Origin of the sequence: Tessaracoccus caeni, assembly GCF_029211185.1 — a bacterium.
GTDB lineage: Bacteria > Actinomycetota > Actinomycetes > Propionibacteriales > Propionibacteriaceae > Arachnia > Arachnia caeni.
This window is the reverse complement of record NZ_JARGDO010000014.1, coordinates 56,405-113,408: the sequence shown is the minus strand read 5'-3', so window position 1 is coordinate 113,408 and position 57,004 is coordinate 56,405. Positions and strand designations below refer to the sequence as shown.

General features: G+C 67.6%; 48 protein-coding genes and 1 riboswitch (1 of these 49 only partly in view). Of the genes, 22 read left to right on the top strand and 26 right to left on the bottom strand.

Annotated elements, in window-relative coordinates; genetic code table 11:
- On the bottom strand, positions 1-962 hold the 5' portion of the coding sequence (locus P0D62_RS13170) for a sensor histidine kinase (RefSeq protein WP_275703007.1). 403 nt of this gene lie to the left of the window's left edge; only the first 962 of its 1,365 coding nucleotides appear in the window; the start codon lies at positions 960-962; its stop codon lies off the left edge, out of view.
- Positions 963-1,002: 40 nt separating this feature from the next.
- Positions 1,003-2,277, bottom strand: coding sequence for an aspartate kinase (locus tag P0D62_RS13165; protein WP_275703006.1), 1,275 nt, complete (start codon positions 2,275-2,277; stop codon positions 1,003-1,005).
- A gap of 129 nt (positions 2,278-2,406) precedes the next feature.
- Here P0D62_RS13165 and P0D62_RS13160 point away from each other — a divergent pair, with 129 nt between their 5' ends.
- On the top strand, positions 2,407-3,408 hold the full coding sequence (locus P0D62_RS13160; RefSeq protein ID WP_275703005.1) for a Gfo/Idh/MocA family protein: 1,002 nt from the start codon (positions 2,407-2,409) through the stop codon (positions 3,406-3,408).
- A gap of 171 nt (positions 3,409-3,579) precedes the next feature.
- A complete protein-coding gene (locus P0D62_RS13155) occupies positions 3,580-6,135 on the top strand; it encodes a glycogen/starch/alpha-glucan phosphorylase (RefSeq protein WP_275703004.1) in 2,556 nt (851 codons plus the stop codon).
- Between the two features lie 719 nt (positions 6,136-6,854).
- Here the strand turns inward: P0D62_RS13155 and P0D62_RS13150 are convergent.
- The 5 genes from P0D62_RS13150 to P0D62_RS13130 form a co-directional block, all read right to left on the bottom strand.
- Positions 6,855-7,448: an ArsR family transcriptional regulator gene (locus P0D62_RS13150; protein ID WP_275703003.1), complete on the bottom strand. Its 594-nt coding sequence runs from the start codon at positions 7,446-7,448 to the stop codon at positions 6,855-6,857.
- A gap of 442 nt (positions 7,449-7,890) precedes the next feature.
- Positions 7,891-8,907, bottom strand: coding sequence for a Gfo/Idh/MocA family protein (locus tag P0D62_RS13145; protein ID WP_275703002.1), 1,017 nt, complete (start codon positions 8,905-8,907; stop codon positions 7,891-7,893).
- A 106-nt stretch (positions 8,908-9,013) separates the two neighbouring features.
- On the bottom strand, positions 9,014-10,018 hold the full coding sequence (locus tag P0D62_RS13140; RefSeq protein ID WP_275703001.1) for a Gfo/Idh/MocA family protein: 1,005 nt from the start codon (positions 10,016-10,018) through the stop codon (positions 9,014-9,016).
- A 356-nt stretch (positions 10,019-10,374) separates the two neighbouring features.
- A complete protein-coding gene (gene ileS, locus P0D62_RS13135) occupies positions 10,375-13,518 on the bottom strand; it encodes an isoleucine--tRNA ligase (protein ID WP_275703000.1) in 3,144 nt (1,047 codons plus the stop codon).
- 560 nt (positions 13,519-14,078) lie between these two features.
- Positions 14,079-15,011: a LysR family transcriptional regulator gene (locus tag P0D62_RS13130; RefSeq protein ID WP_275702999.1), complete on the bottom strand. Its 933-nt coding sequence runs from the start codon at positions 15,009-15,011 to the stop codon at positions 14,079-14,081.
- A gap of 81 nt (positions 15,012-15,092) precedes the next feature.
- Here P0D62_RS13130 and P0D62_RS13125 point away from each other — a divergent pair, with 81 nt between their 5' ends.
- Entirely contained in the window at positions 15,093-16,163 is a 1,071-nt protein-coding gene (locus P0D62_RS13125; protein ID WP_275702998.1) for an aminotransferase class V-fold PLP-dependent enzyme, read from the top strand.
- Between the two features lie 74 nt (positions 16,164-16,237).
- On the opposite strand, the gene P0D62_RS13120 is transcribed toward P0D62_RS13125, so the two are convergent.
- Positions 16,238-17,554: a Fic family protein gene (locus P0D62_RS13120; RefSeq protein WP_275702997.1), complete on the bottom strand. Its 1,317-nt coding sequence runs from the start codon at positions 17,552-17,554 to the stop codon at positions 16,238-16,240.
- 147 nt (positions 17,555-17,701) lie between these two features.
- On the opposite strand from P0D62_RS13120, the gene P0D62_RS13115 reads away from it, so the two are divergent.
- Positions 17,702-18,826 (top strand): MalY/PatB family protein, encoded by a 1,125-nt coding sequence (locus P0D62_RS13115; RefSeq protein ID WP_275702996.1) that lies wholly within the window; start codon positions 17,702-17,704, stop codon positions 18,824-18,826.
- A 151-nt stretch (positions 18,827-18,977) separates the two neighbouring features.
- On the opposite strand, the gene dcd is transcribed toward P0D62_RS13115, so the two are convergent.
- Complete coding sequence (gene dcd / locus P0D62_RS13110) at positions 18,978-19,553, bottom strand: dCTP deaminase (RefSeq protein WP_275702995.1); 576 nt, start codon at positions 19,551-19,553, stop codon at positions 18,978-18,980.
- A 59-nt stretch (positions 19,554-19,612) separates the two neighbouring features.
- Between dcd and P0D62_RS13105 the strand changes: the two genes are divergently transcribed.
- The 4 genes from P0D62_RS13105 to P0D62_RS13090 all read left to right on the top strand — a co-directional run bounded on the left by P0D62_RS13105 (position 19,613) and on the right by P0D62_RS13090 (position 23,572).
- Positions 19,613-20,467 (top strand): helix-turn-helix domain-containing protein, encoded by an 855-nt coding sequence (locus P0D62_RS13105; protein ID WP_275702994.1) that lies wholly within the window; start codon positions 19,613-19,615, stop codon positions 20,465-20,467.
- A gap of 64 nt (positions 20,468-20,531) precedes the next feature.
- Positions 20,532-21,098: a dihydrofolate reductase family protein gene (locus tag P0D62_RS13100; protein WP_406708254.1), complete on the top strand. Its 567-nt coding sequence runs from the start codon at positions 20,532-20,534 to the stop codon at positions 21,096-21,098.
- A gap of 43 nt (positions 21,099-21,141) precedes the next feature.
- On the top strand, positions 21,142-23,004 hold the full coding sequence (locus P0D62_RS13095) for an ABC transporter ATP-binding protein (protein WP_275702992.1): 1,863 nt from the start codon (positions 21,142-21,144) through the stop codon (positions 23,002-23,004).
- A gap of 58 nt (positions 23,005-23,062) precedes the next feature.
- On the top strand, positions 23,063-23,572 hold the full coding sequence (locus tag P0D62_RS13090) for a hypothetical protein (protein ID WP_275702991.1): 510 nt from the start codon (positions 23,063-23,065) through the stop codon (positions 23,570-23,572).
- A gap of 185 nt (positions 23,573-23,757) precedes the next feature.
- Here P0D62_RS13090 and deoC read toward each other — a convergent pair whose 3' ends face one another.
- The 4 genes from deoC to P0D62_RS13070 form a co-directional block, all read right to left on the bottom strand.
- Positions 23,758-24,426: a deoxyribose-phosphate aldolase gene (deoC, locus tag P0D62_RS13085; RefSeq protein ID WP_275702990.1), complete on the bottom strand. Its 669-nt coding sequence runs from the start codon at positions 24,424-24,426 to the stop codon at positions 23,758-23,760.
- Positions 24,427-24,582: 156 nt separating this feature from the next.
- Positions 24,583-25,998 (bottom strand): sensor histidine kinase, encoded by a 1,416-nt coding sequence (locus tag P0D62_RS13080; protein WP_275702989.1) that lies wholly within the window; start codon positions 25,996-25,998, stop codon positions 24,583-24,585.
- The gene (locus P0D62_RS13075) at positions 25,995-26,723 is read right to left on the bottom strand and encodes a response regulator transcription factor (protein ID WP_406708253.1); all 729 of its coding nucleotides are present in this window, start codon (positions 26,721-26,723) and stop codon (positions 25,995-25,997) included. Before P0D62_RS13075 ends, P0D62_RS13080 begins: the two co-directional genes overlap by 4 nt.
- Positions 26,724-26,763: 40 nt before the next feature.
- Positions 26,764-28,155: an NAD(P)/FAD-dependent oxidoreductase gene (locus tag P0D62_RS13070; RefSeq protein WP_275702987.1), complete on the bottom strand. Its 1,392-nt coding sequence runs from the start codon at positions 28,153-28,155 to the stop codon at positions 26,764-26,766.
- Between the two features lie 167 nt (positions 28,156-28,322).
- Here P0D62_RS13070 and mptB point away from each other — a divergent pair, with 167 nt between their 5' ends.
- Genes mptB through P0D62_RS13040 form a run of 6 tightly spaced genes read left to right on the top strand, consistent with a single transcriptional unit; the run spans position 28,323 to position 34,616 of the window.
- Positions 28,323-29,774 (top strand): polyprenol phosphomannose-dependent alpha 1,6 mannosyltransferase MptB, encoded by a 1,452-nt coding sequence (gene mptB / locus P0D62_RS13065; protein ID WP_275702986.1) that lies wholly within the window; start codon positions 28,323-28,325, stop codon positions 29,772-29,774.
- 36 nt (positions 29,775-29,810) lie between these two features.
- Positions 29,811-30,767, top strand: coding sequence for an ABC transporter ATP-binding protein (locus tag P0D62_RS13060; RefSeq protein WP_275702985.1), 957 nt, complete (start codon positions 29,811-29,813; stop codon positions 30,765-30,767).
- The gene (locus P0D62_RS13055; RefSeq protein WP_275702984.1) at positions 30,764-31,852 is read left to right on the top strand and encodes an ABC transporter permease subunit; all 1,089 of its coding nucleotides are present in this window, start codon (positions 30,764-30,766) and stop codon (positions 31,850-31,852) included. The genes P0D62_RS13060 and P0D62_RS13055 overlap by 4 nt, the downstream gene beginning before the upstream one ends.
- A 28-nt stretch (positions 31,853-31,880) precedes the next feature.
- The gene (gene thrC / locus P0D62_RS13050; RefSeq protein ID WP_275702983.1) at positions 31,881-33,311 is read left to right on the top strand and encodes a threonine synthase; all 1,431 of its coding nucleotides are present in this window, start codon (positions 31,881-31,883) and stop codon (positions 33,309-33,311) included.
- Positions 33,308-33,916 (top strand): DUF1707 SHOCT-like domain-containing protein, encoded by a 609-nt coding sequence (locus tag P0D62_RS13045; protein WP_275702982.1) that lies wholly within the window; start codon positions 33,308-33,310, stop codon positions 33,914-33,916. The genes thrC and P0D62_RS13045 overlap by 4 nt, the downstream gene beginning before the upstream one ends.
- A gap of 16 nt (positions 33,917-33,932) precedes the next feature.
- Positions 33,933-34,616 carry a DUF1707 SHOCT-like domain-containing protein gene (locus tag P0D62_RS13040; RefSeq protein ID WP_275702981.1) on the top strand — a complete coding sequence of 228 codons (684 nt, stop codon included), beginning with the start codon at positions 33,933-33,935 and terminating at the stop codon, positions 34,614-34,616.
- Positions 34,617-34,691: 75 nt separating this feature from the next.
- On the opposite strand, the gene P0D62_RS13035 is transcribed toward P0D62_RS13040, so the two are convergent.
- The 5 genes from P0D62_RS13035 to P0D62_RS13015 are packed head-to-tail and all read right to left on the bottom strand — an operon-like array spanning position 34,692 to position 39,890.
- The gene (locus P0D62_RS13035; protein ID WP_275702980.1) at positions 34,692-35,756 is read right to left on the bottom strand and encodes an ABC transporter ATP-binding protein; all 1,065 of its coding nucleotides are present in this window, start codon (positions 35,754-35,756) and stop codon (positions 34,692-34,694) included.
- 4 nt (positions 35,757-35,760) lie between these two features.
- Complete coding sequence (locus tag P0D62_RS13030) at positions 35,761-36,606, bottom strand: carbohydrate ABC transporter permease (protein WP_275702979.1); 846 nt, start codon at positions 36,604-36,606, stop codon at positions 35,761-35,763.
- Positions 36,606-37,520, bottom strand: a complete 915-nt coding sequence (locus tag P0D62_RS13025; protein WP_275702978.1) for a carbohydrate ABC transporter permease — start codon at positions 37,518-37,520, stop codon at positions 36,606-36,608. Before P0D62_RS13025 ends, P0D62_RS13030 begins: the two co-directional genes overlap by 1 nt.
- Before the next feature lie 3 nt (positions 37,521-37,523).
- Positions 37,524-38,855, bottom strand: coding sequence for a sugar ABC transporter substrate-binding protein (locus P0D62_RS13020; RefSeq protein ID WP_275702977.1), 1,332 nt, complete (start codon positions 38,853-38,855; stop codon positions 37,524-37,526).
- Positions 38,856-38,876: 21 nt separating this feature from the next.
- On the bottom strand, positions 38,877-39,890 hold the full coding sequence (locus tag P0D62_RS13015; RefSeq protein ID WP_275702976.1) for a Gfo/Idh/MocA family protein: 1,014 nt from the start codon (positions 39,888-39,890) through the stop codon (positions 38,877-38,879).
- A 205-nt stretch (positions 39,891-40,095) separates the two neighbouring features.
- Between P0D62_RS13015 and P0D62_RS13010 the strand changes: the two genes are divergently transcribed.
- Complete coding sequence (locus tag P0D62_RS13010; RefSeq protein ID WP_275702975.1) at positions 40,096-41,241, top strand: ROK family transcriptional regulator; 1,146 nt, start codon at positions 40,096-40,098, stop codon at positions 41,239-41,241.
- Between the two features lie 37 nt (positions 41,242-41,278).
- Here P0D62_RS13010 and P0D62_RS13005 read toward each other — a convergent pair whose 3' ends face one another.
- Together P0D62_RS13005 and P0D62_RS13000 are read right to left on the bottom strand one after the other, a co-directional pair.
- Complete coding sequence (locus P0D62_RS13005; protein ID WP_275702974.1) at positions 41,279-42,112, bottom strand: hypothetical protein; 834 nt, start codon at positions 42,110-42,112, stop codon at positions 41,279-41,281.
- Positions 42,113-42,287: 175 nt separating this feature from the next.
- Positions 42,288-42,461, bottom strand: a complete 174-nt coding sequence (locus tag P0D62_RS13000) for a hypothetical protein (protein ID WP_275702973.1) — start codon at positions 42,459-42,461, stop codon at positions 42,288-42,290.
- 400 nt (positions 42,462-42,861) lie between these two features.
- Here P0D62_RS13000 and dnaK point away from each other — a divergent pair, with 400 nt between their 5' ends.
- The 6 genes from dnaK (at position 42,862) to P0D62_RS12970 (ending at position 47,572) form a co-directional block, all read left to right on the top strand.
- Entirely contained in the window at positions 42,862-44,703 is a 1,842-nt protein-coding gene (gene dnaK / locus P0D62_RS12995) for a molecular chaperone DnaK (RefSeq protein ID WP_275702972.1), read from the top strand.
- A complete protein-coding gene (gene grpE / locus P0D62_RS12990; protein WP_319947009.1) occupies positions 44,700-45,224 on the top strand; it encodes a nucleotide exchange factor GrpE in 525 nt (174 codons plus the stop codon). Before dnaK ends, grpE begins: the two co-directional genes overlap by 4 nt.
- Before the next feature lie 49 nt (positions 45,225-45,273).
- Positions 45,274-46,431, top strand: coding sequence for a molecular chaperone DnaJ (gene dnaJ, locus P0D62_RS12985; RefSeq protein WP_275702971.1), 1,158 nt, complete (start codon positions 45,274-45,276; stop codon positions 46,429-46,431).
- Positions 46,432-46,436: 5 nt separating this feature from the next.
- Complete coding sequence (locus tag P0D62_RS12980; RefSeq protein WP_275702970.1) at positions 46,437-46,853, top strand: heat shock protein transcriptional repressor HspR; 417 nt, start codon at positions 46,437-46,439, stop codon at positions 46,851-46,853.
- A gap of 168 nt (positions 46,854-47,021) precedes the next feature.
- Positions 47,022-47,261, top strand: coding sequence for an addiction module protein (locus tag P0D62_RS12975; RefSeq protein WP_275702969.1), 240 nt, complete (start codon positions 47,022-47,024; stop codon positions 47,259-47,261).
- A complete protein-coding gene (locus P0D62_RS12970; protein WP_275702968.1) occupies positions 47,258-47,572 on the top strand; it encodes a type II toxin-antitoxin system RelE/ParE family toxin in 315 nt (104 codons plus the stop codon). Before P0D62_RS12975 ends, P0D62_RS12970 begins: the two co-directional genes overlap by 4 nt.
- On the opposite strand, the gene P0D62_RS12965 is transcribed toward P0D62_RS12970, so the two are convergent.
- From P0D62_RS12965 to P0D62_RS12945, 5 genes are all read right to left on the bottom strand, one after another.
- A complete protein-coding gene (locus P0D62_RS12965; RefSeq protein ID WP_275702967.1) occupies positions 47,569-47,757 on the bottom strand; it encodes a hypothetical protein in 189 nt (62 codons plus the stop codon). The genes P0D62_RS12970 and P0D62_RS12965 overlap by 4 nt on opposite strands.
- A gap of 156 nt (positions 47,758-47,913) precedes the next feature.
- Positions 47,914-48,756, bottom strand: coding sequence for a bifunctional hydroxymethylpyrimidine kinase/phosphomethylpyrimidine kinase (gene thiD, locus P0D62_RS12960; protein ID WP_275702966.1), 843 nt, complete (start codon positions 48,754-48,756; stop codon positions 47,914-47,916).
- Positions 48,753-49,430 (bottom strand): thiamine phosphate synthase, encoded by a 678-nt coding sequence (gene thiE, locus P0D62_RS12955; protein ID WP_275702965.1) that lies wholly within the window; start codon positions 49,428-49,430, stop codon positions 48,753-48,755. Before thiE ends, thiD begins: the two co-directional genes overlap by 4 nt.
- Complete coding sequence (gene thiM, locus P0D62_RS12950) at positions 49,430-50,227, bottom strand: hydroxyethylthiazole kinase (RefSeq protein WP_275702964.1); 798 nt, start codon at positions 50,225-50,227, stop codon at positions 49,430-49,432. Before thiM ends, thiE begins: the two co-directional genes overlap by 1 nt.
- Positions 50,219-50,314: riboswitch (TPP riboswitch) on the bottom strand. It overlaps the preceding gene by 9 nt.
- Before the next feature lie 297 nt (positions 50,315-50,611).
- The gene (locus P0D62_RS12945; RefSeq protein ID WP_275702963.1) at positions 50,612-52,444 is read right to left on the bottom strand and encodes a phosphoenolpyruvate carboxykinase (GTP); all 1,833 of its coding nucleotides are present in this window, start codon (positions 52,442-52,444) and stop codon (positions 50,612-50,614) included.
- A gap of 274 nt (positions 52,445-52,718) precedes the next feature.
- Here P0D62_RS12945 and clpB point away from each other — a divergent pair, with 274 nt between their 5' ends.
- Positions 52,719-55,286, top strand: a complete 2,568-nt coding sequence (clpB, locus tag P0D62_RS12940) for an ATP-dependent chaperone ClpB (protein ID WP_275702962.1) — start codon at positions 52,719-52,721, stop codon at positions 55,284-55,286.
- Between the two features lie 14 nt (positions 55,287-55,300).
- Here the strand turns inward: clpB and P0D62_RS12935 are convergent, their stop codons facing one another.
- Positions 55,301-56,923 (bottom strand): MFS transporter, encoded by a 1,623-nt coding sequence (locus tag P0D62_RS12935; RefSeq protein WP_275703008.1) that lies wholly within the window; start codon positions 56,921-56,923, stop codon positions 55,301-55,303.
- Between the last annotated feature and the right edge of the window lie 81 nt (positions 56,924-57,004).

Here is a 57,004-nt window from a genome sequence, read left to right as displayed (position 1 = left end):
ACCGCCGCCTCGGCCCGGGTGCAGTGTTTGATCACGTTGCGCACGCACTCGCGCGCGGCCTTCCCGATGGCGGTGGCGGGCAGCAAGGGGATGCGTTCGCCGGTCCCGCTCCACGTGATCAGGCAGGGTTCGTCGTCGAGAATTTGGCGCAGATACCCGCCGATGGGTTCGCTGCGAGCCCATTTCTCCTCGTGAGGCACCTCCGGCAGTTGAGTGATCGTCGCGGCGCAGAGGGACCGGGCCTCATCCGGGGTCATGCTGGCCCAAGGGGAGGCCACCAACTGAAGACAGTGCAGGAGCGAGTCGTGCATCTCGCGGCGCAGCCGGGACAACGCGTCCGTTCGGGCCTGCACGGCCTGATCGGTCTTGGTGCTCTGCTGCAGGCTGTCCTTGTAGGCCAGATGATCGTCGACCATCGCCGCCACGACCCTCGTGCCGAGCGTCAGGATGAGGGGCGTCACCAGGGTGAACACCCACATCAGCAGCTGGTCGCGCCAGTCGAACTTCGCCTGCGCGATGACGACGACGGTGGTGCCGATGGCGGCGATCGCGAGCAGGGCGAGTTCGATGCTGCGCGGCCGGAACAGGATCAGATAGACCAGCAGGCTGACCAGCCACACGTCGACCCGCCAGATGACGGTGCCGTCCCAACCCAGCTGGGCGACCATCATCAGCACCAAGCCCGTGATGGCCAGTCCCAACACCGCCGGGAGCAGACGCATCGGGCGCAGGCACTCCGCGATCAGCAGCACCTGGGCTCCGAAGATCAGCACCAGCCCCACGTGCGCAAGAAACGGCAGGTCTGGATTGCCGAACTCGCTCTCGAAACGCAGCAGGCCGCCTGCGATGAAGACCGCCACCCCCACTTCGACGGGACGCTCGAACGGGGGTTGGCCCGGCCGCGGCTGGACGACCAGCCAGCGGGCCACGTCCATAGCGCGTGACCGCCAGGTGTCGCTCACCCCGATGCCTCGTCGTCCTGGATGGTGCCGAGGCTCTCCGTTACCGCCCGGTGCCGGCGTAGACGGTGGCGTTCTCCTCGGCGTCCAGACCGAAGGCGCTGTGCGAGGCGCGCACCGCACGGTCGACGTCCTCGGCCGCCACCACCACGGAGATCCGGATCTCGGAGGTGGAGATCATCTGCAGGTTCACGCCCGCGCCGGCGAGCGCGTCGAAGAACCGGGCGGAGACGCCGGGGTGCGAGCGCATGCCGACGCCGACGGCCGAGACCTTGCCGATCTGATCGTCGTAGAGGAGCTCCTGGTAGTCGATCCGCTTCTTGATCGCCTCCAGCGCGGAGATCGCCTTCTGGCCGTCGGCCATCGGCAGAGTGAAGGAGATGTCGGTGCGGGCGTCCGAGAGCTTGGAGACGTTCTGCACGATCATGTCGATGTTGATGTCGTGGTCGGCGATGGCCTTGAAGATGGCGGCGGCTTCGCCGATCCGGTCGGGCACTCCGGCGACGGTGATCTTGGCCTCGCCGCGATCGTGCGCGATGCCGGTGATGATGGCTTCCTCCATGTGCGGTTCCTTCCGGACCTCGTCCTGGTTCTTCACCCAGGTGCCTTGCTTGTCGGTGAACGAAGAGCGAACGTGGACGGCGACGTTCTCGCGGCGCGCGTACTCGACGCAGCGCAGGTGCAGGATCTTGGCGCCCGAGGCCGCCAGTTCCATCATGTCCTCGTAGCCCACCTCGGGGATGTGGCGGGCGCTGGGCACGATGCGCGGATCGGCGGTGTAGATGCCGTCGACGTCGGAGTAGATCTCGCAGTAGTCGGCCTTGAGCGAGGCGGCCAGCGCCACCGCGGTGGTGTCGGACGCGCCGCGACCCAGCGTCGTGATGTCCTTCGTCGACTGGGAGACGCCCTGGAAACCGGCGACGATCGCCACGTTGCCCTGTTCGAGGCAGGCGACGATGCGGCCGGGCGTGATGTCGATGATGCGGGCGTTGCCGTGCGTGGGCGTGGTGAGCACGCCGGCCTGAGAGCCCGTGTAGCTCATCGCCTCGACGCCGATGTCGGACAGCGCCATGGCCAGCAGGGCCGCGGACTGCCGCTCCCCGGTGGTCAGCAGCATGTCCAGTTCGCGCGACTTCGGCGACGGCGAGACCTGCAGGGCGAGGTCCATCAACTCGTCGGTGGTGTCGCCCATCGCGGAGATCACGACGATCACCTCGTTGCCCTCGGCCCTAGTGCGGGCGATGCGACGCGCGACGCGCTTGATCGACTCCGCGTCCGCCACTGACGATCCGCCGAACTTCTGGACGATGCGACCCATAGCTTTCCTCCTCTTGCCGGGTCAAGGATAGAGCGTGTGGCAGCGGAGGTCACGGCGTCGCGCGTCCCGCGGGATAGGAGCTCGCTCGAAAGCCCTAACCGGGCGGCCTCTGACGGGTAAAGTTGGGCCATGGAAAGCGTTCGATGGGGAATCTTCGGCACCGGTGGCATCGCGCAGGCGGTTGCCGGTGACTTCCAGTTCGTCGCCGACGCGGAGCTGGCTGCGGTCGCGTCGCGAACCCCCGAGCGGGCCCAGGCCTTCGCCCGTCGGCACGGCGTCGCCAGAGCCCATGGCAGCTATCGAGCGATGCTGGACGACCCCGACATCGACGCCGTCTACATCGCCACCCCCAACTCCCATCACCACGACCTCGCCCTGGCCGCGATCGACGCGGGCAAGGCCGTGCTGGTGGAGAAGTCCTTCACCGCCACCTATGCGGGAGCCCAGCGGGTCGTCGACGCGGCACGCGCCAAGGGCGTCTTCGCCATGGAAGCCATGTGGACGCGGTTCCTGCCCGCGATCTCGGCTGCCCGCGAGGTGGTCGCCTGGGGTCGCATCGGCGAGGTGCTCGCCGTGCAAGGCGACCTCTTCGCCTACCGAGACTTCGACCCCACCAACCGGCTCTTCGCCCAGGAACTGGCCGGCGGCGCGCTGCTCGACGTCGGCGTCTACGTGGTGAGCTTCGCTCATGATTTCCTCGGCGACGTCCGCGAGACCCGATGCGAGGCCCGGCTGTACCCCAACGGCGTCGACGCCGCCGCCAGCATCACGCTGCGACACTCCGCCGATGGCCTCTCGTCGCTGGCCTGCGGGCTCGACGGTCCGGGCCCAGGTCGGATGATCATCGTCGGCTCGAAGGGCTGGGTCGAGATCGACCCGCGCTTCCACCACGCCAGCATCGTCACGATCAACCGGCAAGGCGTGCTGCCCAGGATCATCGAGGCACCACCCACCGGCCACGGCTACTGCCACGAGTTCGCCGAGGCCACATTGCGGATCCTCGCGGGCGAGACGGAGTCGCCGACGATGCCCCTCGACGACACCCTCGAAGTGATGCGGATCCTCGATGACTGCCTCCGCTATGCCGGCGTCAGCCACACCGAAGCCGACATGTCCGAGGATCTTCAGTAACGCTCCTTGAGGTGCGAGCGAAGCGAGCCTCGAAAGGAGCGAAACTCGAGAAGGAGTGAGCCTCGACAAGGAGCAGACGCGCAGGTCCAACGGTTCCAGCGCGAGGATCCGCACCCGCCCTGACCCTCGTCGATAATCCCCGTTTCCGATTCAGGCACTAGGCTGTCCGCCATGCCTGAGTTCTCGAACACACAGAACCACGTTGCGGACGAATCTCCGAACACCGATGTGCGCGCACTCGGTCCCACCTCGACTCCCACGCACCCGCTGGCCACCGCGCCCGTCGGCTCTCCCGCTCACTCGGTTGATGGCTTCGTGCGCGAGTTCCTGCACGAGCTGAACACCAACCAGGGCGTGACGCTGTCGCAGTCGAGCCCCAACGACCAGTACCTCGCTCTCGCCAGCACCGTGAAGAACTACCTCATGGCGCGCTGGCTCGAGACCAACCGCAAGACCCACGAGGCCAAGACCAAGACCGTCGGTTACCTCTCCGCCGAGTACCTGCTGGGCCGTCAGCTCGGCAACGCGCTGCTCGCCGCCGATCTGAACGAGATCGCCGACAACGCGCTGCGCCTCTGCGGCCTCGACCTCGCCACCCTGCGTGCGCAAGAGGTGGAGCCCGGCCTCGGTAACGGCGGCCTCGGTCGTCTCGCCGCCTGCTTCATCGACTCCCTCGCCACCATGAACGTGCCCTGCATCGGCTACGGCATCCGCTACGAGTACGGCATCTTCCGCCAGACCTTCGTCGACGGCCGTCAGGTCGAGCAGCCCGACACCTGGCTGCAGCTGGGTGCTCCCTGGGAGTTCCCGCACCCCGAATCGGCCGTCCAGGTCAACTTCGCCGGACATACCGAGAGCTACGTCGGTTCCGACGGCCGCGAGCGCACCAAGTGGGTTCCGGGCTGGAATGTGCTGGGCGTGCCCTACAACTACATGGTCCCCGGCTACCTCAACGGCCGCGTCAACACGCTGCGCCTGTGGTCGGCACAGGCCACCAAGGCGTTCGACCTGCAGATCTTCAACTCCGGCGACTATGCCCAGGCCGTGCGCGCCCAGACCTTCGCGGAGAACATCTCCAAGGTGCTCTACCCCGAGGACTCCACCCCGCAGGGCAAGGAGCTGCGCCTCCAGCAGCAGTACTTCTTCGTGGCCTGCTCGCTGCGGGACTTCCTCGACAACGAGCTCGAAGAGGACTTCGACCTGCACAACCTGCACGAGCGGATCCACTTCCAGCTCAACGACACCCACCCCGTCATCGCGGTGCCGGAGCTGATGCGCATCCTGATCGACGAGAACGACTTCGAGTGGCGCGAGGCGTGGGAAGTCACCAAGCAGTGCTTCGCCTACACCTGCCACACCCTGCTGCCTGAGGCACTCGAGGTGTGGTCCACCGACCTGCTCGGCCGCCTGCTGCCGCGCCACCTGGAGATCATCTTCAAGATCAACGAGCAGTTCCTCGTCGAGGTGCGCGAGCAGTTCCCCGGCGACGAGCTGCGCGCCCGTCGCATGTCGATGATCGCCGAGCACCCGGAGCAGGGCGTCCGGATGGCCTACCTGGCCACCGTCGCCGGCACCAAGGTCAACGGCGTGGCGGCCCTGCACTCGCAGCTGCTGCGCGACAAGGTGCTGCCCGACTTCTCCGAGCTGTGGCCCGAGAAGTTCACCAACGTGACCAACGGCGTCACCCCCCGTCGGTTCGTCCGGATGGCCAACCCTAAGCTCTCGGAGCTGATCAACGACGCCATCGGCACCGGCTGGGTCACCGACCTGGAGCGCCTGAAGGAGCTGGAGCCCTACGCCGACGATCCGGAGTTCCGCGCCAAGTTCGCCGAGGTGAAGGCCTGGAACAAGCGCCGCCTCACCGCGCTGCTGAAGGTGCGCGACGGCATCGAGCTGCCCGACGGCCATCTGCTCGACGTGATGGTCAAGCGCCTGCATGAGTACAAGCGCCAGTCGCTGAAGCTGCTGCACATCGTCTCGCTATACGAGCAGGTGCTCTCCGGCAAGCTCGCCGCCGCCGACCTCACGCCGCGCACCGTCGTGTTCGGCGCCAAGGCCGCTCCCGGCTACAAGATGGCCAAGGACACCATCCACCTGATCAACAAGGTGGCCGCCAAGGTGAACGCCGATCCGATCCTCGAGGGTCGCCTGAAGGTGGCCTTCCCGGCCAACTACAACGTGACCTTGGCGGAGAAACTGATCCCCGCCGCCGACTTGTCGGAGCAGATCTCCCTGGCCGGCATGGAGGCCTCGGGCACCGGCAACATGAAGTTCGCCCTCAACGGCGCGCTTACCATCGGCACGGACGACGGCGCCAACGTCGAGATCCGCGAACTGGTGGGTGACAAGCACTTCTTCCTGTTCGGCATGGACGAGCCGGCCGTGGCCGAGCTGGGCGCCAAGGGCTACAACCCCGGCTCCTACTACGAGTCCAACGAGCAGCTGCGCGGCGCCATCGACCTGATCCTGTCGGGCCACTTCTCCGAGGGCGACCCGCACCAGTTCGACTCCGTCGCCTACAACTGGCTGAACCAGGACCGTTTCATGACCCTGGCCGACTTCGCGTCTTACGTCGAGGCCCAGGGCAAGGTGGAGGAGCGCTACGCCGACCAGGATCTGTGGACCCGTTCCGCCATCCTGAACGTCGCCCGCACCGGCTACTTCAGCTCTGACCGCTCCATGCGCGACTACCTGCGTCGCATCTGGAACACCCAGCCGATGCTCTGACCGGCCGCCCCAACCACGGGTTCCTGTTGAAGCGCATCTGGAACACCCAGTCGGTGCTTCGATCGGCTGCCCCACCCACCAGTCCCTGAGGGATGTCCGCCCGGCAGACAGTCGTGAGCCGAATGGCTGAGTAGCGGACATCGTCTCGAAGGGCTCGCGGGGGCAGCGGGGTCTAGAAAGGGAGGGTTTCCACCGTCTTCGGTGGAAACCCTCCCTTTCTGCTGTGTCAAGCTCTTCGACGTGCCTGTCTCCGGTGGCGTCACGGCGCCTCACACCACGCTCTTCGAGGTGCGAGGCCGTTCGCGGCCGAGCCTCGAGGAGAGCGTGACCGCGTCTGAGGACTGGTGGTCAGGGTCTGGTGGTCGGGACCGTCGTGTTCCGGATGGCGGTGGAGCCGAGGTCTGGATTTATGGCTGGCTGGGTTGGTCGCACTGTGTAATACGTACAGAGCGAGGACTATAGCCAGCCATATGTACGCGACCGTCCAGTTCGTCATCCCTCAGGTCGGTTGGGCAGCTCAGCGATCGGTGACGAAAGCCGCTGACACGCCGTCGGTTGTTGCGAGCAAGCGGGCCGATGCAAGGTGTCGTCGGGATTCCGCCAGAAGCGCTTGAGCGTGTGCTCGGTTGGGTTGGACTCGTTCCAACTGTCCGCGCTGGACAAGAAAGTCGGTGGCCGGGGCGTCGGGACGCCAGTCAAGAGGATGGGACGGACGGCGGTCAGGCATGATGCTCCTCATCGTCGATCAGGGTGATGAGAGGTCGGGATGTGACGGTCGCGAGGAAGGGGTCGGTTTGGGTGTGCCAGGCGTCGGGCGAGGCTCTGTGAATGTTCACTTCGGTGTGAAGGCGATGCCCTGCTCCCTCGGCAACATCTAGCAGTGTGCTCCTCGACGGGTTGCCCACGACCAGCACGTCAAGGTCTCGGGGTGGGGGGCCGGTCTGTCCTGTGCGGCGCGCGGCCCAGGAGCCGTAGATGTAGGCCTTGTCTACTCCAGGCACGTGTGAGAGCAGGGCGCGGAGCAGTGGTTCGGGCCCGTAGGTCTCGGTGATGATCTGGGACATCGGTGCCCATAGAGGATGTTCGGTGTTTGCACGGACCAAGCGGTTGTTGCCCTCACGTCGGTCTCGCAGGACGTCAGCGTCGATCAGGCGAGTTACCTCCCGGTGTGCGACAGCAGGAAGCAGACCTGTGCGTCGGCTGATCTCGGAGATCGACAGTTCCTGGGTTGGGTCGAGCATGGTCTCGGCAAGGACCGCTCCCTGTGCGTCGGAACGCAGGAACGGGGTGAGCGCCGAGGGTGCAGTCTTCACAAAAGATGATAATAGATTCAGGTTATGTGAATGACAAGAGTGGGTTGGAGGTTAGGGGGCTACCAAGTTTGGTGGCACCCTGCTGGTTGCGCTTGCCCTTCGAGACCATGCTCGCGTTCGTGTCGAAGCAACTAGGGTCTGTTGCGGAAGTGGTGGCCGTAGCGAGCGGCGTCATGGTGCGTCATATGCAAGGCGCAGGAGGAAAACGCTAGTGGACCTAACGTTGACGAGTGCAACGAAGCAGATGGCGTGCCAGGGCGTCGCGTAGTAGGCCACTTCCACTTTCGCAACAGACCCTAGCGCTCGTGGCCGGGTTCTGTTTCTTGGGTGCCGGATATTCCTTTCGAGGCTTCAGCCCTGGGGCTCGTTCCGGGTGCTGAGGAGCGAGGAACGAGCGTCTCGAAGTGCGCCCTGGGGCCTCCGCGCCTCAAGGAGCGTCATTTCACAGTGCGACGACGGTGCCGGCGGCGGCGCTCTCCTGGGCGGCGGCGACGATGCGGAGGGTCCGGAGGCCCACCTCGCCGTCGGGCTGCGGGGCTACACCGGTGCGGACGCCGTCGAGGAAGGCGTCCAGCATCGAGCGGTCGAGGTCGACGCCGTAGCTCAGCCAGACGCCGTTGCGGGTGGCCTCGTTGAAGCCGTCGACGTGCTGGGCGAAGGGATCGATGGTTGCGCTGGCCTCGGTGCCCACCACCTCGAGGGTCAGGCCGCCCCAGGTGGGGGCGTGATCGGGCTGGCTCCAGGAGCAGTCGATCGTCGCGTTGAGTCCGCCCGGGTAGGAGACGCTGACCAGGCCGCCGGTCTCCGCCTGCACCTGCGGCTTGTCGGCATGCAGGATCCGGTTGCTGACCGCCCGCACCGACGTGGCTTGCTCCCCGCCCAGCAGCGCGTCGAGCAGGTCGGCGACGTGCACCACGTGGTCCGCCATCGCACCGCCTCCGGAGAGTTCCGGATCGGTGAACCATGAGCGCGAGCCGACGGGGATCTGGCCGTTGTTCGTGCCGGTGGCCAGCAGCAGGTGGCCGAGGCCGCCCTGATCGACCAGGGCCTTCAGCGCGGCGAACTGTGGAGAGAAGCGCACGGGGTAGGCGGTCATCAGGAAGACGCCGGCGTCGCGGCAGGCGGCGACCATCGCATCGCCGTCGGCCACGGTGGTGGCCAGCGGCTTCTCGCACAGCACGTGCGCCCCCTCGGCGGCGGCGCGCAGCACGAGGTCGCGGTGCCGGGTGTTCTCGGAGCAGACCACCACGGCGTCAGGCCCCCAGGCGAAGAGCTCGTCGTAGGTATCGACGTAGGCCACGCCCAGCTCGTCGGCGAAGGCACGCCCGCGCACCTCGCCCGCGGGACCGTTGGCCCCGTCGGGATCGGCGCACAGCAACTCGATGTCGGGCATCTCGCGCAGCAGCGACGCGTAGCCCGCGGCGTGCACGTGCGCGAAAGACAACAGGCCGATCTTCATCGCGCAACCTCCTGGAGAACAACGGCCTCGCCGTGTCCGATCGGCAGACACTGGGGCTGCCTCGTCGCCGAGATCAACTGGCTACGACGTCTTCCGGATCCAAGGTTCATGAGGCGACCTCCTCGAAAGCCACGGCCGCGCCGCGCTCGATCGACTCCAGGACGGCAAGGGCGAGGCGTACTGCGATGAAGCCGTCGTGCGCCGAGACGCGCGGGACGGGCCCGCCGGCGAAGGCTTCGGCGAACTCGCGCAGCTCCGTCAGATACGGCGACTCGACGAAGCCCAGATCCGGCAGCATCGCCCCGGCCGCGGCAGAGGCGCCGCGATCCAGCCGGAACGACTTCTCGTCGCGGGTGTCGAAGCGCAGCACGCCCCCGTCGCCGGCGACGTGGAACGAGGTCCAGAAGGTGGTTCCAGGAGCGCCCCACACCGCCCGTACATTGCTGATCGCGCCGGAGGCGTGGGTGAGCACGGCGTCGGCCACCGAGACCTCAGCCCCGGACTCGGAGCGCCCTCGTGATGCCGTCGCATACACCTCGGTCACCTCGCCCATCACCCAGCGCGCGATGTCGAGGTCGTGGATCATCAGGTCGAGCACGACGCCACCCGACTGCGCCTCGTCGGAGAACCACTCGGCCCACGTCGGGAAGCTCCCGGTGCGGGTGAAGCGGGCCACCGCCGGGGCGCCGATCGTGCCGTCGACGACCGCCTGGTGCATCGCCGCGTACTCGGGGAAGAACCGCACCACGTGGCCGGGATAGAGCTGGCGGCCCAGGTCCGCCGCCAGGGAGGCCAACGCCCGGGCGTCCTCGGCGCTGCGGCCCAGCGGCTTCTCGCACACCACGTCCTTACCCGCACGCAGCGCCCGCTCGGCCAACTCGCGGTGCGTCGGAGTGGGGGTGACGATGTCGACGATGTCGCTCGCGGCGAGCACCTCGTCGAGGCTGCCGACGACGGTGCCGCCCCCGCACTCCGCGACCAGGGCGTCGGCCCCAGCCTCCGAGTAGACGACGACATCGGCTCCGAGGGAGAGCCAGGCAGGCAGATGGGATCTGGCGATCCCTCCCGCGCCGACCATCCCTACTCTGCGTCTCAGCTGAAAATCGACCACCGCCCGATTCTCCTCCTCCCGCCACCCTCCAAACAAGGAAGATCCACCAAGACTGGCCGATCTTCCGGAGTCCGTTGCCGAAAAGTGGCCACTACCCGCATCCCCGTCGGGACGGGGGTGAGGCGGTGGCCACTTTTACGGTGTCTCATACCGAAAATCGGCCATTGGTCGATTTTCCGGTGTCTATCGCCGAAGATCGGCCACTACCCTGCACGTCCGCCGGAGCGGGAGGTGGGGTGGTGGCCACTTTTACGGTGTCTCGTACCGAAAATGGGCCATTGGCCGATTTTCCTGGTTAGCGGCGACCCTGGGGAGGGGCGCCGGTTGGCGGGGTGGGTAGTCGAGTGAGGAGCGGGTCAGGCCTTGCGGAGCGTGAGCCGGATGCCCAGTTCCGGATCCTCGCCCGAAGGCTCGGCCACCTCACCCTGGGTGAGCTCGACGGCCAGCACCTCGTCGGCGATCGCGGATGCGTGCGCGGCGATCGCCTCGGCCAGCTCGCCCGAGGCCTCGACGCGCACCACGATGCGGTCGGTGACCTCTAGGCCGGCCTTCTTGCGGGCGTCCTGGATGAACCGGATGGCTTCGCGGGCCAGGCCGCTCTTGATCAGCTCGGGCGTCAGCTCCAGATCGAGCGCGACGGTCTCGCCCTGCTCGTTGATCACCGACCAGCCCTCGCGCGGCCGCTCGCTCAGCACCACGTCGTCGGCCGTGACCTCGATGGTCTCGCCGTCGAACTCGAAGCTGGCCTTGCCGGCCTCACGCAGGTCGGCGGCCAGCTTGGCGGCGTCGAGCTCCGCGATGGCCTTGGCGATCAGCGGGGTGCGCTTGGCGAAGCGCTTGCCCAGCGAGCGGAAGTTGCCCTTGGCGAAGTAGTCGACGAGGTCGCCGGCGGAGGCGAAGGAGTCGACGTTCTCCACGTTCAACTCGGCCTTGATCTCGGCCTGCAGCTCGGGGGAGAGGCGCTCCATCATGGCGCTCGGCACCAGGATTCGGCCGAGGGCCTGGCGGATCTTCACCTTCGACTCGGCGCGCGCCGCACGGCCCAACTCGACGGCGCGGCGGGTGAGCTGCATCGCCTGCTCGAGCTGCGGGTTGAGCAGCGACTCGTCGGCCACCGGCCAGTCGGCCAGGTGCACGGACGCCGGACCTTCGGGATCGGCAGCGTGGAACAGATCCTGCCAGACACGCTCGGTGACGAACGGCATGATCGGCGCCAGCAGGCGGGTCACCGCGTCGAGGGTCTCGTGCAGCGTCCACAGCGCGCCGGGCTCTCCGGCCCAGAAACGACGACGGGAGCGCCGCACGTACCAGTTCGAGAGGTCGTCGACGAAGCCAGCCAGCAGGATGCCGGCGCGCTGGGTGTCGAAGTCGGTGAGTGCGGCGGTGACGTCGCGGATCAGGGCCTGGGTGGCCGAGGTCAGCCAGCGGTCGAGGACGTGGCGCTCGGCCACGGCCGGCGCCTCGCCCATCGGCGCCCAGCTGGCGGCGCGCGCGTACAGCGACTGGAAGGCGACGGTGTTCCAGTAGGTCAGCAGCACCTTGCGCACCGTCTCGCTGAGCGTCTGGTCACCCACGCGGCGGGCCATCCATGGCGAGCCGGAGCAGGCCATGAACCAGCGCACCGCGTCCGCTCCATGCTTGTCCATCAGCGGGATGGGCTCCAGGATGTTGCCGAAGTGCTTGCTCATCTTGCGCCCGTCGTCGGCCAGCAGGAGGCCGAGACACACGACGTTCTTGTAGCTCGACTCGTCGAACACCAGCGTGCCGACCGCCATCAGCGAGTAGAACCAGCCGCGGGTCTGGTCGATGCCCTCGCAGATGAAGTCGGCGGGGTAGTTCTTCTCCAACTTCTCGGCGGAGCCGGGCGCGTGCGGGTAGCCCCACTGTGCGAACGGCATGGCGCCGGAATCGAACCACGCGTCGATCACCTCGGGCACCCGGTGGTAGGTGTGCCCGTCGCGCTCGATCACGACGTCGTCGATGAACGGGCGGTGCGGGTCGAGCTCGCTGAGGTCGCGACCGGTGAGCTCGCCCAGCTCGGCCAGCGAGCCGATGCAGATCAGATCCTTGGGATCGTCGTCGTTGCGCCAGACCGGCAGCGGGGTGCCCCAGTAGCGCGAACGGGACAGCGCCCAGTCGATGTTGTTGTTCAGCCAGTCGCCGTAGCGGCCGTGCTTGATCGAGTCGGGGTACCAGTTGGTGGCCTCGTTCTGCGCGATCAGCTCGTCCTTGCGCTGCGTGGTGCGGATGTACCACGACGGCATGGCGTAGTAGATCAGCACGGTGTGGCAGCGCCAGCAGTGCGGGTAGGAGTGCTCGTAGTGGAGCACCCGGAACATCAGGCTGCGCTCTTCCAGGTCGGCGACCAGCGTGGGATCGGCGTCCTTGAAGAACTGCCCGCCCACCAGGCCGACGCTCTCCTCGAAGGTGCCGTCCGGGCGGATCGGGTTGACGAACGGCAGCCCGTAGCGACGGCACACCGCCATGTCGTCCTCGCCGAAGGCCGGGGCCTGGTGGACGAGGCCGGTGCCGTCCTCGGTGGTGACGTAGGTGGCAAGAACGACGACGTGAGCCGGCGCCGGGAACTCGACCAGCTCGAACGGGCGCTGATAGGTCCAGGACTCCATCTCGCTGCCAAGGAACGAGTCGGTGAGGGTCCACTCCTCGCCCAGCACCTTCTCGGCCAGCGGCTCGGCGATGATCACCGAACGCTGCTCGGGGTGCGTCGCCAGGCGGTAGGTGACCTCGGGGTGCGCGGCGACGGCGGTGTTGGAGACCAGCGTCCATGGCGTCGTCGTCCACACCAGCAGGTCTGCGGCGCCGGCGTGCGGGCCGGAGGTGAGCGGGAAGCGCACGTAGACCGACGGGTCGGTGACATCCTCGTAGCCCTGCGCCAGCTCGTGATCCGACAGCGTGGTGCCGCACCGCGGGCAGTACGGCGCGACGCGGTAGTCCTCCTCCAGCAGTCCCTTGTCGAAGATCTGCTTGAGGCCCCACCACACCGACTCGACGTACGGCGTCGACATCGTGACGTAGGCCTCGTCCAGGTTCACCCAGTAACCCATCCGCTCGGTCAGTTCGGTGAAGGCGTCGACGTGGCGCAGCACCGATTCGCGGCACTTCGCGTTGAACGGCTCGATGCCGAAGGCCTCGATGTCCTGCTTGCCGGAGAAGCCCAGCTCGCGCTCGACGGCGATCTCGACGGGCAGGCCGTGGCAGTCCCAGCCGGCCTTGCGCTCGACGCGATAGCCCTGCATGGTGCGGAAGCGGGGGAACAGGTCCTTGAACACGCGCGCCTCGATGTGGTGCGTGCCGGGCATGCCGTTGGCGGTGGGCGGGCCCTCGTAGAAGGTCCACGGCTGGCCGTTTACGGTCTTGGCCAGCGACGCCTCGAACGTGCCGCGCTCCTGCCAGAGCTTCAGCACGTCGTGTTCCATCGCGGGGAAGTCCACCTGGGCGGGGACCGCGTTGTACAGGTTTGCAGAACTGGGGGTGGTCATCGGTTCCTCTTCGTCGTCATCGGCGAAGGGACGAGCCGAAGCCCGCGGTACCACCCTTCTTGGACGTCGGCGTGCGTCGACGTCCCGCTCAGTTGTCGCCCGCGGCCGGTTCTAGTGAGCCCCGACTGGGCGGGACCGTTCTTCCGGCAGCTCCGAGGTGATGGCCTCATCAATGCCTTGCGGATGCAACGGCCATTATGCGTCAGGAGGTTGCATCGGGCAAACACCCGCGCTCTTCGAGGTGCGAGGCCGTTCGCGGCCGAGCCTCGAGGAGAACCAGCGCGAGAATCCGCAGAAACCCATCCTCCATGCAACTAAGCTCCTCGGCTGCCGGTCGCTCTCCTCGAGGCTCCGCTGCGCTCCGCACCTCGAAGAGCGTCAGGGGCGGACCCCATCCTCCACACGACTACGCGTTCGGCTGCCGGTGGCTCTCCTCGAGGCTCCGCTGCGCTCCGCACCTCGAAGAGCGTCAGGGGCGGACCCCATCCTCCACACAACTACGCGTTCGGCTGCCGGTCGCTCTCCTCGGGGCTCCGCTGCGCTCCGCACCTCGAAGAGCGTCACGGGTGGACGGCGCGGATGATCGCGTCGATGGTGGCCTTCACCGAGGGGACGCGGTCGGCGCCTCGGGCCGTGACCAGGTGGATCGTGCGGCCATCCGCAGTGGGCAGTGGTTTCGCGACGATGCCCGGCAGCAAGGGGAAGGAGTCCACGGCCATGCGGGGCAGCAGGGCGACGCCGATGCCTTGAGCGACGAGGCCCTCGACCGCGGCGACGTTGTCGGTCTCGAAGGCGATCCGTGGCGTGAAGCCTGCTCGGTCGCAGACCTCCAGCAGGTGGCCGCGGCACCGCGGGCAACCGGCGATCCAGCTCTCTCCGGCGAGGTCGGAGAGATCGATCCCGGTGCCTCGGGCGGCGGGGTGGTCGCGAGCGAGGATCGCGAGGAGGTCGTCGCCCCCGATCGAGCGCACCGACAGGCCGTGCGCGCTCGGATCGTGCGGATCGTTGCGATCCCCGGGGTAGCTGAAGGTGAGCGCGATGTCAGCGCGGTCGTCGCGCACCGCGTCGACGGCCTCGGGTGGCTCCGCCTCGACGTAGGTGACGGCGAGTCCGGGGTGCCGGTCGGCCAGATCGGCGAGCATCCGCGGCACCACGGTAGGGGAGGCCGAGGGGAACCCGATCAGACGCACCCGGCCGGCGCGCAGGCCACGGAACTCCGCCAGTTCCTCGGCGGCGGCGTCGAGCGCCGTGGTGACCGCGGGGGCGTGGCGCGCAAGGATGCGGCCGGCCTCGGTGAGCCGCACCGTGCGGCCGATCCGCTCCACCACGGGAAGCTTGATCCGTCGCTCCAGCCGCTTGAGCTGCTGGCTCACCGCGGGCTGGCTGAAACCCAATGCCTCCGCAGCGGCGGTGAGGGAACCGCGGTCGGCGATCGCCTTCAGGACGCGCAGGGACTGCACGTCGAGTTCGGGTTCCAGATCGGAAGCATCCATTCCTCAATCATAAGGAAACAGCATGTATCTCATCCGATACCTGTTCTAGACGAATGAAATGTGGAGCGGCAGGCTGGAAGCATGTTGAAGTCGCTCCGCTCCCGCCCCACGATCGCTCACGCACGCGACGCGTTCGCTGGTGGGCGCGGCTACCTGGCGGCCTGCACCACCGGCCTGCCGACGCGGGCGACTCGTGCGGCCATGATCGTCGACCTGAACGAGGCGGCCGCTGGGCGACCTAACGCCGCTCGTTACCAGGCGGTCGCCGAGCGCGCCCGGGCGCACTTCGCCTCCCTCGTCCGGGTCTCGCCGGACCGCGTCGCGATCGGATCGCAGACCTCCGTGCTCGCCTCGCTGATCGCGGCCTCGCTGCCCGACGGCGCGGAGGTGCTGGTGCCCGACCGAGACTTCTCCTCGATGGTGCTGCCGTTCGTGCATGCGGGACGCGGCATCAGGGTGCGGGCTGTGCCTCTCGACGGGCTCGTCGACGCGATCCGCCCCGGCACCGACCTCGTCGCGTTCTCGATCGTGCAGTCCGCCACCGGCGAGGTTGCGGATGCCGATGCGATCGTCGCCGCCGCCGCGAGCTGTGGCGCCAGGACGTTGTGCGACGCCACCCAGGCCGTCGGGTGGCTGCCCGTCGATGCCTCCCGCTTCGACGCCCTCGTCTGTCACGCCTACAAGTGGCTGTGTGCGCCTCGAGGGGTGGCCTTCCTCGCGCTCCGGGATGAGTTCGCGGCGACCCTGCGCCCCGTGCATGCCGGTTGGTACGCAGGCTCCGATCCGTGGTCGTCCTGCTACGGCGGTGAGGTCGAGCTCGCCGCTGACGCTAGCCGTTTCGACGTCTCTCCGGCCTGGCAGGCCTTCGTTGGAGCGGAGCCCGCGTTGGAACTGTTCGCCGGCCTCGATCGCGATGAGCTGTATGCCTACACCACAGGCCTCGCTGCGGCCTTCCGTGAGCGCCTCGGGCTGCCCGAGCCCAGTCATCCCAGCGCGATCGTCACCTGGGAAGATCCGGACGGTGCCGATCTCGCTCGCCTTGCCGCCGCTGGCATCGTCGCCTCCGGTCGCGACGGGCGCGCCCGCGTCGCCTTCCACGTCTTCAACGACGCCTCCGACGTCGACCTGGCCGCCAGGGCTCTTTGCTCTTAGAGGTCCCCGTCCCGCCCGAACTGTAAATAAGTGTAAATAACTGTAAAATTTACATGTTAATGCGAGTGTTGGGGTCAGGATTCGTCGGTGAGGCGAGCGGTCAGATCCGCGGTTGGCGCCCATTCGATACGTCGTCCGCGCTGGAAGTGCTCGAGGATCCCGTGTTCTTCGAGGTGATTCAGATCGGTGCGTGCGGTCTGGAGCGTGATCGCGTGGCTGGAGGCATGGCTCTGGGCGGTGAACACCGTGTTCGGGTCGGCGATGGCGCGCTGGACCAATGCCACCTGCCGATGGTTCAGGCCCAGGTGCCGCGCCCAGGTGGTCGCTTCCCGCAACTCTGTCTGCCGCTCGTCGAGGTAGCTCTGGAGCGCCTCGAGTGCACGGCGAATCACGTCGAGCTGGTGCACAAGGAAGTAGGTTACGTCGCCGTCGTCGGTCTCCGTGTCCAGATAGGCCTTCGCGTACTTCGCCGGAGCGGCGTAGAGCAGGCTGGAGATGCTCAAATACTCCATGAGCCAGTGGCCTTCGCGTAGAGCGACCCAGTAGAACAGCGCCCGGGCTGTGCGCCCGTTGCCGTCGACGAAGTAGTGGTCGTAGCCCATCATGAAGTGCGTGATGATCGCCCGGGCAAGGGGGTGTAGCCACCCCGTGTTTGCGTCGGTGGAGTTCGCGAACTGACAGAGTTGCTCGAGCCTCTCTGGAAGTTGGTCGGCCGGTGGGGGATCGTGGGCGATGGTGTCGTCCTCGCCACCGACGACGACGCGGTCCTCGCCCGGTTGCTGGATCCGTCCCTCGTCTGCCGCGTCGTCGAGCGTTCCCTCGGTGACAATGGCATGCAGCTGGAGGATGGCTTCGGGGGTGATGGGGTCGTGGGTGTGTTCGCGGATCCACTGCATGGCGGCAAAGTTGTTCGCGACCATGCGCTCCCCCCTGGTCCGCGGCCGACGCCGGGTGCGCAGCATCTCAGCGGCCTGTCGCCGAGTCGTCGCTGCGCCCTCGAGCAGGCTTGACGAGATCGCCTCCTCGCGCAGGGAGCTCATCAGATAGCGGTCCCGTTGGGCGTCTCCGAGCACTTTCTCTCCGGTGCCGAGTCGTCCTGCGGTTGCGATGCAGATCTCGTAGAGAGCCTTGTTCACGTCGGGAGGGGTTGCGACGACGAAAGGCCGGCCTTCCTTGTCTCGGAGTGAAAGTGGCTCGGTGGCCCGGCTGAACTTGATGCCGACCCACCATTGTTCGGGAGTGAGGCCGTCCGGCGCGGGGCGCCGTCGCACCTTGTCCCAGCTCGGGTAGTCGGACACCTGGCGTCCTGCCTCGACTGCCCTCACCAAGGTGGAGGGATCCAGGTTGGTAAGAAGGGTGGCGACGCTGGGTGGCTTGCTGGGTAGCCTCATTCGCCAAGTGTAAGCGAACTGTAAATTACTGTAAAATTTACAGTTCCTGTTTAGAGATTCTGCCGTCTACTGGCGGGATCTCTTGGGTTTTCCTCTGGTTGCGTACGGCGTTGGCGGCGGTGCCTCGCTTGGGGGCAGGATGGGCGCATGGCTATCTTCGATGTCCCGCTGGAGGAACTGCGTCGTCGTCGCTCCATCAAATGGAGCCGGTTCGAGCCTGACGTGCTGCCGATGTTCGTCGCGGAAATGGACGCGCGGCTGGCCGAGCCGATCGCCGAGGCGCTGACCCGCTCGATCGCGCTGTCGGACAGCGGTTACCCGGAGCAGCCCGACTACCAAGACGCCTTCATCGCCTACGCCGCCGATACCTGGAACTGGCAGATCGACGGCGCCGACATCAAGCTGGCCGGCGACGTGATGCAGGGCATGCGCGACGTGCTGGCCGCGGTCACCGAGCCCGGCGACCACGTCGTGATCAACCCGCCGATCTACCCGCCGTTCCGTGGCATCTGCAAGGCCACTGGACGCCAGACTCTGGAGGTGCCGCTGACGGAGGCCGGCCGGCTGGATCTCGACGGGCTTGCCGAGGCCTTCAGCGGGGCTCGTGGCGTGAAGCCCACGGCCTATCTGCTCTGCTCTCCGCATAATCCCAACGGCACGGTGCACACTCTGGAGGAGCTCACGGCGGTGGCCAGGCTGGCCGCCGATCACGACGTCGTGGTGATCGCCGACGAGATCCACGCTCCGCTCACCCCCGCGTCGCATATCCCCTACCTTGAGGTGCCCGGCGCCGATAACGCGTATGTGGTTACCTCGGCCTCCAAGTCGTGGAACCTGGCCGCCTACAAGGCAGGCCTGATCGTCGCGGGGCCGGGTGCGCGTCGTGTCTTCAATGCCCTGCATCCCATGGTGAGCGAGTGCGCGAGCTACGCGGGCATCATCGCCCACACCGCGGCCCTCAACGACGCGCGCGACTGGCCGCTGCAGGTGGCCGATGAGGTCGCGCAGCACAAGCGGCTGCTCGCCGACGAACTGTCCGCGCAGCTGGGCCTGACCTATGAGCCCTCCGAAGGCACGTACCTGGCCTGGGTGGACTGCTCCCCGCTGGGCTTGGACTTCCCGGCCAAGCAGTTCCATGAGGTGGGCCGCGTGCGCTTCAACCTTGGCACCGACTTCTCCCTCGACGCGAAGCAATGGGTGCGCATCAACCTGGCCGCCTCGCCCGACGTGATCCGCGAGGCCGTCGCCCGGATGGCCCGTACGTTTTCGTAGCCACTGCACCGGCGGCTGGCAGTCGGCGATGTCCATGCTCGTAGCGTGAAATCTGCATGATTCGAACCTGGAAATCTGCATGATTCAGAGTGCGAAATCTGTTAGTTAGGCGCCTGGGGTTTCTGCGCTACGGCGTCAGACGTCCTGCCAGTCAGACCTCGGTGCGGTGGAAGTTCAGGTAAGACCGCGACGGCGTCGGGCCGCGCTGGCCCTGGTAGCGCGAGCCGTACTTCTCGGAGCCGTAGGGGTTCTCCGGCGGTGAGGTGAGGCGGAAGAAGCACAGCTGGCCGATCTTCATCCCTGGCCACAGCTTCACCGGTAGCGTCGCCATGTTGGACAGTTCAAGGGTGACGTGACCGGAGAAGCCGGGATCGATGAAGCCCGCCGTCGAGTGCGTCAGGATGCCCAGACGGCCGAGCGACGACTTGCCCTCCAGGCGCGCCGCGACGCCGGTGCCGAGCGTCACCAGCTCCAGCGTCGAGGCCAGCACGAACTCGCCGGGGTGCAGGATGAAGGGCTCTCCCTTCGGCGGCTCGACCAGGCGGGTCAGCTCGGGCTGCTCCTCGGCGGGGTCGATGGTGGCGTAGCGGTGGTTCTCGAATACCCGGAAGTACTTGTCGATGCGCACGTCGACGCTGGCGGGCTGGACCATCGCCTCGTCCCACGGGTCGAGTTGTATTCCGCCGGAGGCCACCTCGGCCAGGATGTCGCGGTCGCTGAGCAGCATGGCAGCAGCCTAGTGGCAGCGCGGGCCGACGAGCCGGCGAGAACCGGATACTTGGATGCATGGAATACGTGTCCAGAGTGCCGCGGCCACCGCTGAACGGGCTGATCGATGACCTCTACTACTTGCAGGGGTCGCCGCCATACACTCGTCTGATGCTGCCGCCCGCACCGACGGCGCTGTTCATCGTCAATCTCGGGGCACCATTCCGAATCCGCGGCGGCGACGATGTCGAAACATCCGAGTATGCCGACGGCTGTGTGGTTGCTACACCCACTCGCGCATGGGACTTCAGCTACCCCCTCTGGACGACATCCGTCGGCGCGCACGTCAAGCCCTGGGGCTTGGCGCCGTTCCTGCCGATGCCGGTGGCAGAACTGCGAGACCGGCCCGTCACGATAGAGCATGTCTGGGGCCGGGCTGCCGTAGCCGAGTTGCGAGACCGACTGGCCGCTGCGCACGGGCCGTCCGAAATGTTGAATCTGCTCGAAGACGCGCTGATACAACGGCTGCGCCAGAGCGCAGGTCTTGGCATGGTTAGCCACCTGAGCAAGCTCATCGCCGAGACCAGCGGGGCGGTTGCAATCGGCGAGTTGAGCGACGTAGCCGGCGTCAGCAACACCCATCTGGCGCTGCGATTCAAGGAGCTCATCGGAGTGACCCCGAAACGTCTGGCCCGCACCCAACGTTTTGCCTCGACCATGCTGGCGATCGACCCGGACGAGCCGATCGACTGGAGCGAGGTCGCGGCCGGCGCAGGCTACTTCGATCAGGCACATTTCGGCCACGAGTTCCGGGGATTCACCGGTCTCACGCCAACTCAGTACATCGAAGCACGTCGGCGTTTCATGCGAGAACACCCCGGTAGCGTTCTCGACGGCTGGGCATTGCCGCTTGATTTCTTACAAGACCGATAGCTCGCCGAGCTCCACACTTGGAGATACGCATCACGCAGAGGAGCCCCTTGTGAGCAATATCGTAATGAACGCCTCGGTATCGGTTGACGGTTTCATCGCCGACACGAACGATGACCCCGGCCCGCTTTTCGAATGGTTGGTCAGCGGCGAGGTGCCGTTGGATGACAGCGGCGCCCTGAATGTGTCGCAGGTGTCCTATGACTACATTCGTCCCTATTGGGACGAGATCGCGGTGACGATCGTCGGTCGCCACGTCTTCGACCTCACGGATGGTTGGGACGGCACGCCTCCCAGCGGAGTCGAACATGTGGTGGTCGTGACGCACCGTCCGGCACCCGAGGGCTGGAACGACGAGGCACCGTTTCATTTCGTAGGTAGCGTCGAGGAAGCCGTCGCTACAGCGCAGGAGCTCGCGGGCGATCGCGTGATTGAGGTCGCTGCAGGCGATGTCGGCGGCCAGCTTTTCGCCGCGGGCTTCGTCAGCGAAGTACGCATGGATGTCGCCCCCGTCGTGTTCGGGTCCGGCAAAAGGTACTTCGGCTCCGTCGACGTGCAGCAGCTCCTGGAAGACCCAGACGTTGTCATCCAGGGGACTCGCGTGCTTCACACGCGGTATCGCGTGCGTCGTTGATCATAGAAGGCTTAGAGGTGGACGGCGGACGAGGGGAGACGGCATGTCTGTGGGGTATCGCGGCGGGGGAGGACTACTCGGCCGGATGCGCGCCGACCCGGAACTGAAGAACCACAAGCTGTCTCGAGGGACGCTGCGTCGTGTCGTCGCCTACGGAAAGCCGTTCACGGGACTGCTGCTGATCTTCCTCGTCGTGGTCGTCGTCGCCAGCGCGCTGTCGGTGGCTCCGCTGCTGCTCTTCCAGCGGATCATCGACGACGGGGTGCTGGCGGGTGACACGCGGCTGATCGTGACGCTGTCGCTCGCGGTGGCCGGGATGGCGGTGGTCAACGCCGGCCTGGGCGTCGTCGAGCGCTGGTGCTCCGCCCGGATCGGTGAAGGGCTGATCCTGCGGCTGCGCACCCAGATCTACGACCACGTGCAACGCATGCCGATCGCCTTCTTCAGCCGCTCCAACACGGGCAAGCTGGTCTCGCGGTTGCAGTCCGACGTGACGGGCGCGCAGCAGGCCTTCACGTCGACGTTGTCGTCGGTGGTCAGCAACGGCATCACGGTGGCGTTGGTGCTGGGATCGATGCTGGTGCTGTCGTGGCCGCTCACCCTTGCCGCGCTCGTGTTGCTGCCGCTGTTCATGATCCCCGCGCGGCTGGTGGGCGTGAGGTTGGCCGGGCTGACGAAGGACCGGATGCAGGCCAATGCCGAGATGTCCGCGACGATGACCGAGCGGTTCTCCGTCTCCGGTGCGCTGCTGGTGAAGCTCTTCGGCACGCCCGAGAAGGAGTTGGAGCGGTTCACGGCGCAAGCGAGCGAGGTGGCCGACGGCGGCGTCAAGATCGCGATGACCACCCGCGTCTACATGACGGCGATGACCCTTGTCAGCGCTCTCGCCACCGCGATGTTCTATGGCTTCGGCGGCGTCGCGGCGGTGCGGGAGCAGTTGACGGTCGGCACGCTGACCGCGCTGGTGGCCCTGCTGGCCAGGCTCTACGGGCCGCTGATGCAATTGGTGTCCTTGCGCGTCGACGTGATGACCGCCCTCGTCAGCTTCGAGCGGGTCTTCGAGATCCTCGACCTGCCGCATGCGATCAAGGACGCGCCGGACGCGCACCCCATCGACGGCCCCGCCACCGTCGAGTTCCGCGACGTGTGGTTCACCTACCCTCCGGCCTCGGCCGTGTCGCTGGCGTCGCTCGGTCCTGGCAGCGTCACCCATGAGTCACCGTCGGAGCCGGTGCTGCGCGGCATCAGCTTCCGCGCCGACGCCGGGCAGACCGTCGCGCTGGTGGGGGCCTCGGGCGCCGGCAAAACCACCATCACTCACCTGCTGGCGCGGATCTACGACGCGGACTCCGGGGCCGTGCTGATCGGCGGCGCCGACGTGCGCCGCGCGACGCTCGCATCCCTGCGCGACCACGTCGGCTACGTCACCCAGGATGCGCACCTGTTCCACGACACCATCGGCGCCAATCTGCGCTACGCACGCCCCGACGCCACCGACGACCAGCTCTGGGCTGCGCTGGAGGATGCCCAAGTGGCCGGCGTGGTGCGTCGCCTGCCGGACGGGCTGGACACCGTCGTGGGCGACCGGGGCTATCGGCTCAGTGGCGGAGAACGCCAGCGCGTCGCGATCGCGCGGCTGCTGCTCAAGGCCACGCCGATCCTGGTGCTCGACGAGGCCACCGCCCATCTCGACTCCGAGTCGGAGGTGCTGGTGCAGCGGGCGCTCGACGCGGCCGCGGTGGGCCGCACCGTCGTGGTGATCGCGCATCGCCTGTCGACGGTGCGCAAGGCCGACCAGATTCTCGTCGTCGAGTCGGGACGCGTGATCGAGCGAGGCACGCACGCCGAACTGCTCGACACCGGCGGCGCCTACGCCAAGCTCTACGCGACGCAGTTCGCCGACTAGCTCTGCCGACTAGGTCGTTTTCCTCCGCACTGGCCCCTTCGGCCCCTAGTCTGGGTCGATGGAGAAGGTGGTGCCGAGCGCGATCAGACTGGTGACGTTGGCCGGATTGCTGGCGTTGATCGCCCAGCTCGTGCAGTCCTACCGGGAGCCGGAGTGGGTGTGGAACTTCCCTCCGCTCTTTCCTCAGATCCTCGTGCTACTGGTTCTGGTGATCATCTCCGGCTTCTGGGGCAAGGGATGGGCGATGCGGGCGCTGGTGATGACCGCTGCCGTCGTGTCGGCGGTGCTGCTGCTGTTCGCGTCCTACGGGGTGTTCGGTTTCGCGACGCTGCGGCAGAAGGATCTCTGCGTCTGGACCTATGAGTCCCTCCCCGCCGACCGGAAGGCAGAGGCCGGTCAGATCCCGGAGGGACGCGACGCGCGCCCAGCGGTGACGATCGACTGGCCGGGGGAGTACACCTGCACATGGACCGACCCCGAGGACAAGACCGAGGTGGCCACCTATACCCAGCCGCTCCTGGTGATGGCTCGGCACTTCGACATCTTCTGGGAGGGGTTGGGTAAGTAGACGTTGGCAGCGGCGATACGGCCAGAATCCACCAGGGTTCTGGCCGATTTTCGTCCCTAGACACCGGAAAATCGGCCATTGGCCGATTTTCCTGGATTGAGGGGGTGGGTCAGGTTGGTGGGGGCGGAGAAGTGGTGGGGCGGTGGGTGAGGAGAGGTGGTGGGGCGGTGGGTGAGGAGAGGTGTTCAGTAGGCGTCGTCGGCGGTGACTCCGTCGAGGACGGCACCCGAGCCGCTGAGGCCGAGACGCGTGGCGCCGGCCTCCACCATGGCGGCGGCGGTGGCGAAGTCGCGGATGCCGCCGGAGGCCTTGACGCCCAGCCGGTCGCCGACGGTCTCGGCCATCAGGCGTACCGCGTGCACCGAGGCGCCTCCCGCGGGATGGAAGCCGGTGGAAGTCTTGACGAAGTCGGCGCCGGCGGCTTCCGCGGCCTTGCACGCCTCGACGATCTCCTCGTCGGTGAGCGCCGCCGACTCGATGATCACCTTCAGCAGCCCCGTCGTGGCAGCGCGCACCGCGGCGATCTCGGCCTCGACGAGGTCGGGTCGGCCCTGCTTGAGGAGGCCGATGTTGATCACCATGTCCACCTCGTCGGCACCCAGCTGCGAGGACTCAGCAGCCTCGGCCGCCTTCGCCGCGGGGGTGTGGTTGCCCGAGGGGAAGCCGCAGACGGTAGCCACCTTGACGTCACCCAGCTCGTCGGTGATCGGCAGCATCGACGGCGAGACGCACACCGAGTAGGTGCCGAGTTCTCGCGCCTCGGCCACCAAGGCCCGCACCTCGGCGGGCGTGGCGTCGGTGCGCAGCAGGGTGTGGTCGATCATGCGGGCCAGGTCTTCGCGGGCGATGGTCATGGAGGCCTCCTTCTTCGCCCCGAGCCTATCCGTCCGCAACGGGCTGACGGCGCTCCTTCGCACACAAATCTGCGTATACGCGAAGGCCTCCCATATATAGCGAGGCCGACGCGTGGGCGCAGATCTGTGCCCGGAAAGGCCGAGGGCTGGCCTGGCTCAGGGGGTGTGGAGCGGGAGCCGGACCGTGAAGACGGTGTCGCCGGGGCGGGAGGCCACCTCGGCGGTGCCGCCGAAGGAGCGCACCACCGCGTCGACGATGGCCAGGCCCAGGCCCGTGGAGTGGGCCGCCGAATGGGCGCGGGAGCTATCGGCTCGCGCGAAGCGCTCGAACACCCGCGGCAGGGTATCGGCGGGGATGCCCGGGCCGTCGTCGCGCACCTGGATCACGCACTGCCCGTTCTCGGCGGACACCGAGGTGGTCACCATGGTCCCCGACGGGGTGTGCACGCGGGCGTTGGACAGCAGGTTCACCAGCACCTGATGCAGCTGGTCGGGGTCGGCGAGCACGGAGATGGCGGCGTCGGGCAGCTCCAGCTGCCAGCGGTGCTCGTGATCGGCGGCTCGGGCGTCGCTGACCGCATTGAGCGCGACCTCGACGACGTCCACCGGCTGCGGCTCGACGGGAGCGTCGGCGTCCAGCCGGGCCAAGAGGAGCAGGTCTCCCACCAGCTTGGTCATGCGCTGCGACTCGGCACTGATCCGGCCCAGCGCGAAAGAGGTGTCCGTGCTGAGCGGTTCGGGCGAGCGTTCGGCCAGCTCCGAGTAGCCGCGGATCGCGGCCAGCGGATTGCGCAGTTCGTGCGACGCGTCCGCGACGAAGCGCCGCAGCTTCTGCTCAGAGGCTTCGCGGGCGGCCAAGCCGCTCTCGACATTGTTCAGCATGTGGTTGAAGGCCTCGCCGAGGCGCGCGATCTCGTTCTCGGGCGGCAGCATCGAGACGTCCACCCGGGTGTGGAGGTTCACCTCGCCCTGGTCGAGCGGCATCTCCGACACCTCGGAAGCGGCCTCCGACAAGGCCTTCAGCGGCCGCGTCGAGGAGTTGATCATGGCCCTGGTGACGAAGGAGGTGACGGCGATCGCCAACAGGCTGATCAGCGCGGCGGACATCGCGATCCGGCGAAGATCGTTCTCGATCCGCGACATGGGCAGGCCGACCACGATGATCTGCTGCCCCTCCAGCCGAGCCTGCACGCGATAGCTTCCCATCTCGGGGAGCTCGACGGTGTGCGCCCGTCGGTCGACGCGGGTTTCCAGCAGTTGCGTGATCGCTTCGTCCGGGATGTCGCGCACCTTGCCCTTGCGCATCAACGCCGCGACCACGCCGTTCTCGGTCGGAACCGCCACCACGGCGCCGGGGGGCAGGCCTTCCCAGGGGGAGGACGCCCCGCGGATCCCGGCCGGGATCTGCTGGCTGACCGAGGTCACTTCCTGGTCGAGGGAGAACATCATCAGCGAGCGGGCGGTCACCACCGTGATGAAGGACAGCAGGATCGCCATCGTGGCGACGGCTATCGTCACCTGCCGCTGCAGCCGCCGCGCCAGGGTCTGGCTCCCGGGGCGGGATCGGCTCACGAGCCGGCCGGCTTCAGCACGTACCCGGCGCCGCGCATGGTGTGGATCATGGGCTCGCGGTTGGCGTCGATCTTCTTGCGCAGATACGAGATGTAGAGCTCCACCACGTTGGCCTGGCCGCCGAAGTCGTAGTTCCAGACGCGGTCGAGGATCTGCGCCTTGGAGAGCACGCGCTTGGGGTTGCGCATCAGGTAGCGCAGCAGCTCGAACTCGGTGGCGGTGAGCACGATCGGCTCCCCGGCGCGGGTCACCTCGCGCGAGTCCTCGTCGAGGATGAGGTCGCCCACCACGAGCTGGGTGTCGCTGCGCACGGTGGTGGCTCCGGAGCGACGCAGCAGGCCGCGCAGCCGGGCGATCACCTCTTCCAGGCTGAACGGCTTGGTGACGTAGTCGTCGCCGCCGGCGGTGAGGCCCTGGATGCGGTCGCGTACGCCGTCCTTCGCGGTCAGGAAGACGACGGGCACGTCGGGCTGCTCGGCCCGGATGCGACGCATCACCTCCAGCCCGTCGAAGTCGGGCAGCATCATGTCGAGCACCAGCGCGTCGGGCTTCACCTCCCGGGCGACGCGCACTGCGGTGGCGCCGTCCTGGGCGGTGGAGACCTCCCAGCCCTCGTAGCGCATGGCCATCGAAAGCAGCTCGATCAGGCTGGGCTCGTCGTCGACGGTCAGCACCCGGATCGGCGTGCCGTCGGGGCGCTGCAAGGGTTCAGCTGTGTGGGGCATGCCCATACTCTGACAGCCCAACCTGTGACTCGGCTGTGGATCAGCTTTCCTGGTCGGCAGCCTCGTCCTCCGCCTTTTCGTCCTTCGGGGCGACGACGGACTTGCCGCGCATCAGGGAGCCGGAGGTGCGGGATCCCAGCTGCTCGATAGCGAGTCGGGCGACCATCTGCTGGTTGGTCACCACGCGCTCGCGACGGGCGTTCGAGACGAAGGTGATGAACCACGAGATCAGCGTCGTGACGCGCTGCTTGAAGCCGGCGATGTAGAGCAGGTGCAGGATCAGCCAGCTCACCCAGGCGAAGAAGCCCGTGAACTCGATCTTGCCGATCTTCACCACCGCGGAGAACTTGGCGATGGTGGCCATCGAGCCCTTGTCGAAGTAGGTGAAGGCACCCGGCTCGCCCGTGTTCTCGATGCGAGCCCGAATGGTCTTGGCCGCGTGCTTGCCGCCCTGGATGGCGCCCTGCGCCACGCCGGGGACGCCCGGTACGAAGGCCAGGTCGCCGATGACGAACACTTCGGGATGGCCGGGGAGGGTGAGATCCTCGTTCACCACGACGCGACCGGCACGGTCGAGCTCCGCGCCGGACTGCTCCGCGAGGGTCTTGCCCAGCTTATTGCCCTGCACGCCGGCGGCCCACACCTTGCACACCGAATCGATGCGCTGGATGCTGCCGTCCTTGTGCTTGAGATCCACGCCACGCTCGTCGATGTTGGAGACGATGGCGCCGAGGATCACCTCGACCCCCATCTTCTCCAGCTTCTCCTGGGTGGCCTTGCCGAGGTTGGGCCCGAACGGGGGCAGCACCTGCGGGGCGCCGTCGACGAGGATCACGCGGGCGGAGGCCGGATCGAAGTTGCGGAACTCCCGGCGGAGGGTGCCGGTGGCGAGTTCGCGGATCTGGCCGGCCAGCTCGACGCCGGTCGGGCCCGCGCCGACGACGACGAAGGTGAGCAGCGCGTCGCGGTACTTGCCGGGCTTGGTGAACTCGGCCACCTCGAAGGCCTGGAAGATGCGGGCGCGCAGCTCCAGCGCATCGTCGATGCTCTTCATGCCGGGGGCGAAGGTGGCGAACTGGTCGTTGCCGAAGTACGACTGGCCGGCGCCGGCGGCGACGATCAGCGAATCGTAGGGAGTCTCGTGGTACGCGTCGTGGAAGCGCCACTGCACGACGCGGTTGGTCAGGTCGATGTCTTCCACCAGGCCGAGCAGCACCTCGGCGTTCGACTGGCGACGCAGGATCTCGCGCGTAGCGGGGGCGATATCGCCTTCGCTGAGGACACCGGTGGCCACCTGATACAGCAGCGGCTGGAACAGGTGATGGCTGGTCTTTGCGATGATCGTGACGTCAGTGTCGGCGCTCTTCAGCGCTTTGGCTCCGAAGAGGCCTCCGAAGCCGGAGCCGATGATTACGGTACGGTGACGTTGCATAAGATGCAGCCTAACGTGACAGTCCGGCCATCTCGCAAGACCGATTTTCTTGGAACGTTTTCCGAGCTGTCTGCGGACTCCGGAGAGCGGGCGTCCTCGGGTACCCTTTCCGGGTCATCGCCGCGCCGCATGCCGGCCGTCCCCCCTCACACAAGGAGCCTCCGCCCATGCCAGTGACCGCCGCGCGTTTCTCTCGTGGCGAACCGTCCCGAGTCGGGTCGGCGTCGTGGCTGTGGATCTGGACCGGTCTCCTCGCCGTGCTGCTGATCATCTTCGCGCAGGCCATGGACGCGAACGGGCTGCTCGAGCGCGGCGCGTCGTGGTGGCGGCCGTTCCTGACGCTGCCCGCCCACGCCGTGCTGATGTACAGCTGGTGGCGCCTCGCCCCGCCCGCGCTGCAGGGACGGTCGTCCGGCTGGCGTCATCCCGGGTGGCTGGCGGCGATCTGGTCGCTGCCCATGTTGTTCGCCCTGCCCATGCACAGCCGCGACCTCTACTCGTACGCGGCTCAGGGCTGGCTGCTCAACCACGGCCTGGATCCCTATCTCGTTCCCTCGGGACAGGCCGGGGCGCCCGGGCTGCTGGTGGGCGTGCACTGGTACAAGACCACCTCGGTCTATCCCGCGCTGGCCGTGCAGAGCTTCGGCACCAACTCGGCCCTGTTCGGCGATCAGGTGTTCTGGGCGGCCGCAGGCATGCGGCTGCAAGGCGTGCTGGCGCTGGTCCTGCTGGGGTGGTGTCTAGTCCGGCTGGCGCGCCGCTTCGACGCGGACCCGACGCTCGCGCTGTGGCTCGGCCTGGCCAACCCGGTGGTGCTGGTGCAGTGGATCGGCGGCGGCCACAACGACTCGGTGATGGTGGCGCTGCTCGCGCTCGCCTTCGTCGTCGCGACGAGCGAGGCGGCATCGCGGTGGCCCGCCGTCGTGCTGGCTGCCGTGGCACTGGGACTGGCGATGAGCTTCAAGCAGTCCGCCGCGCTGGCTGGCCTGGGGCTGGTCGCGCTCACCTGGCAGACGCAACTCGCCGCCGGACGTCGAGGCTGGGGTCGGCTCGCCGCGATCGCCGTCGTGCAAGGGGCGGTGACGGTGGCGGTCTTCGTCGCCACATCGATGGCGACGGGGCTGGGCTTCGGCTGGAACGCCGAGACTGCCGGCAACCCGATCTCGGCCACCAGCAACGCCCCGCTGTCGTGGGTGGCCTCCTTCGGGCGCTACCACGAGCTGGCCGACTTCCCGACGGTGAACGCCGTCGTCACGGCGGTCGGGCTGGCCTTGATCGTCGCGTCACTGGTCTGGCTGTATGTGCGCTTCGGCCCGCGCGCCGACGAGCCCGGGAACCCCTGGGCCTTCGTCACGCTGGGACTGCTCGCCTTCGGGGTGCTGGGGCCCGCGTTCCAGCCCTGGTACCTCACCTGGCTGATCCCGTTCTACCTCTTCTGCGGATTCGCGCCGCGCCGGGATCGGGCCGCGCTGCTCATCCTGATCGGCTTCGCCCTGCTGCCCGCGCTGCAGGACATCCTGCCGCCGTACATCGCCATGGAGATCGTCGCGGTGCTCCTGGTGCCGCTCTGGTGGCACTGGAGGCGCACGGGTTTCGCGCCGTTGGAGACCGCGGTCTGATTCTCCCGGGACGGGCGGGCGCATAGGTTTGCTGCCATGACGACGCTGGCGTGGGGCGCCCGCCCCGACGAGTGGGCCATCGAGGCTCAGGGCCTGGTCAAGCGCTACGGCCGCAGGCGGGTGCTCGACGGGCTCGATCTGCGCGTGCCCTACGGCGGCGTGCACGGCCTGCTCGGGCCGAACGGGTCGGGCAAGACCACCTCGATCCGGATGCTGCTGGGGCTGGTCCGGGGGCAAGGCGAGATGCAGATCCTCGGCCACCCCGTGCCGTCCGAACTCAGCGCCGTGATCCCCCGGGTGGGGGCGATCGTCGAGTCGCCGCGGTTCATGTCGAACGTCTCGGCCGCGAACAATTTGGAGGTGCTGGCGCTGTCGATCGGCGCTCCCACGCGCCGCGTCACCGAGGTGCTGCTGGAGGTGGGTCTGATCGAGGCGGCGGGGCGCCCATTCCGTACCCTCTCCCTTGGCATGAAGCAGCGGCTCGCCATCGCGGCGACGCTGTTGAAGCGTCCCGACGTGCTGATCTTCGACGAGCCCACCAACGGCCTGGATCCCGCAGGCATCCACGAGATCCGCTCCACCATGCGCGCCTTGTCGGAGATGGGGCGCACCGTGCTGGTGTCCAGCCACCTGCTCTCCGAGATCGAGCAGATCGCCGACTCGGTCACCATCATCTCCCAGGGGCGCATCGTCGCGGAGGGATGGATGGACGCGTTCCTCGCCGATGCCGCCCCGCATGTATTCGTGGAGGTCGAGCCTCGGCTGCACGCCACCGAGGTGCTGCGCACCGCCGGCTTCCTCGTCGAGCAGGGATGCGACGGGCTCGTTGTGCGCTCGGCGGACGGACGCGCCGTCGATCCGTCGCAGGTGGCGCGGTGCCTGGGCGGGGCGAACCTCTGGCCGACGCAGCTCGTCAGCCGCAAGCGCAACCTCGAGGAGGTCTTCCTCGAACTCACCCGTGGCAGCGGGTCGGCCGGGGAGGATGCGGCATGAGTTTCCTGTCTCTCATGCGGGCCGAGGTGCGACGCCTGCAGGTGAGCCCCGTGAGCATGGCGGCATTCATCCTCACGCTCCTGATCGGCGCGGGTGTGGCGGCCACGATCGTCGGCTACGCGTCGCCGTACGAAGACAACTGGCTGCGGGACCAGGAGCAGTCGGCGCGGGAGAACCCGCAGGACTACGCGGCCTCCCAGGGGTATCTGGAGTACAGCTACGAAGAGTATTCGCTGGACGAGCCAGGGAACGCGAAGGAATCGCTCATGAGCGACGGGGAGCCGGTCTGGGAGTTCGAACCCGGCGTGATGACGACCTCCGCCGATGGACAGGTGCAGACCTTCAGCTTCGACGGCATACAGGTGACCTGCGCCAACGAGGACTGCTCGACCATCTTCTCGGAGCACCCGTACAGCCTCGACGACCTCAGCAGCGATGGCTCGCAGGGCGTGACCCTGTTCCTCTGCGTGCTCGTGGTGGGGTTCTCGCTGCTCCTCGTAGGCTCCGACGCGAGTAGCGGCGCGCTGGCCACCCAGCTCACCTTCACCCCCAGCCGGGGCCGGGTGATGGCGGCCAAGTCGCTCGTCGCGTCGGCCGGGGGCATGTCGCTCATGCTGCTCGGGCACGTGGTGTGCCAGTCCATTCTGCTGGTCGGGTTCATCGCGCAGCGCAGTTACCAGGAGGTGGGCCCCTGGCCCAGCCTGGTGCCGGACGCCGCGCGCACCATCCTGCTCGCGGGCATCCTCGCGCTGGCCGCAGCGTTCGTCGTGTTCCTTGGCGGCGACGCGCGTCTAGGGGCCGCGTTGGCCGTGGCCGTGGTGATCACGTCGTGGTTCACCGTGCCCTGGGGGCTGCCCTACGGCGAGTTCCACGCCAGCCCCTATCTGTCGCTGATCAATCCGCTGGTGGCCGTCTCCGCATTCATCGAGCCGCCCGCCGAGATCTACTATCGGCCGCCCGGTGCCACGGTCGAATCGCAGTTCTTGGTGAGCCTGCCGATGGCCTTCGGGATCGCCGTCGCCTGGCTCGTTCTGCTCGGTGTGCTCGGCTATCTGAGTTTCAGTCGTCGCGACATCAAGAACTAACAGAGGCCTCAACAGGTAGCCTTGTCGCGTGCGATACGTCTCGACCCGCGACACCGAAGGCCGTGCGGCCCTGCCGTTCAGCGACATCCTGCTGCAAGGGCTGGCGCCCGACGGCGGGCTGTACCTGCCGGAGAGCTACCCGTCCGTGGATGGCGACACCCTCGCCCGCTGGCGCGAGGTGTTGCGTTCTGAGGGCTACGCGGCGCTCGCGTTCGAAGTGGTCTCGCTCTTCGTCGACGACATCCCCGCCGACGATCTGCGCGGCATCTGCGAGCGGGCCTACGCGCCGTCGAACTTCATCGATCCGGCGATCGTGCCGGTCACCAAGCTCTCCGACGGCACCTGGCTGGCGCACCTGTCCAACGGCCCGTCGGCAGCCTTCAAGGACATGGCGATGCTGTTGCTGGGGGAGCTGTTCGCCTACGAGCTGGCCCGCCGTGGAGAGGCACTGAACATCCTGGGCGCCACCAGCGGAGACACGGGGTCGTCCGCCGAGTACGCGCTGCGCGGCAAGCCCGGGTTGCGCGTCTTCATGCTGTCGCCCCAGGGCCGGATGTCGCCGTTCCAGCAGGCGCAGATGTTCTCCATCGACGATCCGGCCATCGTGAACCTCGCCGTCGAGGGCGTCTTCGACGACTGCCAGGATCTGGTCAAGCAGCTCAACAACGACGCCGACTTCAAGGCGCGCTACCGGCTGGGTGCCGTCAACTCGATCAACTGGGCCCGGCTGATGGCCCAGATCGTCTACTACTTCGCCGCCTGGCTGCAGATCTCCGACGGTGAGCCGATCAGCGTGGCTGTGCCGTCGGGCAACTTCGGCAACATCGCCGCCGGTCACATCGCGCGCCAGATGGGGCTGCCGATCGACACCCTGATCCTGGCCACCAACGAGAACAACGTGCTGGAGGAGTTCTTCCGCACCGGCGTCTACCGGGTGCGCGGCGCGGCCGAGACGCTGGCCACCTCCTCGCCGTCGATGGACATCTCCAAGGCGTCCAACTTCGAGCGCTTCGTCTTCGACCTGCTGGGACGCGACGCGGCCCGCGTGCGCGAGCTGTTCGTCGACCGGCTCGCCGCCGATGGCGTCTTCGACCTCAGCGACGACCCCGCCTTCCAGGCCCAGCGCGAGCGCTTCGGCTTCGTCTCCGCCGCTTCCACCCACGAGGATCGCCTGGCGCAGATCCGTCGCATCTGGGCGGAGGACCAGCGCCTCATCGATCCCCACACGGCCGACGGCGTGCAAGCCGTGCGGGCGCTGGGCGTCGAGGGCCCCGTCGTGGTGCTGGAGACGGCGCTGCCGGTGAAGTTCGCCGAGACCATCACCGAGGCCACCGGGCAGATCCCGCCCCGCCCGTCGCGTTTCGATGGCATCGAAAAGCTGCCACGACACGTCGTCGACGTGCCCAACTCGGCCGACGCCATCCGTCGCGTGATCGTCGAGGCGGTGGACGCATCATGACCGCGCAACCGCCCGAGCGACGGCTCCGTGCCGGCGACGCCGAACGCGAGGCCGCGCTGGAGGCGCTGCAGCGCGCCTATGAGGCCGGGCGGTTGAGCCTGGAGGAGATGAGCGAACGCCAGGACAAGGCGCTGAAGATCACCTATGTCGACGAGGTCGCCGGCTTGCTCGCCGATCTCCCGGAGGGCGGCACGCTCGTGGCGCCCACCCATCACGCGTCGCCGGTCCCGGCGGCACCGCAGTACATGCCGCTGGCCTCGACGGGCCCCACCGATGCTGGGCTGGGCATCGCCGTCATGTCCGGTCGCGACCGCACCTTCGAGCGCGGCACCACCGAGGCGTCCGGCTTCGCCTTCTGGGGCGGCGACAACCTGGATCTCACGCAGGCGATGGCGCCGGGCGTCACTTTCACCCTCACCCTCAGCGCCGTGATGGGAGGCTTCGACGTCACCATCCCCGAAGGCGTGCGCGTCATCGACGAGACGATCGCCATCATGGCCGGTAACGACGTGAAGAAGAAGGCCCGCGGCGACGGCTCCAACGGAACCCTCGTCCTGCGCGGCTTCCTCTTCTGGGGCGGCAGCACGGTCCGGTTGTCGAAGTGAGATGGAGGCCCCTCTGATGAGCGAGAACTATCCCGACGCGCAGCTCCGGGTGACGGCATCCCAGCGCGACCACGCCGCGGCCGAACTCAGGGAGGCCGCCGCCGACGAGCGGATCGACTTCGACGAGCTGGAGGCCCGGCTGCCCGCCGTGCTGGGCGCGCGCACGCGCGGCGATCTGATCGCGGTGCTCAAGGATCTGGTGCCCGCCGCCCAGATGGACTCCGTCGTGGGTGCCGACGCGCCGCTCGGGGTCGGCGTCGGCTTCAGCTGGGAGGAGCCCTGGGTGATCCAGACCAAGTGGGACTCGGTGAAACAGATCGGCGAGTGGGTGCTGCCCCCTTTCACCGAACTCGTCTCCGCGGGAGCGACGATCAACCTCAACCTCGTCAAAGCCAGGGTGCTGGCGCCGGTGGCCGACATCGTGCTGGCAGGCAAGGGCACGATCAGGATCATCGTCCCCGAAGGATGGGGCGTGGACAGCCAGGGCCTCACCGCCGACGGCGGCCAGGTGGCCGGCATGGACTCCACCGTGCGCACCAGGCCTGAGAAGGGAATGCCCCGGCTGATCCTGCGGGGCAACTTCGCCGGCGCCGTCGTCGTCAGGCATCCCAACTGGTGGGATCGTCGCGCCATGAGGAAGTGGGAAGAGAACGGTCGCCCGGCCCCTATCGCCCAGCTTCCCGCCCCGCCCGGGGTCTGAACCCGGCAGACGACGCCGGCGGCGAGTCGTGTGACTCGCCGCCGGCGTCGCTTCTATCTGTTGTCTGTCGCCCTTCTAGAGGCGCTGTCCCGTGGCGACGTCGAACAGGTGCTGCGCGGCGTCCGTCACGTCGATCCGCACCGGATCCCCTGGCGCGAGGGCGGTGAAGCCGGTGAGTCGCACCACGAAGTTCGCCGCGCCGAGGTCCACCGTCACGTCGGTGTGGCTCCCCAGCGGTTCGACCATGAGGACGCTGCCATCCGAGTCGGCGGCGCTGCAGGTGGACAGCCCGCATTCGCCGGGACGGTATCCTACCCGCACCTCGCTCCAGGTCGAGGGTGATGCGGGCACCCGGAAGCTCGTGCCGGGCAGCACGAACTGAGAGCCGTCGCGTTTCATGGTGAACATGTTCATCCGAGGCTTGCCGACGAAGGTCGCCACGAACTCGGTGGCGGGCTCGCGGTAGATCTGGTCGGGGGTGCCGAACTGCTCCAGATGCCCCCGGCTCATCACCGCGATCGCGTCGGAGAGGGACATCGCCTCCTCCTGATCGTGGGTGACGTAGACGCTGGTCGACTTGATGTCGGCATGCAGCAGCTTCAGCTCCGACCGGGTCTTGTCCCGAAGCAGCGCGTCGAGGTTCGACAGGGGCTCGTCGAAGAGCAGCACGCCGGGTCGCCGGGCGATGGCCCGAGCCAGGGCGACGCGCTGGCGCTGGCCGCCCGAAAGCGCCCGGGGCTTCTTCTTCAGCTGCGATTCCAGCTCGAGCTTCGCGGCGGCGTCATGCACCCGCTCGTCGACCTGAGCGGCCGGCATCTTGCGCATCCTCAAGCCGAAGGCGATGTTGTCGTAGACATTGAGGTGCGGATACAGGGCGTAGTCCTGGAAGACGAAGGCCAGGTCGCGCTGGTGCGGCTCGAGCTGCTCGACGCGCTGATCGCCGATCCAGATCGCCCCACCGGTGACCGACTCCAGGCCGGCGATCATGTTCAACGTCGTCGACTTGCCGCAGCCCGACGGGCCGAGGATCGAGACGAAGTGCCCGTCGGGAATGGTGTAGCTCACGTCCTTGACCGCGTAGTCCTCGGAGTGCTTTCCGCCGTACTGCTTGCTGACGTGTTCGAGTTTGATCTGTGCCATTGTGCTATCCCTTCACGGCGCCTTCGGTGATGCCTTGCACGATCCACCGCTGTGCCACCAGGGCCAGCACCAGCACCGGAAGTGCGGTGATGACGCCGGCGGTGGCCGCGGAGGTGTAGTCCATGGCGAACAGCCCCTGGAAGGCGGCCGTTCTGACGGGCAGAGTCGGAGCGTTGTTGGAGGTGAGGATCTTCGCCAGGAAGAAGTCGCTCCATGCGGTGATGAAGGCGAAGATCGCGGTGGCCGCGAAGCCGGGGCCGGAGAGCGGGACGACGACCCGGATCAGCGTCGTCATGCGGTTGCAGCCGTCGATGCGAGCGGCCTTCTCGAGGTTGATGGGAATCGAGTCGAAGAAGCTCACCATCATCCAGATCACCAGCGGCAGGATGAAGGCCGTGTAGGTGAGGATGAGGCCGCCGAGCGTGTCGAACAGGCGCAGCGCGCGCAGCAGCACGAACAGCGGCACGGCGAGCACGATCGCGGGGATCGCCTGCACCGTCATCATGGCGAGCAGCAGGGTGTGGCTGCCCCGGAACTTGAATCGCGAGAGCACATAGGCGCACAGCGATCCGAGGAACATGCAGATCACCGTGGTGGACATCGCGACGATGAACGAGTTGCGCATCGCCGTCGTGAAGGACTCGTCGGAGAGCAGGTTCAGATAGCTCGTCAGAGTGATGTCCGACGGGGTGAAGTCCATCGGGGTGGCCCGCAGGTTGGTCGACGGATAGACGCTGTAGATCACCATCCAGAGGAACGGCACCAGCAGGTAGATCACCAGCAGCAGCACCAGGATGCGGTGCACGATGGTGCCGCCGATCCGACGTCGCCCGATGCGTTCGGTCGCCATCACGACACATCCTTTCGGTCACGGCCCAGCACCAGCACCCAGAACACCGCGACGAGGCAGACGATCGCCATGATCCCGATCGACATGGCCGCGCCGTAGCCGCGGTCGAGGTAGCTGAAGGTGGTGAGGTAGGCGTAGAAGTTGATCGTCGTGGTGGCTTCGGCCGGTCCGCCGGATCCGCCGGTGAGCACGTAGATCGAGTCGAACACCTTGATCGACCACATCGACTGCACGATCAGCAGGAACATGATGGTGCCCTTGAGGTTGGGCAGGGTCAGCCGCCAGAACTGCTTCCACGGCGTCGCCCCGTCGATCGCGGCGGCCTTGTAGATGTTCGCCGGGATCGCCTGCAACGACGCGATCACCATCAGGGTGAGGAACGGCGTGAGCTTCCACAGCTCGGCGAAGATCAGCACGAACATCGTCAGCTCCGGCTGGGCCAGCCACTGGATGCGCTCGTCGGTGAAGCCGAGCGACATCAGCAGGTAGTTGGCCGCCCCGTAGGAGCCGTCGAAGATCAGCTTCCACATGATGCCGTTGACCACCGGCGGCACCGCCCACGGCACCAGCAGCAGCACCCGGGTGAGGGCGCGGCCGTGGAACTTTCGGTTGAGCAGCACCGCGATCGCGATCGCCAACGCCACCCCGCCGAACACCGTGAACACGCAGAACACCGCGGTGCGCAGCAGCGAATCGATGAACTTCGGATCCGAGAACAGCGCCAGGTAGTTGGCGAGGCCGACGATGCGGGTGGCGTTCGGCATCTTGTCGTTCAGGTGATAGAAGCTCAACAGGATGGCGTAGCCCAGCGGGTAGAGGAACAAGGCTCCGATGGTGAGCACGGCCGGCAGAGCGGCCAGCGCGGCGAAACGCCGGTCCGACCGCTCTGCTGCCGAGAGCTTGGTGGCCGCCACCCTTTACCCCATGTACTTGTCGACGATGGGCTTGAGCTCCTCCTGGGCGGCCTTCAGGGCCTCCTCGGGGGTCTCGCGCTGGTTCATCGCGTTGCTGATCCGCACCGACAGGAGCTGATCCAGCTCGTTCGACCAGGGCGTTCCCCAGCGGCGAGTGGCGTACTCGGTGGACTGCTTGTAGGTCTCCACCACCGGCAGCGCCTCGAGGGTCGCCGGATCGTCCAGGATCTCCTGCGACACTGGGAACCAGCCCTCCTGCCCGACGATCTCCCGCTGCGTCGTGGCGCTGGAGGCGAACTGCAGCCACTTGAGCGCGGCGGCCTTGTTCTTCGAGTAGGTGTTGATCGCGTAGCCCTCGGAGCCGTCGATCGACGCGGAGCGCACGTTGATGCCAGGGATCAGGCCGTTGCCCGTCGTCTCGGCGGTGGTCACCGCGCCCTCCGCCGTGGCGGTGGCCCACTGGAAGGGCCAGTTGAACACGATCGACGTGTTGCCCTGGGAGAACACCTCCACCAGATCGGAGGCGTTGGTGATCTGGAGCGACGCCGGGTCCATGGCCTTGTGCAGGTGCAGCAGCTCGACCAGCTTGGTGAGCGCCTCGATGCCGGCCTCGGAGTCGAGCTGCGGGTTCCACTGATCGTCGTAGAGGTCGCCGCCCGCCAGCAGCAGGGTGCGCAGGAAGTTCTGGTACGCGCCGGCCGGGTTGCCCATGTCGCAGGTGTAGCCGTAGCGCCCGTCGGTGGTGAGCGCCTTGGCGGCGGCGACGAACTGGTCCCAGGTCTCCACCGCGGTGTCGGGATCGAGTCCGGCCTTGGTGAAGTGCTCCTTGTTCCAGAACATGGTCTGCACGCTGGCGAACTTCGGCAGCCCGTAGACCTTGCTGTCCCACGAGACGGCGTCGAGGGCGGGGCGGATCAGGTCGCTCGGGATCGCGTCGTTGGGCAGCTCATGCAGCCAGCCGGCCTGTCCGAACTCGGCGGACCATCCGGCCCAGGTCATGATCACGTCGATCGACGAGTCCTCCGCGGCGAACAGCGTCGCGAAACGGTCGTGCAGGTCGTTGAAGTTGGCCATCTCATAGGTCTTGACCTTGATGCCGGTCTCCTTCTCGAACGTCTCGATCAGGCCGTTCTTGAAGACGAGGTTGGTGTTGTCGTCGAGGATCGAGATCTCCCCGGACGCCTCGCCCGCGGGGTCGAGGGCGGACTCCGAGGGATCGGAGGAGGCGGTGCCGGCGGGATCGACGCATCCCACCAATCCGACGGCGCCCGCCGCCAGGCCGGTGCCGAGGACGGTGCGGCGTGAGACAGAGCTGAATGATGATGAAAGTCGCATGGTCGTTGTCTTTCGGGTTGGTCAGTCGATCGGGCAGTTGCTGCTGGTGCGGAGGGATTCGTGCAAGGCGTGGATGGCCTTCGTCACGAGGTGCCCGTGCTCGAGGCTGGGCATTGACAGGTCGGCGCCGAGACACCAATCGATGAAGTCCTTGGTCATCTCGATGGGGGAGCCCTGCAGTCGTCCACGGTGGTCGCGGCCGGCCAGGCCGACGTAGTTCGCGGCGTCGGCGGTGAACCGTGTGATCCCGCTGCGGTCGATCTCGACCTCGAAGTGGTCGTCGCGGGTCTCCACCTCGAACCGGAACTCGAAGACGGCTGGTCGCGCGGCGGGCAGCACCCAGCCGGAGTCGAGGGTGACGATGGAGTCGTCGGACATCCGGAAGCTCGCCGTGATGCGGTCGAACGTGTCGATGCCGTCGGGCTCCAGGATCTTTCGGACCCCGCGGGCGAACACCTCGATGGGGGTGGTGCCGCTGAGCCACATGGCCATGTCGAGGCTGTGCGGCATCAGGAACCAGCCCGGCGTGGACTGCCCGGCCCAGGGGAGCATGGTGCGGGGCACGAAGTCGGTGTCCTGGAGCATGGCGCGCTGCGCCACCATGGGGGCGCCTGTCTCGTCGAGCAGCGCCTTGACCGTCTGGAACTTCGGGTGCCAGCGGTTCTCGAACCCGACGGTGTGTTTGCCCCCGTTCACCGCGTGAGCCAGCAGGGCTGAGGAATCCTCCAGCGTGGTCGCGAGGGGCTTCTCGAACAGGACGTGCAGGCCCGCGTCGAGCGCGGTGAGCCCTGCGTCGAGGTGCAGATGATCGGGCGTGGCGATGATCACCGCGTCCAGCGTGTCCGCCGACTCCAGCAGCGCGCTGAGCGAGGGGAAGACGGGGACGTCGTAGCCGGCCTTCAGCGCTTCCGCCCTGGTGGGGGAGGGTTCGCAGAAGGCGACGAGCTCGGCCGAGGGGTGCTCTCGTATCGCCTGGGCGTACATCGTCCCCCGGATCCCGCCGCCGACGACGCCGATCTTGAGTGGATTGGTCATGTGCTTGTTGGCCTCCCGATTCTTCGTCGAATGCAACCTACGCCTCCACTGTGACGCGTATGTTAAAGAACATTACAAACCTAGGGCGGTCGTGTCTATAGATTTCTGGAGATTGTTTCGAGGGCCTATTCGGGCACCCCTGGTGGGGCCCTCGAGGCTTCTCCGGTACGGTGGGCTCCGGCTCGGGGCGTGGGAGGAGATGGCTGTGCAGAAACGGCTGCTGAACTCGGCCGACGTGGGCGAGACCAACAGGGCGCGGGTGATGCGCACGCTCTATCGGCACGGGCCGCTGAGCAGGGCGGCGCTCGCCGCCCAGCTGGGAGTGAGCCGTGCGACGATCACGGCGATCGTGACGCCGATGCTGCAGTCGCGCACCTTGGAGGAGCTCCCCCAGGTGGCGGTGACCAAGGCCGGCGGCAAGCCGCCGAAGCCGCTGTGGTTCGGCGAGGTCCGGATCGGAGCGATCCATCTCTCCGAGACTCGTGTCGACGTCGGCCTGGTGTCGGCGGACGGCAGCATCCTCGAACTGGTCCAGACCCCCTTCGCGGCGGAGCCGGGCGAAGACGAGCGCGAGCTGCTGCGCGCCCGTTTCGACGAGGTGTTCGGTGGTCAGAAGATGCTGGGCATCGGAGTGGGCATCTCCGGCACCGTCAACACCGTCGAGGGGCGTGGTCTGGTCAGCCACCGGGCCCCCGTGGCAACCGATTACGCCGTAGGTCCGCTGCTGACCAGCTGGTATGGCGTGCCGGCGGTGGTCGATCTTCATCCGCGCGTGCAGTGCATCGGCGACCAGTGGTTCGGGCTCGGGCGCGAGCTGGACGACTTCGTCTCGCTCTTTGCCGGCGAGGTGATGGGTGTGGGCATCGTCCAAGACGGCCGCGTGACGCGGGGGTTCGAGGGCGCAGGCGGCGAGGCGGGACACATGGTGGTCGACGTCAACGGTCAACGGTGCGTATGCGGGCGGATCGGCTGTTGGGAGACGGTCGCGACGCTGCCCTGGCTTCGCGAGGAGGGGCGCCGTCGGGGAGTCCCTGTGACGACGGTCTCCGGTCTCGCACAGCTGGCCTCGTCGGGCGATCCCGTGGCCGGGGAGCTGTTCGAGGCATATGGGCGGATGCTCGGCGTGGGGCTCGCCAACATCGAGCAGCTCCTCGGGTTGGGCAGCTACATCGTGCACGGCGCCCCTGTGCAGGGAGGCGACGACCTCCGGGCGGTCATCGAGCGGGAACTCGTGTCCGGCTCCCCGCGTCGGGGTCAGGATCCGACGGTGCTCTTCGCCGAGGAACCCGACCAGATGACCATCCTCGGCTGCGCCGCGCTCGTGCTGTCCAGCACGTACGTCACCGTGTAGAGCCTCTGCTCAGGACGGCGCTGGGCGCGCGGCTGTGCTACCAGCAGTAGTCCAGCGCGATGCCCACCTGCTCGCTGACGGAGCAAGTGAGGTAGTGGTCCCATTGGTCGAAGTCTTCTTCGATGGGCTCCTCCGTGCTGCGCTGCGAGATCGCGACCATTGACTCCGAGATGGAGGAGGCGTAGAAGGCCGTCACCCGGTAGTCGACGGACGACGCGCCGTGAGCGACCGATGCGCGGCAGATCGCCGCGTTGAAGCCCTCGGGATCGTCGATGGTGCCGACGATCTCGACGGCGTCGTCGATCGAGTAGTCGTCGGCGCCGGTGGTGAGGTCGGCCACCGTCGAGGCGCACAGCTCGCTGGCGTCGTAGACGTCGGTCTCGGGCTGCCAGGCGATGCGGAGCTCCGAGCCAAGAGCGTCCTCCGGCACCAGAATCAGAGACTGGCTTCCGGTCTCCCGCGTCACGTAGTTCTGCTCCCAGCCTTCCGGGACCGGCAGCAGCGCCGGCCCGATGAGGATCTGCTCCTGGGTGGGGCCAGGGGCGTCGAAGTAGCCCAACTCGTCGTCGGACTCCCATTCGTCCTCAGGGATCCACTCCACGTCGTCGCCGTTGGGGAAGGTGTCGATGCCGAACTGATTGAAGGGATCGTTGGAGGTGCACGACGAGATCAGCTGGCCCACCACGAAGACGATCGCGATGCCGGCGATGACGAAGGCCAACGGATTGCCCTTCTTCTGTGCCGGCGCGAAGGGGTTGTCCGTCCGGGTCGGTGGGGCGGGGAGCCAGGTCGACGGAGGAATGTCGAGATCGGGGTCGACGTCGGACAGGTGAGCCGGCATGCCGCTCGCCGGCGGTGGCAGTGTCGGCACGCGGGAGGAGAAGGGCGGCAAGCCGCCGTCGGCGGGTGGCTGAGCGGCAGTGGGCTTGGGTGGCTGTTGTGCTTGGGGTGCGGGCGCCGGCCTGTCCGTGCGCTGTTTGGCCTGGGGTGTGGGCGCCGACTTCTGGGAGCCCGTCCTCAAGGTCGGCTTCGTGGATGCTGGCCGGTCAGGCTTCGCAGGTGCCGTGGGCTTGGCGGTCGGCGTGGACGGCGGCTTGGGTGCGGGTGTGACCGGGGGCTTGGGCGCAGGTGCCGATGTCGGTGCGGCGGTGCGGGGCGTGTCGCTGGCTGGGGTGCCGACGCTCCAGGATGCCGGCTTCCACTCCTGGCCGAGGGTCCATTCCTGAGGCTTCCACTCCTGGGGTTTCCAGCCGCCTGGTTCATCTGGTGAGGCCACCGTGCCCCCTTCGCTCCTGCTTTTCATCAACTGTATCGTCCCCTCACCGCCCGACGGCGCTCTCAAGGCGGAACCCGTTGACGCCCCACCCGCCCCACCCCAATCCCGGAAAATCGGCCATTGGCCGATTCTCGGCATCAGACACCGCAAAATCGGCCAATGGCCGATTTTCCTTGAATGGTGGAGTGGTGAGGTGGGGAGGCGCGGAGCGTGAGGGTTGAGCGTGTCCGACTCAACTCTGACTTGAGTCCACTTGACTCATGTGCTTAACTTGAGTCGTCCCCGCTCAAGGGGGCATGACTTTGAATATCCAGCGTGACACCAACCACTCGTAGGAGGAACCCATGGCACGTGCAGTAGGTATCGACCTCGGCACCACCAACTCCGTCGTCGCCGTTCTGGAAGGTGGCGAACCCACCGTCATCCCGAACGCCGAAGGCGCCCGCACCACCCCGTCGGTGGTGGCGTTCTCGAACTCCGGCGAGGTGCTCGTCGGTGAGGTCGCCAAGCGTCAGGCGGTCACCAACGTCGACCGCACCATCCGCTCCGTGAAGCGCCACATGGGCACCGACTGGAAGACCTCCATCGAGGGCAAGGACTACCGTCCGCAGCAGATCTCGGCCTTCGTGCTGCAGAAGCTGAAGCGCGACGCCGAGGCCTACCTGGGTGAAGCGGTCACCAACGCCGTGATCACCGTCCCGGCCTACTTCTCCGACGCCGAGCGCCAGGCCACCAAGGAGGCCGGCGAGATCGCAGGCCTCTCCGTCGACCGGATCATCAACGAGCCCACCGCGGCCGCGCTGGCCTACGGCCTCGACAAGGCCGACCAGGAGCAGACCGTTCTGGTCTTCGACCTCGGCGGCGGCACCTTCGACGTCTCGCTGCTCGACATCGCCGACGGCGTGTTCGAGGTGCGGGCCACCAAGGGCGATAACCGCCTGGGTGGCGACGACTGGGATCACGTCGTCGTCGAGTGGCTGGCCACGCAGTTCAAGAACAAGCACGGCGTCGACCTGCTCAAGGACAAGATGGCCGGTCAGCGTCTCCAGGAGGCCGCCGAGCGCGCCAAGATCGAGCTCAGCTCGGCCTCCGAGACCTCGATCAACCTGCCTTACATCACCGCCTCCGCCGAGGGCCCGCTGCACCTCGACGAGAAGCTCACCCGTGCGGAGTTCCAGCGCATGACCCAGCACCTGCTGGATCGCTGCCGCGCCCCGTTCAACGCGGTGATCTCCGACGCCGGCACGTCGGTGAACAAGATCGACCAGGTTCTCCTGGTCGGCGGTTCCACCCGCATGCCCGCCGTCGCCGATCTGGTGAAGGAACTCACCGGCGGCAAGGATCCCAACAAGGGCGTCAACCCCGACGAGGTCGTGGCCCTGGGCGCGTCCCTGCAGGCCGGCGTGCTGAAGGGCGAGGTGAAGGACGTGCTGCTGCTCGACGTCACCCCGCTGAGCCTCGGCATCGAGACCAAGGGCGGCGTGATGACCAAGATCATCGAGCGCAACACCACCATCCCGACGCGCAAGTCCGAGGTGTTCACCACCGCTGAGGACAACCAGCCCGCCGTGATGATCCAGGTGTACCAGGGCGAGCGCGAGTTCGCCCGCGACAACAAGTCGCTGGGCAACTTCGAGCTCACCGGCATCCTGCCGGCGCCGCGCTCGGTCCCGCAGATCGAGGTCACCTTCGATATCGACGCCAACGGCATCGTGCACGTCTCCGCCAAGGATCTGGCCACCAGCAAGGAGCAGTCGATGACTGTCACCGGTGGCTCCGCCCTGGGCAAGGACGACATCGACAAGATGGTCAAGGACGCCGAGGCCCACGCCGAGGAGGATCGCAAGCGCCGCGAGGCCGTCGACACCCGCAACGAGGCCGACGCTCTGGTGTTCCGCACCGAGAAGCTGCTGGCTGAGAACGAGGACAAGATCGGCGAGGACGTCAAGGCGCCCGTCGTCGAGGCCGTCGAGAAGCTGAAGGAGGCCCTGAAGGGCGAGGACATCGACGCCGTGAAGTCGGCGATGGACGACCTCAACTCCAAGGCCGCCGCCATGGGCCAGGCCATGTACGCCGCCGCCCAGGCTGCTCAGGCCGAGTCCAGCGCCGAGTCGCAGTCCTCCGAGGACAACGCCGACGACGTGGTGGACGCCGAGATCGTTGACGACGAGAAGGACAACAAGTGACCGACGCCAACGCGTACGAAGAGGTCGAGGGGGTGGCCGCCGACGAGGCGGCCGCCCCTGCGGCTCCCCAAGAAGCGGCTGCGCCCGCTGAGCCCGAGGTCGACTACGCGGCCCTGGTGCAGGAGCGCACCGCCGACCTGCAGCGCCTTCAGGCCGAATACGTGAACTACAAGCGGCGCGTCGACCGCGATCGCGACCTGTCTCGTCAGGCCGGGATCGAGGCCGTGCTGCTCGACCTGCTGCCCGTGCTCGATTCCATCGAGCTGGCCCGTCTGCACGACGACCTGGGCGACGGTTTCAAGATGGTCGCCGACGAGCTGGCCAAGGTCGCCGGCAAGTGGGGCTTGAACGCCTTCGGCGCCAAGGGCGAGGAGTTCAACCCGGTCAAGCACGAGGCCCTGATGCAGGCGCCACTCGACGAGCCGGTCACCGTCGTGACCGTCTCGCAGGTGATGCAGCAGGGCTACGAGCTGGGTGGTCGCGTCATTCGCCCCGCCCGGGTCGCCGTTGCCAACCCCTGAGGGGACCGTCGTGATCGTGGTTGTCGATACGAAGAAGGAGGTGCTCTAGATGAGCGCGAAGGATTGGATGGAGAAGGACTACTACAAGGTCCTCGGCGTGTCCAAGAGCGCCTCCGAATCGGAGATCAAGAAGGCCTTTCGCAAGATCGCCCGCGACAACCACCCCGATCAGAACCCGGATAACAAGGCTGCGGAGTCTCGCTTCAAGGAGGCCTCCGAGGCCTACAACGTGCTGAGCGATGCCAAGCAGCGCAAGGAGTACGACGAGGCGCGCTCGCTCTTCGGCGGAGGCGGCTTCCGCTTCCCGAAGGGCGGCGCGCAGCCCGGCACCGCTGGCTTCGAGGATCTGTTCCGCAACGCCTCACCTGGCAACGGTGGACTGGGAGACCTGTTCAGCGGGTTGTTCCAGGGGGGTGGCGGCGCGCAGCGTCGCTCCACTCAGCGGGGTCCGCGTCGGGGTGCCGACGTGGAGTCGGAGGCCAAGCTCACCTTCGAGCAGGCCGTGGAGGGCACCACGGTGTCGATGCGCACGGTCTCCGACGAGCCGTGCTCGTCGTGCCGGGGTACCGGCGCCAAGTCCGGCACGCTGCCGCGGGTCTGCCCGGCCTGCGAGGGCTCGGGCATGCGCTCGTCGTCCACCTCCGGTGGGGTGTTCCAGATCAGTGAGCCCTGCTCCGACTGTCTCGGCCGAGGGTTGATCGTCGACACTCCGTGCCCCGATTGCGAGGGCTCGGGTCGTGGCCGCGCGGCCAAGTCGATGCAGGTCCGCATCCCCGCGGGCGTGCAGGACGGTCAGCGGATCCGGCTCAAGGGCAAGGGCGCGGCCGGCGAGAACGGCGGCGCCTCCGGCGACCTGTACGTCACCGTCGAGGTGGAGCCGCACAAGCTGTTCGGCCGCAGCGGGGCCAACCTCACCATCGACGTGCCGCTCACCTTCGACGAGGCGGCGCTCGGGGCCGAGGTGCAGGTGCCGACGCTGGGCGGGCCGCCCGTGAAGGTGCGCGTCCCGGCCGGCACTCCAAGCGGTCGCACCGTGAGGGTCCGCGGCAAGGGCGTGCGCAAGGCGGATGGCGCGACGGGCGACCTGCTGGTCACCTTCGAGGTGGAGGTGCCCAGCGAACTCGGGGCCGACGCCAAGGAGGCGCTGCGTGACTTCGCCGCCAAGGCCAAGCAGGCCGATCCTCGCGCGTCGCTGTTCAACGGGTGACCGCGATGAGTCAGCTGCCTCAGCCGTACGATCCCGACGCCGCCGTGTTCCCCATCTCGGTGGCGGCGACGTTGGCCGACATGCACCCGCAGACGCTGCGCGGCTACGACCGGCTTGGCCTGGTCGTGCCCCAGCGGGCTGCGGGTCGCGGGCGTCGTTACAGCCTGCGCGACGTCGCCAAGCTGCGCCACGTCCAGCACTTGAGTCAACAGGAGGGCATCAACCTGGAGGGCATCCGCCGGATCCTCGCGTTGGAGGAGCAGGTCGACGCGCTCCAAGGCCAGGTCGAGCGCCTGAACGAGACCCTGCAGCGCATCCAGTCGCAGCACACCGGCTCCCGGATCTTCACTGCAGAGTCGACGGGCGCCGTCCACCACGGCCGCGTTCGCATCCGCCGTCGCCTCGCCCTGCCCTCTCCGTAGCTCCACCTCCGTACTGCCTGCGAGGTCTCCCACCTACGCTCTTCGAGGTGTGAGGCCGCTCGCGGCCGAGCCCTTCGAGACGGTCGCTTCGCTCCCTCCTCAGGGACCACCTCGAGGAGAGCATGATCGTGCCTCGTGAAGTGCCCGACGCCGACGTAGTATGGCGTCATGACGGCCGGGGTAGAGGAGATACGGGAAGCAGCGCTGATGCTCGGTGAGAGGGATCGTGCTGAGCTTGCCCGAGAGTTGCTGGCGAGCCTCGAAGCTGGACATGAGAGTCTGCCGCATGGCTGGGACGACGAGATTCAGCGTCGGCTCGACGACGTGCGAGAAGGCAGGGTCGAGACCATCCCCTGGGACGTCGTGAAGCAGGAGTTGAGAGCGCGTCGAGCCAGCCGCTCAGCATGACGCGGGAAGCCTATTTCCATTCGGAGGCGCTGCAGGAGCTTTATGCCGCCATCGACTGGTATGACGAGCAGGCGATGGGTCTGGGGGACCGGTTCGAGGTTGCGGTGAATGACGCGATGGAGACCCTTCGCACCTGGCCCACAGCCGGACATGCCTGGAGTGCCGCAGATGATGCCGTGCGCGTCTTCGGGCTTCGGGGTTTCAATCAGAGCCTGGTGTACGTCGTCGCGGATAACAGGCTGACGGTGCTTGCCGTCGCACATCAGGCACGGCAGCCGGGCTATTGGGAGGACCGGCTGGGCCGCAGCTAACGTGGCTTTAGGAACGGGTTTTCTTCTTCCGGGGTGCGCTTCGGCTGCGGGAGCTGCGTGATCTCGATCCACTCGGAACCGCAACCGGGGCATTCGTAGACGGGGTCGCCGTCGACCACCTTGCCGGTCTTCACTGCACCGCACTCGTTCTGGCACGGGTAGGTGACCAGGAACTTCGCGCTCATGTCCCTAACCCTAAGAGATTCCGCAGGTAGCAGGTAGGTGGCACCTCTAGACCTTCCTCCCACCCAACCCGAGCACAAATCTGCGCATGCGTCTCGGCCTCCCGTATATAGCGAGGCCTTCGCGTCGGCGCAGATTTGTGCACGCAGGTCGGTGGGTCAGAGGGTGACCAGGTGGTTGACGGGGCCGTGGCCGGTGTCTGGGGTGCGGCTGAGGCACCAGTCGGCGCCGCCGGCGATGGCTCGCGCCAGGTAGTCCTGGGCGGCGGTGACGCTGGGCGGCCGGATGCCCGTCGCGACGGTGTCGCCTAGCCGCGCGGCGGAGGCCGCGATGGCCGACGACAAGGTGCAGCCGGTGCCGTGGGTGTTGCGGGTCTCCACTCGGGTGCCGCGCAGCACCAGGGTCTCGTCTGGCGTGGCCAGCACGTCGATCAGCTCCCCGTGCAGATGCCCGCCCTTCACCAGCGCCGCGCGGGCTCCGGCCGCGACCAGTGCCCTCGCCTGGGCCTCCAACCCACCCGCATCGGCGGCAGGCTCGACCCCCAGCAGTACTGCGGCCTCCGGCAGGTTGGGGGTGATCAGGTCGGCTTGGGGCATCAGGCGGTCGCGCACCACGGCGATCGCGTCCTCGGTGAGCAGCCGGTCGCCGGAGGTGGCCACCATCACCGGGTCCAGCACGATCACGCCGAAGTCGGCACGGCGTTCGTCGATCAGATCTGCCACCGTCGCAGCGACCTCCGCGTTGGAGAGCATGCCCAGCTTCGTGGCTGCCACGGGAAGATCGTCGAGCACCGCGATCACCTGGTCTCGAACCAGAGCAGGATCGACCGGCACCGCCGCCCGAACCCCCTGGGTGTTCTGCACCGTGAGGCCCGCCAGCGCGGCGCAGCCGTAGGTGCCGAGAACGGTGAAGGTCTTGAGGTCGGCCTGGATGCCGGCGCCTCCGCTGGGGTCGGAGCCCGCGATGCTGAGCACAACCGGCGGCATGGACAGGGCGGTCATGAGGGCCTCCAGAGTGAGAGCAGCTCTTGCGCGGCGGTGCGAGGATCGGCGGCGGTGGCAATGGCGGAGACGACGCAGATGCCGTCCACGCCGGTCTCGATCACCGAGCGGGCGTTGCCGGCGTTGATGCCGCCGATGGCCACCGTCTTCACGGCGTCCCCGGTGCGTGCGACCAAGGTGCGGGCGCCATCCAGGCCCAGGGCGGGCTGGGTGTCGGTCTTGACGGGGGTGTCCCAGATGGGGGACAGCCCGACGACATCGGCCGTCGGATCCGCCAACTCGGCCTCGAGTTCTGCCAGCGAACTCACTGACAAGCCGATCAGGGCGTCCGGCCCGAGCGTCTCGCGAGCGACACGGATGTCGCCGTCGTTCTGCCCAATGTGCAGATCGGTGCCGAGCTCCGCCGCCACCCACAGCCGGTCGTTGACCACCAGCCGCGCCTCGCTGCCTGTCTCGTCGTGCAGCCGCTCGAGCGCCGCGAGACACGAGAGGGTCAAAGCCAGGAAGTCGTCGTCGGAGAGGTGCTTGTCGCGCACCTGCACGACGCCGGCGCCGCCGCGCACCGCCTTCTCGACCACCCACGGCACCCGATCCGGTCCGCCGCAGAGCGCTGTGTCGGTGACGAAGTAGAGCCTCCAGTCCACGGCCTCAGCAAGGCCTCTTCGGGCCTGCATCAGTCGTCGGTCACTTCGACGAGCAGCCGCACCTCGTCGACGCTCAACGTGTAAAGCGCGTCGAGCCATGCCGTGCGGAAGGATCCGGGGCCCTGGGCCTCTCGGGCCGCTGCGCGCCCAGCCGCGCCGAAGAGGGCGTGCGCCGCGACGGTCGCGTCGTGTGCGGACTCATCGCCTCGAGCGGCCGCGCAGGCGGCCGCCACCGCGCCCAGCGAACAGCCGGTGCCGATCACCAGCGGCATCAGCTTGCTGCCACCGGTCACGCGCGTAGTGCGACCGGGGGAGACGATCACGTCGACGCGGCCGGAGATGGCCACGACGGTGTGATGCTGCTCGGCGAGTGCACGGGCGGTGTCGATGGCGGCCTCGACCTCGTCGGTGGCGTCGACCCCACGACCACCGGCGGTGCTGCCGGCCAGGCCGAGGATCTCGGACGCGTTGCCGCGGATGGCCGTCGGTCGATGTGCGAGCAGTTCGCGGGCCAGGGCGGTGCGCACGGGCAGCCCGCCGACGGCGACTGGGTCGAGCACCCAGGGGGTGCCCGCGCGGTCGGCGGAGGCCGCGGCCCGTCGCATGCCCTCATGTTGTTCGGCAGAGCCGTTGCCGACGTTGATCAGCAGTCCCGAGGCGATCGCCGCGAAGGCCTCGGCCTCCTCGGGCAGGTCGATCATCGCTGGCGCCGCACCGACGGCCAACAGCACGTTGGCTGTGATCTCCGGCACGACGGTGTTGGTCATGCAGTGCACCAGAGGCTGCATCTCGCGCAGCGCAGACAGGATGTGGGTATAAGCAGACAAAGCGTCGCTCCCTTCGCAGGAATGATCCAGATCAGGTTCGACGGGTGTGTTCTCAGCCTCGTGTTCGAGGCACCCCGGCGTCGCTCGTCAGTCTAGCCGCATCACGCTCTCCTCGAGGCTCGGCCGCGGACGGCCTCGCACCTCGAAGAGCGCGACCGTCAGCCGAACGCGTAGTCGTGTGGAGGATGGGGTTCGCGAGTGGGTTTGGTGGGCGTAAAGCCGTGAGCCCGCGCGAAGCGCCGGAACACGGCCGGGCAGGAGCGGACCCCATCCGTAACACGACGAACGAGACCACCGAAACCGACCACAAGCCCCCAGGCACCGTCACGCTCTCCTCGAGGCTCGGCCGCGGACGGCCTCGCACCTCGAAGAGCGTGGGTGGGGTCACAGGCCGTGGCGGGCCATGGCCTCGGCGATCAGCCAGAGCTCGTCGTTCATCTCGGCGGGGGTCTTGTCTCCCAGCGACTGGAGCCACTGGCGGATCCGCGGGAGCTCGTCGGCCCATTCTCGGGGGCTGTAGGAGATGACTGCCTTCAGGTCGTTCTCTGGGATGTCGAGGCCATCGACGTCGAGATCATCCGGCTTCGGCAGCAGACCCGCGGGCGTGGTGACCGCGTCGACCTTGCCCTCCAAGCGCTCCACGATCCACTTGAGCACGCGCGAGTTCTCGCCGAAGCCCGGCCACATGAAGCGGCCGTCGGCGTCGCGGCGGAACCAGTTGACGTAGAAGATCTTGGGCAGTTTGTCGGCCTCGGTGCCGTTGCCCATGTCGATCCAGTGCTGCAGGTAGTCGCCGACGTGGTAGCCGATGAAGGGCAGCATGGCCATGGGATCGCGGCGCAGCACGCCCACGGCTCCCTTGGCTGCGGCCGTCGTCTCCGACGAGCAGGTGGCTCCCATGAAGACGCCGTGCGCCCAGCTCCGCGACTGCGACACCAGCGGGATGGTGTTCTCGCGCCGGCCGCCGAAGATGATCGCGTCGACGGGGACGCCACGGGGATCGTCGTAGGCATCGGAGAGGATCGAGACCTGCTCGATCGGGGTGCAGAAGCGGCTGTTGGGATGGGCGACGGTGCGGCCCTGGCGCTCCTCGGTGGGACCGTACTGCCGGCCATGCCAGTCGGCGAGGTCGGCCGGACGCTCCTTGGTGCGGCCCTCCCACCACACGTCGCCGTCGGCGGTGAGGCCGACGTTGGTGAAGATCGAGTTGCCCTTCTCGATGGCCGTCATGGCATGCGGATTGGTCTTGGCTCCGGTGCCGGGGGCGACGCCGAACAGGCCCGTCTCGGGGTTCACGGCCCACAGCCGCCCGTCGGATCCCGGGCGCAGCCAGGCGATGTCGTCGCCGAGGGTCTCGACCGTCCAGCCTGGGATGGTGGGCTGCAGCATGGCGAGGTTGGTCTTGCCGCAGGCCGACGGGAATGCGGCACACACGTGATACGCCTTGCCCTCGGGGGAGATGATCCGCAGGATCAGCATGTGCTCGGCCATCCAGCCCTCGTCGCGGCCCATCACCGAGGCGATGCGCAGCGCGTAGCACTTCTTGCCCAGCAGCGAGTTGCCGCCGTAGCCGGAGCCGTAGCTCCAGACCATCCGCTCCTCGGGGAAGTGCACGATGTACTTGATGTCGTTGCACGGCCAGGGCACGTCGTCGACGCCCTCGTCCAGGGGCATGCCGACGGAGTGCAGAGCCGGCACGAAGGAGGCCTTGAGCTCGGCCATCCGCTCGAGCACGGCCTGGCCCATCCGGGTCATGATGCGCATCGACAGCACCACATAGGCGGAGTCCGTGATCTCGATGCCGAACTTGGGATCCTCGGCGTCGAGGTGTCCCATGCAGAACGGGATTACGTACAGCGTGCGGCCCTTCATGCAGCCGTCGTAGAGCTTGGTCAGGATGCCCTTCATCTGGTCGGGGTTCATCCAGTTGTTGGTGGGGCCCGCGTCGGCCTCGTCGACGGAGCAGATGAAGGTCTGGTCCTCGACGCGCGCGACGTCCTCAGGGTCGGTGCGGGCGTAGAGGGAGTTGGGCATCAGATCCTCGTTGAGGCGCACGACGGTGCCCTTATCGACGAGGAGCTGGGTGAGTTCTGAGCGTTCCTCCTCGGACCCGTCGCAGTAGACGACCTCGTCGGGCTTCGTCAGGCTCACGACCTCCTCGACCCACTCGATCAGGCCGGGGACTTGGCTGGCTGCCTGGGGATGTTGGATGGACATTATTCTCCTCGTCGACGCTGAACGACACGAGAGGACGGACCCGAAGAATCCCGCGGTCTTCCCGATGACCGCCACGAGACTCCGACCGCGGCGGTGCGTCGATAAGCCCTCTCTCGTCCGATGCTATTGCCAATCGCTCGACGATGTGCCGGTTCCGTGGGATTCCCGATTGAGTGTGTCTGGCTCAACTTTGAGCAACGGTGGAATTTCTGGGTTGTTCTCGACGTTGAGCGAGGTAGACTCAACTCTGAACAAGGCCTTTGAAGGGGACTGCATGAACACTGAGAAGCTCACCACGAAGTCTCGCGACGCCGTGACCGCGGCGGTGCGTCAGGCTCTGACCAACGGAAACCCCAATGCCGAGCCGGTGCACCTCCTGCACGGCCTGCTGCTGACTCCCGACAACACCGTCGGACCGCTGCTCGAAGCGCTCGGGGCGAGCGCCACCACCGTGGACCAGGCCGCCACCGCAGCCATCGCCAAGCTGCCGTCGACGAGCGGATCGTCGGTCACCCAGCCCGCGCTGTCGGGCCCGTTCGCGCGCGTGCTCGCTTCCGCCGAGACGCTCGCGGAGAAGCTGGGCGACCAGTTCGTCGCGACGGAGCACCTGCTGATCTCGCTGGCCACCGTCGATTCCGAGGCCAAGAAGATCCTCGAGCGCGCGGGTGTGACGGCCGACACCCTGGCTGGCCAGTTCGAGGCGTCGCGCGGCGGCAAGCGGGTCACCTCCGCCGAGAGCGAGGGCGGCGAGTCGGTGCTCGACAAGTACTCGATCGACCTCACCGAGCGCGCCCGGTCCGGCAAGCTCGATCCCGTCATCGGCCGCGACGCCGAGATCCGGCGCGTCGTCCAGGTGCTGGCCCGGCGCACCAAGAACAACCCCGTGCTGATCGGCGAGCCCGGCGTCGGCAAGACTGCCGTCGTCGAGGGCCTCGCGCAGCGCCTGGTGGCCGGCGACGTGCCCGACTCGCTGAAGAACCGACGTCTGGTCTCGCTGGACCTGGCGTCGATGGTGGCGGGAGCGAAGTATCGCGGCGAGTTCGAGGAGCGCCTGAAGGCCGTCCTGAACGAGATCAAGGAGGCCGAGGGCCAGGTCATCACCTTCATCGACGAGCTGCACACGGTCGTCGGCGCGGGCGCCTCGGGTGAGGGTGCGATGGACGCGGGCAACATGCTCAAGCCCATGCTGGCTCGTGGCGAGCTGCGGATGATCGGCGCCACCACGCTGGATGAGTACCGCGAGCGGATCGAGAAGGATCCGGCTCTGGAGCGACGCTTCCAGCAGGTCTTCGTCGGCGAGCCGTCGGTGGACGACACCGTCGCCATCCTGCGTGGTCTGCGCGAGCGCTACGAGGCCCACCACAAGGTGCGCATCACCGACTCCGCGCTGGTGGCGGCCGCCGAGCTGTCCAACCGGTACATCACGTCGCGCCAGCTGCCTGACAAGGCCATCGACCTGGTCGACGAGGCTGCGTCGCGGCTGCGGATGGAGATCGACTCCTCGCCGGAGGAGATCGACATGCTGCGCCGCGAGGTGGACCGGATGACGATGGAGGAGTTCCACCTGGCCAAGGAGGCCGATGACGCGTCCAAGGAGCGCCTGGCCGCCCTGCGCAAGGAGCTGGCCGACAGCCAAGAGAAGCTGCGCGGCCTGGAGACGCGCTGGGAGCAGGAGAAGTCGGGCCTGAACCAGGTAGGTGACCTGAAGGAGAAGATCGACCACCTGCGCTCCGAGGCCGAGAAGGCCCAGCGCGAGGGCGACCTGACCCGCGCCTCCGCCATCCTCTACGGCGAGATCCCCGCCGCAGAGAAAGAGCTGGCCGAGGCCGAGGCCTCCGACGCCACGCCGTCGATGGTCTCCGAGGAGGTCAGCGAGACCGACATCGCCGAGGTGGTCTCGGCCTGGACGGGCATTCCGGTGGGCCGGATGCTGCAGGGTGAGTCGGAGAAACTGCTCGAGATGGAGCAGCGCATCGGTTCCCGGCTGATCGGGCAGCACGCCGCCGTCAAGGCCGTCTCCGACGCGGTGCGCCGCTCGCGCGCAGGCATCTCAGACCCCAACCGGCCGATCGGATCGTTCCTGTTCCTCGGACCCACCGGCGTCGGCAAGACCGAGCTGGCCAAGGCGCTGGCCGACTTCCTGTTCGACGACGAGTCGGCCATGGTGCGCATCGACATGAGCGAGTACTCGGAGAAGCACTCCGTCGCCCGGCTCGTCGGCGCCCCTCCCGGCTACGTCGGGTACGAAGAGGGCGGTCAGCTGACCGAGGCGGTGCGTCGTCGCCCCTACTCCGTGATCCTGCTCGACGAGGTGGAAAAGGCCCACCCCGACCTGTTCAACATCCTGCTGCAGGTGCTCGACGACGGCCGCCTGACCGACGGCCAGGGCCGCACCGTCGACTTCCGCAACACGCTGCTGATCATGACCTCCAACCTTGGCAGCCAGTTCATGGCCGACCCCCTGCTGGGGGCCGAGGAGAAGCGCAACCAGGTGATGGCGGTGGTGCGGCAGAACTTCCGTCCCGAGTTCCTGAACCGGCTCGACGACGTGGTGCTGTTCGACGCCCTGACCGAGGCGGAGCTGGGCCAGATCGTCGACATCCAGCTCGCGCGCCTCAACAAGCGCCTGGCAAGCCGCCGGATAACCGTCGAGGTGAGCGACGACGCCAAGGCCTGGCTGGCCGATGTGGGCTTCGATCCGGTCTACGGCGCTCGGCCGCTGCGCCGCCTGGTGCAGTCGACCGTCGAGGACGCCCTGGCCCGTGGGCTGCTGGCCGGCGAGATCCACGACGGCCAGACCGTCCGGGTCGATCGCGACGGCGACGGCATCGCGCTCGTCTGACTACCCAGGTCTGACTATGTGGGGTGATACGGAACCACGACCACCTCGTAGGTGAGTGGTTCCGTCTCGCCGCTGAGCGCGTCGGCGATGAGTTCCTGCGCCTGGCGGCGGGCCGCTCGGGTGGGGCAGCGCACCTCGATGCCGCCGATCTCCAGGCGAGGCGTCGCCACGAGATCGAGATAGTCGCGCACCCGCTGCCGCCACCACGTCGCGTCCGCGTCGGCAGGCGGCAGGTCGATCGCGACCAGTCGTCGTCCCGTTCCCGGCAGGACGGCCGCGACGGCCACCTCGCGGCCGTCGCGGACCTGGAGCGTCAGGTGCGGCATCGGGGTGTGGTCGGTCGGCAGGTTGCGTCGCAACCTCACATCTCCGAGCGCGGACAGCTCGCGCACCAGCACCGTGCGCAGCGACGGATACCGGACCCCGCGGCGAGCGTCCTGTCGGCGTGCCCGTCGTCGCTCGACGTAGACACCGACGACCCCGACGCCCCACACCGCGAACTGGGCGGCCATCGCCCAGCGGAAGGCGGTCAGGGAGTAGCTTCCGAAGGCGTCCAGTACCAATCCGATCACGAAGATCCCCAGCACTCCGGCCGTGAATCCGCCGACGATCACGATGCCGGTGGCGGTGCCCATGGAGCGCAGGGGGTTGCTCGCTCGGGCGACGTCGAACCCGATGCCAGAGCCGGGGCCGGCCGCAGAGATGCCGATCATCAGGACGGCCATCAGCCACACCGGAGCCGGGCCAGGAAGAAGGAGCACCACCAGCCAGGGCAGCACCGCGAGGAGCGAGAACATCAACGCCAGGTTCACCCGCTGGAGCGGGGCGCGTCGGCTGACGATGCCCACGACGATCGCGGCCGGAACACCGGCGAAGACATAGAGCGTGAACAGGCCGGCGGTCACCTGAGAGGAGTAGCCCTGCCCATCGAGCAGGAACGGATAGCCCCACATGAGCGCGAAGACCATGGGCCAGAAGCCGCACATCCAGTGGATCCAGAAGGCCACCCGCGACGCAGGATGTGAGAACACATCCACGATCTGGGCGCGCACGCTCCGCTTGGCATCGCCCGCGCGGCTTCGGCGAGCCGACGACGCGTCGGGATAGTTGCGCAGCACGATCAGCAGCAGCGCGCCGACGACCGCGGACACCGTCGCAGCGGCGAGGAAGGATCGGGTCCAGCCGGCCGTCGCCAGCAGCGCCGCGAGTGGGAGAGAGCTGCCGAGCTGCCCGAACTGGCCGAGCATCGAGGTGATCTGGTTCAGCAGCGGAATGCGACCCGGAGGAAACCAGAACGGGAGCAGACGCAGCACGGCGGTGAAGGTCATCGCGTCGCCGGCGCCGACGAGCACGCGCGCCAGGATCGCCGAGGTCAGATCGGGGCTGACGGCGAGCGCCAACTGTCCCGCGCACATCAGCAGCGCGCCCGTGCTCACCATCGCGCGGGTTCCCCAACGGTCGGTCATGAGCCCGACGGGCACCTGCATCGCGGCGTAGGTGATCAGCTGGACCACGACGAAAAGGCTGGTGACCGACGCTCCCGCGGCGAAGCGCTCCGTGGCGAGTCCGCTGGCGACGCCGAAACTGGTGCGCTGAAACACCGCCGCCGCATACGCGAGGACGCAGAGTGCCCACATCAACCACGCGCGTGGCGAAGGGCCGGTCGAAACCATTTCGTGTTCCCGTCTGGGTCGGCTCGCCTGGTCGGTGATCAGTCT

What these genes read in the sequence shown, in the direction of transcription:
- dnaJ (WP_275702971.1), top strand. Translation starts at nt 45,274, where the DNA reads ATGAGCGCGAAGGATTGGATGGAGAAGGACTACTACAAGGTCCTCGGC.
- P0D62_RS13160 (WP_275703005.1), top strand. Translation starts at nt 2,407, where the DNA reads ATGGAAAGCGTTCGATGGGGAATCTTCGGCACCGGTGGCATCGCGCAG.
- P0D62_RS13145 (WP_275703002.1), bottom strand. Translation starts at nt 8,907, where the DNA reads ATGAAGATCGGCCTGTTGTCTTTCGCGCACGTGCACGCCGCGGGCTAC.
- P0D62_RS12975 (WP_275702969.1), top strand. Translation starts at nt 47,022, where the DNA reads ATGACGGCCGGGGTAGAGGAGATACGGGAAGCAGCGCTGATGCTCGGT.
- P0D62_RS13105 (WP_275702994.1), top strand. Translation starts at nt 19,613, where the DNA reads ATGGAATACGTGTCCAGAGTGCCGCGGCCACCGCTGAACGGGCTGATC.
- clpB (WP_275702962.1), top strand. Translation starts at nt 52,719, where the DNA reads ATGAACACTGAGAAGCTCACCACGAAGTCTCGCGACGCCGTGACCGCG.
- ileS (WP_275703000.1), bottom strand. Translation starts at nt 13,518, where the DNA reads ATGACCACCCCCAGTTCTGCAAACCTGTACAACGCGGTCCCCGCCCAG.
- P0D62_RS13020 (WP_275702977.1), bottom strand. Translation starts at nt 38,855, where the DNA reads ATGCGACTTTCATCATCATTCAGCTCTGTCTCACGCCGCACCGTCCTC.
- P0D62_RS13015 (WP_275702976.1), bottom strand. Translation starts at nt 39,890, where the DNA reads ATGACCAATCCACTCAAGATCGGCGTCGTCGGCGGCGGGATCCGGGGG.
- P0D62_RS13100 (WP_406708254.1), top strand. Translation starts at nt 20,532, where the DNA reads ATGAACGCCTCGGTATCGGTTGACGGTTTCATCGCCGACACGAACGAT.
- P0D62_RS13000 (WP_275702973.1), bottom strand. Translation starts at nt 42,461, where the DNA reads ATGGACCCTCGGCCAGGAGTGGAAGCCGGCATCCTGGAGCGTCGGCAC.
- thiE (WP_275702965.1), bottom strand. Translation starts at nt 49,430, where the DNA reads ATGCAGGCCCGAAGAGGCCTTGCTGAGGCCGTGGACTGGAGGCTCTAC.
- P0D62_RS12945 (WP_275702963.1), bottom strand. Translation starts at nt 52,444, where the DNA reads ATGTCCATCCAACATCCCCAGGCAGCCAGCCAAGTCCCCGGCCTGATC.
- P0D62_RS13055 (WP_275702984.1), top strand. Translation starts at nt 30,764, where the DNA reads ATGAGTTTCCTGTCTCTCATGCGGGCCGAGGTGCGACGCCTGCAGGTG.
- P0D62_RS13040 (WP_275702981.1), top strand. Translation starts at nt 33,933, where the DNA reads ATGAGCGAGAACTATCCCGACGCGCAGCTCCGGGTGACGGCATCCCAG.
- P0D62_RS13060 (WP_275702985.1), top strand. Translation starts at nt 29,811, where the DNA reads ATGACGACGCTGGCGTGGGGCGCCCGCCCCGACGAGTGGGCCATCGAG.
- P0D62_RS13070 (WP_275702987.1), bottom strand. Translation starts at nt 28,155, where the DNA reads ATGCAACGTCACCGTACCGTAATCATCGGCTCCGGCTTCGGAGGCCTC.
- P0D62_RS13045 (WP_275702982.1), top strand. Translation starts at nt 33,308, where the DNA reads ATGACCGCGCAACCGCCCGAGCGACGGCTCCGTGCCGGCGACGCCGAA.
- P0D62_RS13030 (WP_275702979.1), bottom strand. Translation starts at nt 36,606, where the DNA reads ATGGCGACCGAACGCATCGGGCGACGTCGGATCGGCGGCACCATCGTG.
- P0D62_RS13090 (WP_275702991.1), top strand. Translation starts at nt 23,063, where the DNA reads ATGGAGAAGGTGGTGCCGAGCGCGATCAGACTGGTGACGTTGGCCGGA.
- P0D62_RS13165 (WP_275703006.1), bottom strand. Translation starts at nt 2,277, where the DNA reads ATGGGTCGCATCGTCCAGAAGTTCGGCGGATCGTCAGTGGCGGACGCG.
- P0D62_RS13130 (WP_275702999.1), bottom strand. Translation starts at nt 15,011, where the DNA reads ATGGATGCTTCCGATCTGGAACCCGAACTCGACGTGCAGTCCCTGCGC.
- P0D62_RS13095 (WP_275702992.1), top strand. Translation starts at nt 21,142, where the DNA reads ATGTCTGTGGGGTATCGCGGCGGGGGAGGACTACTCGGCCGGATGCGC.
- P0D62_RS13120 (WP_275702997.1), bottom strand. Translation starts at nt 17,554, where the DNA reads ATGAGGCTACCCAGCAAGCCACCCAGCGTCGCCACCCTTCTTACCAAC.
- thiD (WP_275702966.1), bottom strand. Translation starts at nt 48,756, where the DNA reads ATGACCGCCCTGTCCATGCCGCCGGTTGTGCTCAGCATCGCGGGCTCC.
- P0D62_RS13075 (WP_406708253.1), bottom strand. Translation starts at nt 26,723, where the DNA reads ATGCCCCACACAGCTGAACCCTTGCAGCGCCCCGACGGCACGCCGATC.
- P0D62_RS13155 (WP_275703004.1), top strand. Translation starts at nt 3,580, where the DNA reads ATGCCTGAGTTCTCGAACACACAGAACCACGTTGCGGACGAATCTCCG.
- dnaK (WP_275702972.1), top strand. Translation starts at nt 42,862, where the DNA reads ATGGCACGTGCAGTAGGTATCGACCTCGGCACCACCAACTCCGTCGTC.
- P0D62_RS13115 (WP_275702996.1), top strand. Translation starts at nt 17,702, where the DNA reads ATGGCTATCTTCGATGTCCCGCTGGAGGAACTGCGTCGTCGTCGCTCC.
- dcd (WP_275702995.1), bottom strand. Translation starts at nt 19,553, where the DNA reads ATGCTGCTCAGCGACCGCGACATCCTGGCCGAGGTGGCCTCCGGCGGA.
- mptB (WP_275702986.1), top strand. Translation starts at nt 28,323, where the DNA reads ATGCCAGTGACCGCCGCGCGTTTCTCTCGTGGCGAACCGTCCCGAGTC.
- P0D62_RS12970 (WP_275702968.1), top strand. Translation starts at nt 47,258, where the DNA reads ATGACGCGGGAAGCCTATTTCCATTCGGAGGCGCTGCAGGAGCTTTAT.
- P0D62_RS13035 (WP_275702980.1), bottom strand. Translation starts at nt 35,756, where the DNA reads ATGGCACAGATCAAACTCGAACACGTCAGCAAGCAGTACGGCGGAAAG.
- P0D62_RS13125 (WP_275702998.1), top strand. Translation starts at nt 15,093, where the DNA reads ATGTTGAAGTCGCTCCGCTCCCGCCCCACGATCGCTCACGCACGCGAC.
- deoC (WP_275702990.1), bottom strand. Translation starts at nt 24,426, where the DNA reads ATGACCATCGCCCGCGAAGACCTGGCCCGCATGATCGACCACACCCTG.
- P0D62_RS12965 (WP_275702967.1), bottom strand. Translation starts at nt 47,757, where the DNA reads ATGAGCGCGAAGTTCCTGGTCACCTACCCGTGCCAGAACGAGTGCGGT.
- P0D62_RS12935 (WP_275703008.1), bottom strand. Translation starts at nt 56,923, where the DNA reads ATGTGGGCACTCTGCGTCCTCGCGTATGCGGCGGCGGTGTTTCAGCGC.
- P0D62_RS12980 (WP_275702970.1), top strand. Translation starts at nt 46,437, where the DNA reads ATGAGTCAGCTGCCTCAGCCGTACGATCCCGACGCCGCCGTGTTCCCC.